56 protein-coding genes and 1 pseudogene (2 of these 57 cut by a window edge) are annotated in these 55,994 nt (G+C 55.4%); 25 read left to right on the top strand and 32 right to left on the bottom strand.

All coding sequences use genetic code 11. From position 1 onward, the window contains the following. Nucleotides 1-967: the 3' portion of a glutamine-hydrolyzing GMP synthase gene (gene guaA, locus ACFQDM_RS08845; RefSeq protein ID WP_377378210.1), read on the top strand. It extends 590 nt beyond the left edge of the window; only the last 967 of its 1,557 coding nucleotides appear in the window; its start codon lies beyond the left edge, outside the window; its stop codon occupies nt 965-967. A 70-nt stretch (nt 968-1,037) separates the two neighbouring features. Here guaA and ACFQDM_RS08840 read toward each other — a convergent pair whose 3' ends face one another. Next, nucleotides 1,038-3,578, bottom strand: a complete 2,541-nt coding sequence (locus tag ACFQDM_RS08840; protein WP_377378208.1) for a hypothetical protein — start codon at nt 3,576-3,578, stop codon at nt 1,038-1,040. A 276-nt stretch (nt 3,579-3,854) separates the two neighbouring features. On the opposite strand from ACFQDM_RS08840, the gene rpiB reads away from it, so the two are divergent. Then, a complete protein-coding gene (gene rpiB, locus ACFQDM_RS08835; RefSeq protein WP_377378206.1) occupies nt 3,855-4,304 on the top strand; it encodes a ribose 5-phosphate isomerase B in 450 nt (149 codons plus the stop codon). Here rpiB and ACFQDM_RS08830 read toward each other — a convergent pair. After that, nucleotides 4,301-4,924: a TetR/AcrR family transcriptional regulator gene (locus ACFQDM_RS08830; RefSeq protein WP_377378204.1), complete on the bottom strand. Its 624-nt coding sequence runs from the start codon at nt 4,922-4,924 to the stop codon at nt 4,301-4,303. The genes rpiB and ACFQDM_RS08830 overlap by 4 nt on opposite strands. Before the next feature lie 142 nt (nt 4,925-5,066). Here ACFQDM_RS08830 and ACFQDM_RS08825 point away from each other — a divergent pair, with 142 nt between their 5' ends. Then, nucleotides 5,067-6,581, top strand: a complete 1,515-nt coding sequence (locus ACFQDM_RS08825; RefSeq protein ID WP_377378202.1) for an amidohydrolase family protein — start codon at nt 5,067-5,069, stop codon at nt 6,579-6,581. 103 nt (nt 6,582-6,684) lie between these two features. Then, nucleotides 6,685-7,593 (top strand): hypothetical protein, encoded by a 909-nt coding sequence (locus ACFQDM_RS08820; RefSeq protein WP_377378200.1) that lies wholly within the window; start codon nt 6,685-6,687, stop codon nt 7,591-7,593. 34 nt (nt 7,594-7,627) lie between these two features. Here the strand turns inward: ACFQDM_RS08820 and ACFQDM_RS08815 are convergent, their stop codons facing one another. Continuing rightward, on the bottom strand, nt 7,628-9,046 hold the full coding sequence (locus ACFQDM_RS08815; protein ID WP_377378198.1) for a tetratricopeptide repeat protein: 1,419 nt from the start codon (nt 9,044-9,046) through the stop codon (nt 7,628-7,630). 160 nt (nt 9,047-9,206) lie between these two features. On the opposite strand from ACFQDM_RS08815, the gene ACFQDM_RS08810 reads away from it, so the two are divergent. The 8 genes from ACFQDM_RS08810 (at nt 9,207) to ACFQDM_RS08775 (ending at nt 17,775) form a co-directional block, all read left to right on the top strand. Next, nucleotides 9,207-10,046 (top strand): hypothetical protein, encoded by an 840-nt coding sequence (locus tag ACFQDM_RS08810; protein WP_377378195.1) that lies wholly within the window; start codon nt 9,207-9,209, stop codon nt 10,044-10,046. 204 nt (nt 10,047-10,250) lie between these two features. Continuing rightward, nucleotides 10,251-12,212: a S9 family peptidase gene (locus ACFQDM_RS08805; RefSeq protein ID WP_377378192.1), complete on the top strand. Its 1,962-nt coding sequence runs from the start codon at nt 10,251-10,253 to the stop codon at nt 12,210-12,212. Nucleotides 12,213-12,296: 84 nt separating this feature from the next. Continuing rightward, entirely contained in the window at nt 12,297-14,168 is a 1,872-nt protein-coding gene (locus ACFQDM_RS08800) for a sensor histidine kinase (RefSeq protein WP_377378190.1), read from the top strand. After that, on the top strand, nt 14,165-14,803 hold the full coding sequence (locus tag ACFQDM_RS08795; RefSeq protein ID WP_377378187.1) for a response regulator: 639 nt from the start codon (nt 14,165-14,167) through the stop codon (nt 14,801-14,803). Before ACFQDM_RS08800 ends, ACFQDM_RS08795 begins: the two co-directional genes overlap by 4 nt. Before the next feature lie 99 nt (nt 14,804-14,902). Beyond that, the gene (locus tag ACFQDM_RS08790; protein WP_377378183.1) at nt 14,903-15,640 is read left to right on the top strand and encodes an HAD family acid phosphatase; all 738 of its coding nucleotides are present in this window, start codon (nt 14,903-14,905) and stop codon (nt 15,638-15,640) included. A gap of 30 nt (nt 15,641-15,670) precedes the next feature. Beyond that, entirely contained in the window at nt 15,671-16,198 is a 528-nt protein-coding gene (locus tag ACFQDM_RS08785; RefSeq protein WP_377378181.1) for a hypothetical protein, read from the top strand. A gap of 96 nt (nt 16,199-16,294) precedes the next feature. Continuing rightward, on the top strand, nt 16,295-17,044 hold the full coding sequence (locus ACFQDM_RS08780; RefSeq protein ID WP_377378178.1) for a maleate cis-trans isomerase family protein: 750 nt from the start codon (nt 16,295-16,297) through the stop codon (nt 17,042-17,044). Nucleotides 17,045-17,097: 53 nt separating this feature from the next. Beyond that, nucleotides 17,098-17,775, top strand: coding sequence for an O-methyltransferase (locus tag ACFQDM_RS08775; RefSeq protein WP_377378175.1), 678 nt, complete (start codon nt 17,098-17,100; stop codon nt 17,773-17,775). On the opposite strand, the gene ACFQDM_RS08770 is transcribed toward ACFQDM_RS08775, so the two are convergent. Further along, nucleotides 17,742-18,776, bottom strand: a complete 1,035-nt coding sequence (locus ACFQDM_RS08770) for an LLM class flavin-dependent oxidoreductase (RefSeq protein WP_377378172.1) — start codon at nt 18,774-18,776, stop codon at nt 17,742-17,744. The two genes, ACFQDM_RS08775 and ACFQDM_RS08770, sit on opposite strands and share 34 nt — an antisense overlap. Before the next feature lie 275 nt (nt 18,777-19,051). Between ACFQDM_RS08770 and ACFQDM_RS08765 the strand changes: the two genes are divergently transcribed. Beyond that, the gene (locus ACFQDM_RS08765; RefSeq protein ID WP_377378170.1) at nt 19,052-20,608 is read left to right on the top strand and encodes a class I adenylate-forming enzyme family protein; all 1,557 of its coding nucleotides are present in this window, start codon (nt 19,052-19,054) and stop codon (nt 20,606-20,608) included. Between the two features lie 51 nt (nt 20,609-20,659). Here the strand turns inward: ACFQDM_RS08765 and cysK are convergent, their stop codons facing one another. After that, the gene (gene cysK / locus ACFQDM_RS08760) at nt 20,660-21,583 is read right to left on the bottom strand and encodes a cysteine synthase A (protein ID WP_377378167.1); all 924 of its coding nucleotides are present in this window, start codon (nt 21,581-21,583) and stop codon (nt 20,660-20,662) included. A 515-nt stretch (nt 21,584-22,098) separates the two neighbouring features. Here cysK and ACFQDM_RS08755 point away from each other — a divergent pair. Next, complete coding sequence (locus tag ACFQDM_RS08755) at nt 22,099-23,604, top strand: flavin-containing monooxygenase (protein WP_377378165.1); 1,506 nt, start codon at nt 22,099-22,101, stop codon at nt 23,602-23,604. A gap of 55 nt (nt 23,605-23,659) precedes the next feature. On the opposite strand, the gene ACFQDM_RS08750 is transcribed toward ACFQDM_RS08755, so the two are convergent. The 3 genes from ACFQDM_RS08750 to ACFQDM_RS08740 all read right to left on the bottom strand — a co-directional run bounded on the left by ACFQDM_RS08750 (nt 23,660) and on the right by ACFQDM_RS08740 (nt 26,463). Next, nucleotides 23,660-25,177: an acetyl-CoA acetyltransferase gene (locus ACFQDM_RS08750; protein WP_377378162.1), complete on the bottom strand. Its 1,518-nt coding sequence runs from the start codon at nt 25,175-25,177 to the stop codon at nt 23,660-23,662. Nucleotides 25,178-25,264: 87 nt separating this feature from the next. After that, nucleotides 25,265-25,819, bottom strand: coding sequence for a GNAT family N-acetyltransferase (locus ACFQDM_RS08745; protein ID WP_377378159.1), 555 nt, complete (start codon nt 25,817-25,819; stop codon nt 25,265-25,267). Between the two features lie 2 nt (nt 25,820-25,821). Then, a complete protein-coding gene (locus ACFQDM_RS08740; RefSeq protein WP_377378157.1) occupies nt 25,822-26,463 on the bottom strand; it encodes a TetR/AcrR family transcriptional regulator in 642 nt (213 codons plus the stop codon). Nucleotides 26,464-26,541: 78 nt separating this feature from the next. On the opposite strand from ACFQDM_RS08740, the gene ACFQDM_RS08735 reads away from it, so the two are divergent. The 3 genes from ACFQDM_RS08735 to ACFQDM_RS08725 all read left to right on the top strand — a co-directional run bounded on the left by ACFQDM_RS08735 (nt 26,542) and on the right by ACFQDM_RS08725 (nt 29,468). Continuing rightward, the gene (locus ACFQDM_RS08735) at nt 26,542-27,642 is read left to right on the top strand and encodes an acyl-CoA dehydrogenase family protein (protein WP_377378155.1); all 1,101 of its coding nucleotides are present in this window, start codon (nt 26,542-26,544) and stop codon (nt 27,640-27,642) included. Next, nucleotides 27,639-28,841: an acyl-CoA dehydrogenase family protein gene (locus ACFQDM_RS08730; protein ID WP_377378152.1), complete on the top strand. Its 1,203-nt coding sequence runs from the start codon at nt 27,639-27,641 to the stop codon at nt 28,839-28,841. The genes ACFQDM_RS08735 and ACFQDM_RS08730 overlap by 4 nt, the downstream gene beginning before the upstream one ends. 144 nt (nt 28,842-28,985) lie before the next feature. Then, on the top strand, nt 28,986-29,468 hold the full coding sequence (locus ACFQDM_RS08725) for a low molecular weight protein-tyrosine-phosphatase (RefSeq protein WP_377378149.1): 483 nt from the start codon (nt 28,986-28,988) through the stop codon (nt 29,466-29,468). On the opposite strand, the gene ACFQDM_RS08720 is transcribed toward ACFQDM_RS08725, so the two are convergent. Next, nucleotides 29,441-29,767: a DUF6614 family protein gene (locus tag ACFQDM_RS08720; RefSeq protein ID WP_377378147.1), complete on the bottom strand. Its 327-nt coding sequence runs from the start codon at nt 29,765-29,767 to the stop codon at nt 29,441-29,443. The two genes, ACFQDM_RS08725 and ACFQDM_RS08720, sit on opposite strands and share 28 nt — an antisense overlap. A 79-nt stretch (nt 29,768-29,846) precedes the next feature. On the opposite strand from ACFQDM_RS08720, the gene ACFQDM_RS08715 reads away from it, so the two are divergent. Beyond that, a complete protein-coding gene (locus tag ACFQDM_RS08715) occupies nt 29,847-30,590 on the top strand; it encodes a glycosyltransferase family 2 protein (RefSeq protein ID WP_377378144.1) in 744 nt (247 codons plus the stop codon). A 1-nt stretch (nt 30,591) separates the two neighbouring features. Here the strand turns inward: ACFQDM_RS08715 and rimM are convergent, their stop codons facing one another. The 8 genes from rimM to ffh form a co-directional block, all read right to left on the bottom strand. Then, the gene (gene rimM, locus ACFQDM_RS08710; RefSeq protein ID WP_377378141.1) at nt 30,592-31,152 is read right to left on the bottom strand and encodes a ribosome maturation factor RimM; all 561 of its coding nucleotides are present in this window, start codon (nt 31,150-31,152) and stop codon (nt 30,592-30,594) included. Next, the gene (locus ACFQDM_RS08705; protein ID WP_377378139.1) at nt 31,149-32,783 is read right to left on the bottom strand and encodes a beta/gamma crystallin-related protein; all 1,635 of its coding nucleotides are present in this window, start codon (nt 32,781-32,783) and stop codon (nt 31,149-31,151) included. The genes rimM and ACFQDM_RS08705 overlap by 4 nt, the downstream gene beginning before the upstream one ends. A gap of 113 nt (nt 32,784-32,896) precedes the next feature. Next, on the bottom strand, nt 32,897-34,123 hold the full coding sequence (locus ACFQDM_RS08700; RefSeq protein ID WP_377378136.1) for a beta/gamma crystallin-related protein: 1,227 nt from the start codon (nt 34,121-34,123) through the stop codon (nt 32,897-32,899). A 110-nt stretch (nt 34,124-34,233) separates the two neighbouring features. Next, nucleotides 34,234-34,707, bottom strand: a complete 474-nt coding sequence (locus ACFQDM_RS08695; protein ID WP_377378134.1) for a beta/gamma crystallin-related protein — start codon at nt 34,705-34,707, stop codon at nt 34,234-34,236. A gap of 189 nt (nt 34,708-34,896) precedes the next feature. Next, nucleotides 34,897-35,334 (bottom strand): 30S ribosomal protein S16, encoded by a 438-nt coding sequence (rpsP, locus tag ACFQDM_RS08690; RefSeq protein WP_377378132.1) that lies wholly within the window; start codon nt 35,332-35,334, stop codon nt 34,897-34,899. Between the two features lie 73 nt (nt 35,335-35,407). Continuing rightward, nucleotides 35,408-35,704 carry a chorismate mutase gene (locus ACFQDM_RS08685; RefSeq protein ID WP_377378129.1) on the bottom strand — a complete coding sequence of 99 codons (297 nt, stop codon included), beginning with the start codon at nt 35,702-35,704 and terminating at the stop codon, nt 35,408-35,410. Then, on the bottom strand, nt 35,701-35,994 hold the full coding sequence (locus ACFQDM_RS08680) for a hypothetical protein (protein ID WP_377378127.1): 294 nt from the start codon (nt 35,992-35,994) through the stop codon (nt 35,701-35,703). The genes ACFQDM_RS08685 and ACFQDM_RS08680 overlap by 4 nt, the downstream gene beginning before the upstream one ends. Next, complete coding sequence (gene ffh / locus ACFQDM_RS08675; RefSeq protein WP_377378124.1) at nt 35,995-37,497, bottom strand: signal recognition particle protein; 1,503 nt, start codon at nt 37,495-37,497, stop codon at nt 35,995-35,997. It abuts the gene before it with no gap. Nucleotides 37,498-37,880: 383 nt separating this feature from the next. Here ffh and ACFQDM_RS08670 point away from each other — a divergent pair, with 383 nt between their 5' ends. The 3 genes from ACFQDM_RS08670 to ACFQDM_RS08660 are packed head-to-tail and all read left to right on the top strand — an operon-like array spanning nt 37,881 to nt 39,919. Then, nucleotides 37,881-38,714, top strand: a complete 834-nt coding sequence (locus ACFQDM_RS08670; protein WP_377378122.1) for a hypothetical protein — start codon at nt 37,881-37,883, stop codon at nt 38,712-38,714. Nucleotides 38,715-38,741: 27 nt separating this feature from the next. Then, nucleotides 38,742-39,152, top strand: coding sequence for a hypothetical protein (locus tag ACFQDM_RS08665; protein ID WP_377378120.1), 411 nt, complete (start codon nt 38,742-38,744; stop codon nt 39,150-39,152). A 38-nt stretch (nt 39,153-39,190) separates the two neighbouring features. Further along, the gene (locus ACFQDM_RS08660; protein WP_377378118.1) at nt 39,191-39,919 is read left to right on the top strand and encodes a hypothetical protein; all 729 of its coding nucleotides are present in this window, start codon (nt 39,191-39,193) and stop codon (nt 39,917-39,919) included. Between the two features lie 44 nt (nt 39,920-39,963). Here the strand turns inward: ACFQDM_RS08660 and ACFQDM_RS08655 are convergent, their stop codons facing one another. Next, nucleotides 39,964-40,848 (bottom strand): SDR family NAD(P)-dependent oxidoreductase, encoded by an 885-nt coding sequence (locus ACFQDM_RS08655; RefSeq protein WP_377378115.1) that lies wholly within the window; start codon nt 40,846-40,848, stop codon nt 39,964-39,966. A 96-nt stretch (nt 40,849-40,944) separates the two neighbouring features. After that, nucleotides 40,945-41,940 (bottom strand): NADPH:quinone oxidoreductase family protein, encoded by a 996-nt coding sequence (locus ACFQDM_RS08650; RefSeq protein ID WP_377378113.1) that lies wholly within the window; start codon nt 41,938-41,940, stop codon nt 40,945-40,947. Between the two features lie 127 nt (nt 41,941-42,067). On the opposite strand from ACFQDM_RS08650, the gene ACFQDM_RS08645 reads away from it, so the two are divergent. Further along, nucleotides 42,068-42,940 carry an isoaspartyl peptidase/L-asparaginase family protein gene (locus ACFQDM_RS08645; protein WP_377378110.1) on the top strand — a complete coding sequence of 291 codons (873 nt, stop codon included), beginning with the start codon at nt 42,068-42,070 and terminating at the stop codon, nt 42,938-42,940. Between the two features lie 2 nt (nt 42,941-42,942). Beyond that, nucleotides 42,943-43,461: an RNA methyltransferase gene (locus ACFQDM_RS08640; RefSeq protein ID WP_377378107.1), complete on the top strand. Its 519-nt coding sequence runs from the start codon at nt 42,943-42,945 to the stop codon at nt 43,459-43,461. Nucleotides 43,462-43,467: 6 nt separating this feature from the next. Here the strand turns inward: ACFQDM_RS08640 and ACFQDM_RS08635 are convergent, their stop codons facing one another. From ACFQDM_RS08635 to ACFQDM_RS08620, 4 genes are all read right to left on the bottom strand, one after another. Then, complete coding sequence (locus ACFQDM_RS08635; protein WP_377378105.1) at nt 43,468-44,133, bottom strand: RBBP9/YdeN family alpha/beta hydrolase; 666 nt, start codon at nt 44,131-44,133, stop codon at nt 43,468-43,470. Between the two features lie 77 nt (nt 44,134-44,210). Then, nucleotides 44,211-44,600, bottom strand: a complete 390-nt coding sequence (locus tag ACFQDM_RS08630; RefSeq protein WP_377378102.1) for a VOC family protein — start codon at nt 44,598-44,600, stop codon at nt 44,211-44,213. A gap of 38 nt (nt 44,601-44,638) precedes the next feature. After that, nucleotides 44,639-45,301 carry a ChrR family anti-sigma-E factor gene (locus ACFQDM_RS08625; protein ID WP_377378099.1) on the bottom strand — a complete coding sequence of 221 codons (663 nt, stop codon included), beginning with the start codon at nt 45,299-45,301 and terminating at the stop codon, nt 44,639-44,641. 72 nt (nt 45,302-45,373) lie between these two features. Next, nucleotides 45,374-45,964: a sigma-70 family RNA polymerase sigma factor gene (locus ACFQDM_RS08620; protein WP_377378097.1), complete on the bottom strand. Its 591-nt coding sequence runs from the start codon at nt 45,962-45,964 to the stop codon at nt 45,374-45,376. 177 nt (nt 45,965-46,141) lie between these two features. Here ACFQDM_RS08620 and ACFQDM_RS08615 point away from each other — a divergent pair, with 177 nt between their 5' ends. Both ACFQDM_RS08615 and rlmN read left to right on the top strand, forming a co-directional pair. Further along, complete coding sequence (locus ACFQDM_RS08615; RefSeq protein ID WP_377378095.1) at nt 46,142-46,630, top strand: hypothetical protein; 489 nt, start codon at nt 46,142-46,144, stop codon at nt 46,628-46,630. A gap of 76 nt (nt 46,631-46,706) precedes the next feature. Beyond that, the gene (rlmN, locus tag ACFQDM_RS08610) at nt 46,707-47,891 is read left to right on the top strand and encodes a 23S rRNA (adenine(2503)-C(2))-methyltransferase RlmN (protein ID WP_377378093.1); all 1,185 of its coding nucleotides are present in this window, start codon (nt 46,707-46,709) and stop codon (nt 47,889-47,891) included. A gap of 59 nt (nt 47,892-47,950) precedes the next feature. On the opposite strand, the gene ACFQDM_RS08605 is transcribed toward rlmN, so the two are convergent. The 9 genes and pseudogenes from ACFQDM_RS08605 to ACFQDM_RS08565 all read right to left on the bottom strand — a co-directional run. Beyond that, nucleotides 47,951-48,568, bottom strand: coding sequence for a HEPN domain-containing protein (locus ACFQDM_RS08605; protein WP_377378090.1), 618 nt, complete (start codon nt 48,566-48,568; stop codon nt 47,951-47,953). A 9-nt stretch (nt 48,569-48,577) separates the two neighbouring features. Then, nucleotides 48,578-49,777, bottom strand: coding sequence for a DUF262 domain-containing protein (locus ACFQDM_RS08600; RefSeq protein WP_377378087.1), 1,200 nt, complete (start codon nt 49,775-49,777; stop codon nt 48,578-48,580). A 324-nt stretch (nt 49,778-50,101) separates the two neighbouring features. Further along, entirely contained in the window at nt 50,102-50,968 is an 867-nt protein-coding gene (locus tag ACFQDM_RS08595) for an acyl-CoA thioesterase (RefSeq protein WP_377378084.1), read from the bottom strand. Between the two features lie 125 nt (nt 50,969-51,093). Further along, nucleotides 51,094-52,557: a hypothetical protein gene (locus ACFQDM_RS08590; protein WP_377378081.1), complete on the bottom strand. Its 1,464-nt coding sequence runs from the start codon at nt 52,555-52,557 to the stop codon at nt 51,094-51,096. 131 nt (nt 52,558-52,688) lie between these two features. Continuing rightward, entirely contained in the window at nt 52,689-53,519 is an 831-nt protein-coding gene (locus tag ACFQDM_RS08585) for a hypothetical protein (protein WP_377378079.1), read from the bottom strand. Between the two features lie 55 nt (nt 53,520-53,574). Beyond that, nucleotides 53,575-53,880 (bottom strand): annotated as a pseudogene (locus ACFQDM_RS08580) (hypothetical protein); the annotation flags it as partial. Between the two features lie 30 nt (nt 53,881-53,910). Continuing rightward, nucleotides 53,911-54,300, bottom strand: coding sequence for a hypothetical protein (locus tag ACFQDM_RS08575; RefSeq protein WP_377378076.1), 390 nt, complete (start codon nt 54,298-54,300; stop codon nt 53,911-53,913). 119 nt (nt 54,301-54,419) lie between these two features. Beyond that, the gene (locus ACFQDM_RS08570) at nt 54,420-55,475 is read right to left on the bottom strand and encodes an HpcH/HpaI aldolase/citrate lyase family protein (protein ID WP_377378073.1); all 1,056 of its coding nucleotides are present in this window, start codon (nt 55,473-55,475) and stop codon (nt 54,420-54,422) included. Between the two features lie 106 nt (nt 55,476-55,581). Next, nucleotides 55,582-55,994, bottom strand: partial view of an NUDIX hydrolase gene (locus ACFQDM_RS08565; protein ID WP_377378070.1) — the 3' portion only. Its footprint extends 100 nt past the window's final position; only the last 413 of its 513 coding nucleotides appear in the window; its start codon lies beyond the right edge, outside the window; the stop codon is at nt 55,582-55,584.

Here is a 55,994-nt window from a genome sequence, read left to right as displayed (position 1 = left end):
CAAGGGCGACTGGACCATGGCGGCCTACCGTGCAGAAGCCATTGAGAAAATTCGTGCTCAGGTCGGCGACAAGCGCGTGATCTGCGGCTTATCCGGCGGCGTTGACTCCTCCGTTGCAGCCGTCCTGATCCACGAAGCCATTGGCGACCAGCTGACCTGTGTCTATGTCGATCACGGCCTGATGCGCCTGGGCGAGAGCGAACAGGTCGTCAACCTGTTCCGCGACCACTACAACATCCCGCTGGTCGATGTTGACGCATCAGAGCTCTTCCTCGGAAAGCTGGAAGGCGTTTCAGACCCGGAGAAGAAGCGCAAAATCATCGGCGGTCTCTTCATCGACGTGTTTGACGCTGAAGCCACCAAGATTGGCGGCGCAGACTTCCTGGCTCAGGGCACGCTTTATCCTGACGTGATTGAGAGCGTCTCCGCCATTGGTGGCCCGTCCGTGACCATCAAGTCTCACCATAATGTCGGCGGCCTGCCAGAGCGCATGAATATGAAGCTGGTGGAGCCGCTGCGTGAGCTCTTCAAGGATGAAGTGCGCGCCCTCGGCCGCGAGCTTGGTCTGCCTGAACCCTTTATCGGCCGCCATCCCTTCCCCGGCCCGGGCCTTGCCATTCGTATTCCGGGTGAGATTACCCGCGAGAAAGCAGACACGCTGCGCAAAGCCGACGCGATCTATATCGAAGAGATCAAGAAGGCAGGTCTCTATGATGAAATCTGGCAGGCCTTTTCCGTGCTTCTGCCCGTCAACACGGTCGGCGTCATGGGCGATCTTCGCACCTATGAGGCTGTTCTGGCGTTGCGTGCCGTGACCTCAACCGATGGCATGACGGCGGATTACTATCCATACCCGCATGACTTCCTTGGCCGCGTTGCGACCCGCATCATCAACGAGGTCAAAGGCGTCAACCGCGTGGTCTATGACATCACGTCCAAGCCACCCGGCACGATCGAGTGGGAATAACAAACCACGATCCGGAATTAAAAACGGCGGGGCATGAACCCGCCGTTTTCGTATCAGTCGCTTGCTTGGCCTAGCGCCAGCTATAGACGGCGTGACCTTCACGCTGCTGGTTGATGATGGCCGGATATTCCTGCGTTCCACCGATCGCGACGTGTGGTCCGCCCGGTTTCCAGTCCCATCTCTTGTCTTTTTCGTTCCACTTATAGACCACAGATCCATTCGATGCAGATGTCGCAAGCGCCCATCCTTGTCCAACGTCGAATGCCTTGATGCCCGGGCGCATTTGCCAGCCACCATTAACCCATTGGAAAACGTCATTGCTGCTCGTTACCACCCAGGGGTCCGTCCGGGTGCCGCCAATACGCACGGCTGCGCCACCAGCTTCTACCCAGCTCTTGGACATATCATCATAGTAATAGATCCGATAGCCACCGCCAGTTGCTTCGTCGCTGATGATCCAGCCATCACCGACATCCTTCGCCAACTTACCGGGCAGGTGTTCCCAGCCAGACTTGGTCCAGCGATAAACCTTGCCATTGGCCTGAGAGACCCAAGCTTGATCATGTGAACCACCGATACGGACGGCTTCACCTGGAATATACTCCCAGTTTTGCGCATAGCTATCCATACGTACAATCGTGAAATTTCCGTTTTGCGGGGTCCGTGTAATTGCCCAGCGGTCACCAACATCCGAGGCACTGAGGTTGTTGGTAGCACCGACCCACTGACCCGGCGCACAAGCACCCATGCTTTTCCGTGACCGGAAGATATCAGCTCTGTCGGAAATACCCTGAACCATGCTCATATCGACACCAACTTCGTTAAAGCGTTGCATGTCAGGAAACTCGCAGAGGCGATTACCGACCTGACGCTCAAGTCCACCGCGCCCCGTCTTGTCTTCACCGGTCAGATAGTAAATAGCCGGAGACCCATGAACGATATACAGGCCATTCGGCAGCGGGCAGATCCCTTCGTTCTGACCTTTCAATTCGACTTTGTGGACAACACGGACCTGGCCAGTTCCGCCATAGGCATTCATCACATCCATATTCGGAACAACGCAATAGCGCCCGGAATCGATCTGGAACCAGATCGTCGGGTTGAGGTGGTCCTTCACGAAATACGTAGCACGACGATCCCAGTTCAGTGCTCCGACATAGCACTTCTTCACCACGCCTGGCGCCGGATCTTTTCCGAGTGCCGCGTTTGTGCAATCCACACCATTGACGAAAGCGCCATCGACAACCTGGTCTGCAAGCATTTGCTGTCCATCGGCAGAAAGTTTCGCCGTTCCGTACCGAACAGATCGCAGGCCAGTAAACTCGCATCTTTCCCCTTCTATTGCGCACGGCTCCCAAAAGAAGGTTCCCTCCGGATTGTTTTGCGCAAAAATTCGGTCGCTAATACTGTTCAGATCGCGATTATATCGAAGCTGGGATCCATAATTATCCTCAAACTGAATACCGGTATCTTCACTGGCTTTCGCGATTTCCTGTCCGGCGGCGACACCTCCTGCAACCACGAACCCGACGCCGGCAACGACCGGATTAAACGAGGCGCCACATGCTGTCATAATCGCGGTACTGATCGCGGTACTCGCAACCGTTGTCGAAACCGTTTCTGCCGCAATCCAGCCTGCATTTGCGTCCTGCGCGCGCAAACCCGCCTCATCCTTGATCTTGTCGATGCCGTAATCAACAGCAGCCCCGACCACGATACCTGAAACGGCTCCGGCCGCCCGCAGTTTAACCGTCGGGGTTCCCGGAGCGCTCTTGTTGGCAAGAAAACCAGACGTGCGGTGGAAGTCGAGTTTCTCAATGCGCCCACCGGGTGCCAATTGGCTAATGGCTTCTGAGAAGCCCTCCTCCGAAGCCATCGTGATGAGCCCCAAGGCACTGTTTTCAGCTCGGCCTGCGAGTTCTGACTGCTCGCCCCTCGAATTATATTTTGGCTCCTCACCCATCATGGACTTAACATAAGCGAGAACCTGGCGCTGCGCTTCTGGACCCGAGTTGCCAGCAATTGCATTGACCTGCGCAGCGGCAAACGCATCGCACTCTTTCGGGCGTTTTACGATGCCATTCATGTGGAAGAAAATGATCCGGCACCAGTCGTCTTTCGTCGTGTAGACGCGTCCGTCATTCTTACTGCCATCATGAGCATACCAGAGACCCGTTTCCTGGTTACGAATCTTGTAATAGCTCAAGCTGCTTGGTGAGAACCAAAGCTCATAATGCGTTCCGTCCAGACCTGTGATCAAATGGCTGGAATACATGAAATGATCCCAACAAGCGGGAATACGCACATCATCGCCATAGAGATAACGCACCCGGCACCAATCCTGCTGATTGGTTTCACGCCCGGACTCTCCAGGGCCCGCATTCTTTGAACCACCGTCGGCATACCAATAATTGCGGCTACCTTCAGTCTGAACCAGATACTTGTTTCGTCGCAAACCATCTTCAAACGGTGTAATCGTCACCGTTTCTTGTGCAGCATTGTTCACAACGCGCGCTGGACCGCTCTGACCTGCGAGTGCGGGCGTAACTGCGCCCATAACAAAAGCCAGGCCTACAAGGCCAGCCCGACAAAAATATGAAACTTTTTTCAAGATTTCCCCCAAAAAGAAGACTGCAATGCCTCGCTCCCGACACGCCATTGCATACTCAATTCTTAACAGGGCCAATTTAATTTGATCAATATATAATTAGCATATCCGGCAATCTAAAAGCAGTGGTGTTTGAGATCGAAACTTGTCCTTTTCCATATTGCCGAGAAAAGAAATCCTAGGACCCCCTATCAGTCTCGGTCGACGACCTTGCCAGATGCGCATCCCCCAAGATACAGGGAATGACCTATTGAACGCCTGACAAGAGGGCCATTCAGCATGACCACCAAGCTTCGCATCGTAATCTCTAGCGACCATGCCGATATTGAGCTCCGCAAGAACATTGCAGCCCACGTCACATCCAAAGGCTATGACGTCGAAGATATCGGTCCGATGACGTCTGAGAGCACGCATTACCCAAAGCATGGTGAGGCAGCGGCCCGGAAAGTCGCGTCTGGTGAGGCCGATCTTGGCATTCTGGTGTGCGGCACGGGTCAGGGCATTATGATGGCGGCCAATAAGGTCAAAGGCATTCGCTGCGGCGTCTGCTCAGACACGTTTTCGGCCCGCATGATCCGACAGCATAACAATGCGAACATGCTGTCCATGGGCGCACGTGTCATCGGCGAAGGTCTCGCACTGGATATTGTCGATGCCTTTCTGAACGCCGAATTCGAAGGCGGGCGTCACGGCACACGCGTTGACATGATCACCGAGATCGAGGGCTAGACCAGGATAGAGCGGTTCGCCCGGTCCAGAATGGAGACGAGCGCCGCTTCCTTCTCGACGTCCGTCAGGCTCGCAAGGTTCAGGGGGCGTTCGGCGCGTCCCGAGACCAGCAGTTCGGCAAGACCATGCACAACAGACCAACTGGTCATCAGATCCAGCATACTGTCCTTGTCTTCATAAGGGTTTTTCTGCGTCACGCTCTGAATGCGATCGACCAGATGGTCAAAAACGGCCAGAGCGATATCGAAAAACCGTGCATCTTCCCGGTTCGGAATAGATGAATTGAACATCAGCCGGAACAATTCCGGATTGGCCTGCGCAAAGTCCAGATATCCCAGACCAGACGCAATCAGAACGTCCCGGGGATCTGAGCCAGCCGCCACTTCACGCGCGGTTTGCACGGAAAGCAATCTCTTATAGCCATCAGCTGCCAGCGCCGTCAGCAGACCACGTGCGTCACCAAAATGATGAGCCGGTGCACCATGGCTGACCCCCGCCCGCTTTGCGACAGCGCGAAGGGAAAACTTCTCTATCCCCGTTTCAGACAGCTCAACCTCCGCCGCCTTGAGCAGGGCTACGGCCAAATCTCCGTGATGATAGGTCTTCTTAGCGTCTGACATGCCGAAAGCTCCTTCGCCAGCCTCTATGACACACCATCTTGACAGTGTCTAGTTTATGCGTTTTATCAGAATCTAGACAGTGACTAGTTTGGTCGGGATGGCCGCATTGCCAATCCGGGATAAACAAAAGAGGGGACTGACCATGAAAACCTGGATCATTCGGATCGCCATCGCCATTTTCTGCCTCACCCTGCTGAGCGCAGCTGGCACGTATCTTTTTGTGCGTGACGCCGTCGTGGAAATGTTCGGCGGACATACCGAACTCGCCAAACGTGCCGCACCGGAAGACCGGACCGGCCGCGTTTTGCTAACCAATGTGAATATCCTGAGCGAAGCCGGTGACGCCTTCCTGTCAGGCCAGTCCATTCTGCTCGAAGATGGCAAAATCATTCAGATCGGGCCGGATCTGAGCGCGACGTCTGGTGAAGACGTTCTCGACGGCGATGGTGGATACCTCATCCCCGGACTGATCGATTCCCATGTTCATCTCTGGAAAAGTCGCAATGACCTTCTGCTCTTCATTGCCAATGGCGTGACCGCCGTTCGCGAAATGCACGGCACGAACCTGCATCTGAAGTGGAAAGACGAGATTGAATCCGGTGCGATCGGGCCGGACCTGTTCGTCATTGCCGCGCAGCTTGCGACCTATAATTTTGCCGAGGGTGTATGGGTTGATATGACCGCAGAGCGCAATGTGGTGCGCTCCGATAGCGATGTGCGGCGCACGGTGAGTTCTCTTCTGGCGGCCGGTTTCGATGGCTTCAAAGCCAGCAGTTTTCTCAGCCTGCCAGCCTATCAGGCCGCAAGCCGCGATACAGCCGAGCTTTCAACCCCGTTCGTCGGACATATTCCTATCGCCGCAGGGCTGAAAGACCTCTGGGCATCCAATCAATCAGAAATCGCCCATGTTGAGGAGTTCGTGAAAGTCCTGGATCGGGAGTTTGGCGGCTATAACAGCAAAAATACCGAAGACTTTCTGAACTATGTGCGCGAGCGCAGCGCTGATGTCGCGGCGAAGACCCGCGAGAACGACATTGTCGTGACCGGGACCCTGGCTCTCATTGATACCTTTGCCGCGCAGATCACAGACCTTGAGCCCGAGCTGAAGGCCGTTGAGCTGGAATACGTCAATCCAGGCATTGCTGAAGGACAGGCCATGGGCTGGCTGCCTGGTACCAATCGTTATAGTCTACCGGAAAGCTACAAGACCGACGACTGGAAAGAACGCTATACGCGCTACTGGACAGCTTATGCGCAAGCCCAGGACATTCTTTATAAGGCCTTCCTTGAAGCAGGCGTGACGGTGCTTGCGGGAACGGATGCAAATGTTCCGGTCATGGTTCCGGGCTTTTCCCTGCATGACGAATTGCTGGCCATGCAGCAGGCGGGGATGTCTCCAGCCGAGGCGCTGAAATCGGCAACCTCCGCACCTGCCGACTTTATGGGCATGACCGCAGGACGGATTGTCGAAGGCTATGACGCCAATCTGGTACTGCTCCGCGAGAACCCGTTGAATGATATTTCAGCCAGCGAAAGCATTGAACGTGTCTTCGCCAATGGCCGTACCTTTGATCGGTCGCAACTCGATGACCTGCTCCAATCGGTAAGGACCGCCAATGCAGCCAGTCGTAAGCAGGATATCGCGCAATTTCGCTGACACGGAAAAAATCTTCCGCTCAGCCATTCCAAACGGCACAGATATGCTTCATTGAGAGCCATTATCTGTTTCACATCATAGTGGGGATTGTGGGGAAATGTCTTTGACGTTCAAAAGTCAGCTCGAAAATATGGATGGCATTTATCAGGCGCTGTTTTCAGCTGCTGAGAAAATCTATGGCGAGCTGAAAAAAGGCGAAGGTCTGAAATTCGCGACATCCAGCAATGAATCCGGTGACGATCAGATCGAACTGGACGTTATCGCGGACGAGGCCTTTTTCGAAACGTTGAGCAAAGACCCTTACTGTCGCTATGTCGTGTCCGAAGAGCGTCCGGATATGATCAAGACATCCGACGGTCCTTACAGCGTCGCGCTTGATCCGCTCGACGGTTCCAAATCTGCTCTGATCGGCATTCCTTCCGGCGCCATTTTCGGTGTCTGGAAAAACGCTGACGAGGCCAAGGACTTTCACGGCGGAAACATCATTTCCGGCGGCTTTTTCGTCTTCGGCATGAACCTTGAGGTTTATTTTGCAGACGGCGACAAGGTTTACAAAGGCCAGTTCGATACAGACACAGGCTGGACACTGGTCCAGCTGACCGAGCCTATGCCATCAGCGGACATTCTGGCCATTAATGGGCAGATGCAGACCGTCTGGGGCCAGTGGCTGCAGGATTATGTCGCCGAAAACCTTCAGGCCACCAACGGCAAGAAGCCATACAATATGCGCTGGTTTGCCTCCATGGTGTCCGACATGAAGCGGATGGTGCTGCAGGGCGGACTGTTTGCTTATCCGGCCGCCGACTTCAAAGGCTATGAAACGGGAAAGCTGCGTCTGGTTTATGAAGCCATCCCTATGGCCTTCCTCATCCATGCCATGGGCGGCTCGTCGACGAATGGCGACATGTCACTTCTGGAAATGCCGGTCGACAAGCTGCACCAGAAGGTTCCGGTGTTCATTGGCGACAAAGCGAAGATTGAAGCACTGGAAGCCAAGAAAAAAGCGGGTTGATAGCCTCAGGCCAGGCGGGCTCCGGTCCGCCTCGCTACTCCAATAGCTGGCGGCAGACATGTGCGTCCGGTTCGGCCGCGCAGAAATCGGGTGGACCTGCCGCCTGCCAGTAATCCATCAGGCCGATCCGCGTGACAATGTCCGTAAAGTCCGGACCTTCCCGAAAGGCTGGCGTTCCGGGCGAATAGAGAGCTACGGGCGTAACAAACGTGCCTGTCCTGTCGATCTCGTCATTCACGACAGCCGTCATCTCCGAGACCTCTCCCAGAAGCTCAAGCAGTCCCACGCCGAGAAATCCGGGTAGACCTTCCTGATATCCGGATTTGATATCGGAAACGAGCACGCTCTGTCTCGCAGGATCAGGCGCCTGAAGCACCCGCGCCGTTTCATCGAACAGTCTGCAAACCGCCTCAAAGGGACAATGTTGGCCCCAGTCGATGGCAGCTTCGAACTCCTCCCTGAACACCAGCGCTGACCACTTCCCATACCAGATGAGCGACACCTGAAAGCCGAGTTCATTCCAGAGCCGGTCCAACCTGGCCTCGCCTTCTGCCTTATCCCGCATGAAGAACGTATTCATCGCATGCTCTGACAGAGCGGTGGGTGAGCTGGGTTCAACGGCAAGTACACGGCTGGTCAGCTCCAGTGATTTCGTAATCTCTCCAACATTCCGATAAAACCCGGCATACCAGACAAGAACCGTCATATTTCCAGGATCGGCCCTGATCGCCTCTTCATAGATTTCTCTGGCCCGGAGCCATTCGCCGCGCTCGGCCGCAATTTCCGACATCAATGTACGCGGTTCGGACAAGGTCGGATCAAGCTCCAGCGCCCTGTGCGCGGCCAGCAAGGCTTCACTGGTTGTCTGACTTATCGGCAGATCATCAGCATAGTTTGGAAACGTGGCCCATGCACTGGCAAGCGCGGACCAGGCTTCTGCGAAGTCAGGATCCTGTTCAACAGCCTGATCGAGCAGAAGAATGGCCCGTCGATTGCCTTCTTCACCACGTTGATGCCACAGCGCGCGTCCGCGCTGATAGAGATCAAGCGCGACCGGATCGTCTGTCAGCTTTGTGAGAGCACCAGTCTCAACGTCTTTGCCGGGCAGATTCCACAGAAAGAACGCACCGACGCTCAGGCCCGCGAGCAGCACCAACGATGCGGCGGCCATCCAGAACCGACGTCCCGTCTGCCCGGGATTTGGCGCAGTTGTAACCGTTGATGGGGCAGGCGCCGCTGATCCCGCCAGTTGCCGCGTCTGGATCCAGGCATCAAGCTCTTCACCGTAAGCAAACACCGTGCTCTTGCTTTCATGCACCTGCCGATGCACAGGAAGGCGCTCCTCCGCTTCCCAGCGTCTCGCTGTTCGCTCGCTGCAGCCGAGATGTCCGGCAATCCGCTTCCAGCCGATCAGGCGAGGGCTTTGCTTCTCCGACCCGTCTCCGATTGTCACACCCGTTCCACCCGCTCAGATTGTTTCAGGATAATCTATATCAGACCGGACATCCGGCCAAATCCGGTCACGGTCATGCCGAATACGGACATGCCGTGACCGCGCATTGCCGTCTTCTCCCAGCCCGTGGAACCGTCGCCTGACCATCCAGGAGGCGATCATGCGACCATTTCGATATTCACACTACTATGTCGGCGCGTTTCTGCTGCTGACAATCTGGGCGTTCTGGCCATCCTATTTTGCCGTCTTTGGCGAGGCCTCGTTTGCCCATCACCTGCATGGCCTGACGGCCACGCTCTGGATCGTGCTCCTCATGACCCAGAACATCGCCATACAGCACCGCAAACGTCAGATTCACATCTGGTTCGGTTGGTCGAGCCTGCTGCTGGTTCCCGTCTTCACCGCAGGTGGATTGCTGACAACGCTTGTCACGCTGCAGAGTGAAGGGCCGTTCCACGATATGTTTGGTGTCCGGCTCGCGACGGCTGACCTGATCGGATCGATTCTTTTCTGTACCTTCTTCGCGCTGGCTCTCAGGCATCGCCGTGATGTCCAGCGTCATTCGCGTTATATGCTCGCTACGGTCACACTGCTTATCGGGCCATCGTTCGCACGATTGCTGACCAACAATATTCCACCCTTCAAGATCGAAACCTTTGCTGAACTTCCGAAATTCGGACAGGCAGCTGACGCATCCCTCGTATTCACAATCGTCTTCCTCCTGACTCTGGTCCTATGGGATATTCGAAACCGGAAACCCGCTGTTCCGTTCACCCTCGCGCTCGTCGGAAACGTGGTCATGTATCATGGTTACTATACCTGGGCGCGCTCAGAGAGCTGGCACCAGGCTGCAGATCTGCTCGCCACACTGCCAGCATGGCTCGTCTGCCTTGTCGGCCTTCTGATAGGCATCGTCGCAAGCTTGTACGGCTGGCAGGCTGGAATGCCGCGACAGGCATCCTCACGTGATAAAATCCGCGTTTCCGTGCTGGCCGAGTAGTATGCAGATCCATCTGGATGGCCACTGCAGCATACAGCACGCGGTGGCCCGAAATTAGCCGAGGCCCGACCGCAAATCTGACGGAGCTCGCATTGAAGCCAGAGGCAATGCCTATGGCGCAATGCACCCAGCGATAGATTTACTTATTGCACGGCAAAAGAAAGTTGGGTTCACTCAGGTCTTCCAATATGGCGGGGGACACACATGCGAAATTTACTGATGACATCTGCGGCGCTGGCTTTGCTGGCGGCCTGCTCTGTGAACAGCCAGACAACGCCTGAACCCAACGCCGAAACGGCGGCCACCACACCGGCAACCGAATTTGCCGTGTATGACGCTAAAGCCTTCTTCAATACGACCAGCTATGTCATGACCGCTTCGAGTGGCTTTGCATTCTCACCCGACGGCAGCAAAATTCTGGTATCCTCGGATGAAACCGGCATTTTCAATCTCTATGCCGTGAACGCTGAGACGGGCGAAGCAAGCCAGCTCACCACCAATACCGACTCCAGCTTCCCGGATGGCTATTTCCCAAATGATGAACGCGTCCTGTTCAATCATGATCGTGGCGGCGATGAACTAAACCATATCTTCGTGCTGGATCCGGATGGTACAGTCACAGACCTCACACCAACCGAAGACACAAAGGCCGGATTTGCAGGCTGGGCCGCAGATGGAGAGAGCTTCTTCATCATCACGAATGAGCGCGATGCGCGCTTCTTCGATGTGTATGAATATAACGCCGACGATTATTCGCGCGAACTCATCTATCAGAATGATGAAGGCTTCAGTCCGGGTGCAATCTCTCCCGATGGTACGCTGATCGCTCTGTCAAAAGAACGCACCAGCGCGGACTCCGATCTCTATCTTGCAAACATCGAAACGGGCGAAACGACCCTCATCACCGAGCATGAAGGCAATATCGCTCACGGTATTTACGACTTCACCCCGGATGGCAGCAAACTCGTCTATTCAACCAACGAATTTGGTGAATTCACGCAAGCCTGGACCTATGACGTATCAACAGGCGCGAAAGCTGCGGAAATCGAAGCGGACTGGGATGTGTCTTACGTCACCTATACCCGTTCCGGCGACTATCAGGTTTACGGCATCAATGAGGACGGGCGTACCACAGTCACGATCCGGGACCTGACAACCGGCGAGAGCTTCGTACCGGACCTTCCGGCCGGTGAAATCGGCAATGTGCGCTTCAATGCAAATGAAACCCGCATTGCACTGATGCTCAGTCGCGACACCTCTCCAAACAATCTCTGGGTGATCGACATTGAGAGCGGCGAGACAAGCCAGCTGACCGACGCAATGAACCCCGAAATTGACGAGGATATGCTCGTAGACGCCAAAGTCGTCCGCTATGAAAGCTATGACGGCCTGGAAATTCCGGGGATTCTATACGTCCCGAAACAAGCCTCTGCCGAAACACCCGCCCCGGCACTTGTCTATGTGCATGGTGGTCCGGGTGGCCAAAGCCGCGCCGGATACAGCGCAACCATCCAGCATCTCGTCAATCACGGCTATGTCGTCTTTGCCGCCAACAATCGCGGTTCATCCGGATATGGCAAAACCTTCTTCCATATGGACGATAAAAAGCACGGTGATGTTGATCTGCAGGATATTGTCTATGCGGAAAAATGGCTCGCCGAACAGGAATGGGTCGACGCAGATAAGATCGGCATCATTGGCGGGTCCTATGGTGGCTATATGGTTGGCGCAGCGCTCGCTTTTGAACCGGAAGTTTTCAAGGTTGGCATCAATATCTTCGGCGTCATGAATTGGGTGCGCACGCTGGACAGCATCCCGCCATGGTGGGAATCATTCCGCGAAGCGCTCTATGATGAAATGGGCGATCCAGCGACGGATGGAGAGCGACATCGCGCGATCTCCCCACTGTTTCACGCTGAAAACATCAAAGTGCCACTCATGGTCATTCAGGGTGCAAATGACCCGCGCGTCCTGAAAGTCGAGAGCGATGAAATCGTTGCGGCCGTTGAGGCAAATGATGTCCCCGTCACCTATGTTGTCTTTGACGATGAAGGCCACGGCTTCAGCAAGAAGGCAAACCGGATCGAAGCGTCCAATGCCTATGTCGAATTTCTGGACACCTATCTGAAATCGCCAGCTCCTGACGAAGCCCCGACTGAGGACTAGCGCCCCGGACGGTCTCTCACCTCAAACAACATCATCAACGCTTCCCGACTTTCTCCGCGGGAGGCCTCCCGGAGTCTGGACAGAATGTCAGCCCGAACCCTCTCAATTCCCCCCTTTGCCCGCCTGATCGCGCTGGCGGCGCTTGGTGGCGGCGCTTTCGCCTTTTTTGCGCTTCTGCTGCTCATGCCAATCACAGGCTGGACCTGGAATGTTCAGGAATGGCGCCCAATCTGGGAGACCGGTGCTGAGAACTGGGTTTCGCTGCTAACCGGCTTGCTTGCCTATCTGGTGTCGGCCTGGATCTGGGCGCTGAAGCCCAGGAATGTCGCCGCCATTCTATTCGCCGCCAGCGGCCTGATGACTCTGCTGTTCTGCTTTTCCGCTTCTGGAATGGCAACAGCGCTACTTTTGTCCGACGCGCAGTTTATCGCGCTGATACGTGGCAATATCATTGGCGCCTCCGGCTTCGGCATTATCGTCACCTGTCTGTTCATTATCTATCCGGGACAGCTGCCACGCTGGCGCACTTTCTGCACATTCACGGTCGTCTTTTTCAGCGCATGGACACTGCTGCGGACTTTTGGCCCGTACCAGAAATTCGAAGAAGTTCAGGCGATCACCTTCATCGAGATGATTGCAATCGTGGCGGCCGTCATCGGGCAGATTTTCATCGCCCGGCATGACCCGAGACAACGCGCCATCGCTGTCTGGCTCGGAACCGCAACCATTCTCGGGGCTGGCGCCTTCATTTCAACAGTCGCAATTCCGATCACGTTCAACCAGCCACCTTTGCTGGTCGAAAAATATGCCTTCGCGTTTTTCCTTGTGATCTACATTGGTCTGGCCGTGGGGCTGTTGCGCTATCGCCTGTTTGATCTTGGCGGCTGGGCCTACACGCTCGCCTTTTATGTCTCCGCCGCCATTCTGCTGATCGCGCTCGACGTCGCGCTGATTGGTCTTCTGACACTGGAACCGGGACAAGCGCTTGGCGCTTCCCTGCTCCTCGTCGCGCTGCTTTATCTGCCGCTTCGGGACCTAATCTGGCGACGGGTCACCAGGGGCAAGCGCTCGGATGAAACCGAACTGTTTCACCAGGTTCTGGATGCATCACTCCAGCCATCCCCCGAAAACCGTATTGCCGCCTGGGAGCGCCTGCTTCAGAACCATTTCCAGCCGCTCGATATGGAAACCAGTCAGACAACTGAAACACGCCTCGAAGAGGAAGGCATTGCCCTGTCCATTCCATCGGTCGGCGTCGCTCCAGCACTGCAGATACGCTACCCGAAACAGGGGCGCAGCCTCTTCACGCCGCGCGATTGCGCGCTCGTCGAGCAACTGGTCAGCCTGATGCGCCATGCCGATGAGAGCCGTCACGCCTATGACCGCGGCGTTTCCGAGGAACGCACCCGTATCGCTCGCGACATCCATGATAATATTGGTGCACAGCTCATGCGGGCCCTGCATTCTGAAACACCTGAACGCAAGGACACGCAGATCCGCGATACGCTCGCCGATCTGCGCGATGTCATCAACAATGCGCAAAGCCCCGTCCTGCCGCTCGAGGAAATGCTTGCGGACTTGAGAGCCGAAACGGCAGACCGCCTCGAACCGCATGGCATTGCGCTCGACTGGACGCTCGAATCCGAAGGCGCCCTTCTGCTGTCACCAAGCTTCATTCACGCGCTACGCTCGCTGGTACGCGAAGCCGCCAGCAACACGATCAAGCATGCCAGTGCAGATCGTCTGACCGTTTCCATACGTGTCACAGAGCTTCAGGTTCAGCTTCATATCGAAGATAATGGTCAGGGTTTCGCCATCGGCACGGTGACACTTGGTCAGGGGCTCGGAAACATGAAAGCGCGCGTGGAAAGTCTTGGCGGTGCTTTCAGTCTGGAGGCAGGATCAGCCGGCGCACGCCTCAGTGCGAGCCTGCCGCGTGAGGGACACATCCAATGAAGAAGGTTCTGATTGTCGAGGACATCGCCGAAACACGCCAATGGCTTTGCGAGGCGGCGCGCACCGCTTTTGACATTTGCGACATTCGTGAAACGCAGAATGTGCGGGAAGCCAAACACGCCATTGAAGGCCATGATTTTGACATCGCCATCGTCGATCTGGGGCTACCAGACGGGTCTGGCACGCAGGTCATCCGACATTTGTCTCAGAAGACACCAGATGCGCTCATTCTGGTTGCGACCATTATGGGAGATGATGCGTCCGTCATCGCAGCGCTCTCTCAAGGCGCAGGCGGATATCTTCTGAAGGACTCACCCTTTGATGTTTTCGTCCGCCATCTTCGCCAGATGCAGGAGGGCATTCCGGTGTTGTCGCCATCCATCGCGCGCCGGATCATTGATCATTTCAAGAACACTGCCACGCCGCCCGAACAGAACAGCGAGCTGACACCTCGCGAACGGGAAGTTTTAGGCCTGATCGGCCGCGGCCTTCGCAATGCCGAAGCTGCCAAATCGCTCGGCCTGGCAGAAAGCACCGTCTCCAGTCACATTAAATCGATCTATTCCAAACTGGGTATCTCGACACGCGCGGAAGCGGCTCTGCAGGCCGCAAAGCTCGGGCTGACGAAATCATAAAGCAGGTCGGTTACTTTACCTGCGCACCGAAACACGCAAGAAAAGTCGCCCGCCCTGTCTGGAAAGACAGGCCTGTCAGCATCGTCTTTGAGGCCACCCATGCGCAATCTGCTTCTCGTTTCTGTCGCCCTTCTTGGTGCATGCTCAACTGTCGACACAGCGCCTCCGGCTGCGCCGACAACAAGCGCTGTAACGACATCGGTGGACCTCAAACCCGGTACGGCCTGGGTCGCGGCAGGCGAAGGCTGGGCGGATGAAGCGATCGCCGTCTATGACGAAGCCAAGGCATATGTGCTTGAGAATGCAGTCACGCGTAAAGACAACACCTGGGCGGTGGTGCTCGATCTCGATGAAACCGTCATGAACAATGTCGAATATCAGATCCGCCGAGAATCCATCGGCGAAAGCTATACAAGTGAGAGCTGGTATGACTGGACGCAGGAAAAGTCAGCGACCCTCGTGCCGGGCGCGGAAGACTTTCTCGAAGCAGTCAACGCAGCTGGAGGCCATGTTGCCTTTGTCACCAACCGGTCTGATACCGAACAACTCGCCACTGAAGAAAATCTCGCCGATCTCGGGCTGAAACGCGGTGAAGACTTCCGTATACTGCTGACACGCGCGCGCCCGGATGGTGCGAGCGAGAAAGACGCACGCTATGATCTTGTCGGACCGCTGCTTGCTGCGCAGGGCTATCCTGGTGTCGAAATCGTCGCTTATCTCGGTGATAATAACGGTGATAAGCCGGTCAATCCCGGAAACTGGGTATTCTTTTGCATCGATCAGGGTGGCATGTATGGAGATCCGTGCGCCGCAACTCCAGGACCAGATGGAGAGTGAGCTGCACGAAAAGCGTAGAGTGAGGCCCGCATGGACATTGTCACCCTTTCCGTATTTGCCATTGGCGCGCTCATAGCGGTTGTCGGCGTCTTTGGCCTTCGCTATGTCGCGGCCAAACACCAGAACAAAGTCTCCGATGCAGCAAGAGAACGGCTTGAAAATCTCACGCTGGCCGAATTCGAATATGTGCATGGCTATGGTCACTCTGCCATCGGGTTTTCGTCAGATGGACATGTCTGGGGCCTGAACGGCGACGTGCCGCTGAAGATTGAAGCCAGCGACGTCGGCTCCTGGTACACCGGCGAAGTGGTCAACAATTTTCTCGATGGCGGCGCTGCAGCGACGGCAAACCTTGCACTGGAAGAAACCGGATCCGACACACGCTTTGCGAACCGGGAAACACGCGTGCGGTATGTTCTGATCAATGACCCGTCAGGCAAAGAGTTTCTTCGCGTTGGGATTGTCGATGAAGCAACCGAAGAGGACATATCCAAACGCCTCGAACGTGCCTTCCCGACGCGCGCCCGCGACAGCCATCAGGCCGCGCAAGCCAGCTAACCCTATTCGCCTGTCGATCTCTCAACGGAAATAACCTGACAAAAACTCTGGTTTCTTGTCTCGTTCAGCTTCACTCAGATTGAGACGGAGTAAGACATGCAGGACGTACTGGGTTGGCGTAAACTTTTCGGCATTCTCGGCCCTTCTACCAACACGGTGGTTCAGCCGGAATTTGAGGACATGCGTCCAGCTGGCGTAACAAACCATTATAGCCGCGTCTTCACGCCAAACGCTCAGGCCATCGACAATGAGTCCTTCATGAAAGCGACCCATGTCATCAGCGAAGGCGTCATTGATGCGATCGATTCCGTCATGACATGCGATCCGCATTATCTGGTCATGGGCATGTCCGCTGTAACGTTCTATGGTGGCCTGAAGGGCGCTGCAGAATTTGAAAAGCAGGTCACGGACCGTTCCGGTGGTGTTGGCGTCAGCGTTGGCTCCACATCAACGGCCGAAGCCCTGCGTGCTTATGGTAATATCAAATCGATTGCCTTCCTCTCTCCATACTTCCCGGCAGCGAACGAACAGGTTCGCCAGTACTTCACCGAAGCCGGCTTTGAGGTGAAAGGCGATATCCCGCTTCAGCGTCCGAGCTGGACAGCCATCGCGCAGACCCCGATCGAGAGCATGTTCGAAACCCTGAAGCAGCTCGACAATTCAGATGTTGATGCGCTTGTTCAGGTTGGCACAAACCTTCCAATGGCAGCGCTCGCTGCGATGGCAGAGCCGATCTTTGGTAAGCCAGTCATCGCCATCAACACAGCGACATACTGGCATGCGCTGCGCTCCAACGGCATCACAGATAAAATCGACGGGTTCGGTAGCCTGCTGCAAGACCACTAACCCCTCTTGCAGTTCGCATCCCAAATCGGCATTCAGGAGGAAAAGCCAACTGAATGCCGATCATGGATATAAACGCGACCGCAATCACTGCAGATGCCTGGATCGAGAATCTCCTCGTTCCAGAAGACGCAGCTCTGAAACAGACCATCCAGTCTGCGATCGACGCAGACATTCCACCGATTTCCGTATCTGCCGCACAAGGTGCCATGCTGCACCTGTTTGCCAAATCCTTTGGCGCAAGACGCATTCTCGAACTTGGTACGCTGGTTGGCTATTCCACCATCTGGCTCGCACGCGCCCTGCCCGCGGATGGAAAACTCATTTCGCTGGAACTCTTTGAGCGCAATGCACGGCTGGCACGCCAGAATCTCGAGAGCGCCGGCGTCGCCGACAAGGTCGACATCCGCGTGGGTCTGGCAGAAAAATCCCTGAATATTCTGGTCAATGATGGCGTTGAGCCATTCGACTTTGTTTTTCTGGATGCCGATAAGGTCAGCTATCCGCTCTATCTGGAACGGATCCTCATGCTGACCAAACCAGGCTCGCTGATCATTTCTGACAATGTCATTCGAAATGGCGGCGTTGTTGACCCTGAGAATGAAGATCCCGCCATACGCGGGATCCGTGAATTCATGGATATGCTGTCCGCAAACCCAAATCTCCAGTCGACCGTCGTCCAAACCGTCGGTTCAAAAGGCTATGACGGGTTCGCCATTTCCCGCGTATCCTGAACATGCGGCTGGCCATCGGACACGCCAAGAACGTCGGCAATAATCTCGAACGATCTCAATCGCTTCTGTGGATCGTAGAGATCGGACACGATCATCAGTTCATCCGCTGACGTGCGCTCGATAAACGCGTCGATACCCCGGCGAACGGTGTCCGGCCCGCCAATGACAGTACAGGCCAGCATGCCTTGCGCCTGCGCTTTTTCCTGAGCCGTCCAATAAGTATCAATATCCTCGATCGGTGGCTGCATCAGAGCGCGCTGACCGCGCACAAGATTGGCAAAAGACATTTTCTGAGAGCTTGCAAGGTATTCAGCTTCCTCGTCCGTTTCCGCGGCGATGACATTGAGTCCCGTCAAGGCATATGGTTCTGCCTGCGCATCGGACGGCTTGAAGCGCTCACGGTAGACTTTCAGCGCCGTATCGAGCGCCTGTGGCGCAAAATGCGATGCAAAGCCATACGGCAAACCAAGTTGCGCTGCGAGCTGCGCTCCGAACAGGCTCGACCCCAGAATCCACAGCGGAACATGCGTGCCTGATCCCGGCACAGCTTCAATACGCTGTCCTGGCTGGCGCTCTCCCAGGAACATTTGCAGCTCGACAACATCCTGAGGGAAACGCTCTGAATCCATTGGGTCCCGGCGAAGCGCTCTCAATGTCATCTGATCTGTCCCAGGTGCACGGCCAAGCCCGAGATCAAGGCGGCCCGGATAAAGCTCAGCAAGAGTCCCGTACTGTTCTGCAACGACATACGGAGCATGATTGGGCAGCATCACACCACCCGCACCCACATGAATTCTGGACGTCGCACTCGCGATATGTCCAACGACGACAGGTGTCGCGGCGGTCGTGACCGCTTGCATATTGTGGTGCTCTGCAACCCAGATCCGCGTAAAGCCCAGCTTTTCTGCGTGAACACCAAGCGCCTGCGCTTCATTCAGCGCATCTCGGCGTGATCCACCTTCACGGACGCGTCCCAATTCCAGAATGGATAGCTTGGTCATTTTAGGCTCCTGACGGTTCTGCTTCCTGAAAAGAATGGGGAGGCTTCGGAACATCTTCAACGAACTCCTGCTGCAAGCAGGCTTTAGCTTAGTGAAACACGCGCCGTTTGGCTTCCCCTTTGAAAGCAACCCTCTGTGCGCATGCCACGCCAATTTTCAGCCCGGCTCTCCGAGCAGCTGAATTACATTCCCTTTCACGCAGAAGTAAATTGGCGCGGTTACGTTCGTCTCCTATACCTTGCGATAGTCAAATATGACCATTGGGAGGAAAAGACATGAGCCAGCGACTGATCGACTATGTTGCGCAAGGCTTTGGCACGCTTTGCGGCTTTCTGGACATTCATGCGGACGAACAGCCGGAGAAGACCGCGCTGGCCCACAATGACCGCAGCCTCACATATGCCGAGCTCAATGACCGTGTGAATCGCTTCGCCGCAGCCCTGCAAGGCGACGGTTTGAAGCCTCGCGACACGGTATCGATCTGCGGCCTGAATGGCATTGATTACGTTATCGGCTTCCTTGGGACATTGCGCGCAGGCATGACTGTTGCGCCACTCGCTCCCTCTTCGACGCCGGAAGCTCTGATTGGCATGCTCAAGGACAGCGCCGCCAAAGTGCTTCTGGTTGATCAGAAAAGCCTCGATGGCATGGCACCCCTCTTGTCAGAGGTCGATGTCCGAATTCTCAAAATGGAGGAAGCCGGCTCAGACAGCGTCACAAGCTTCCTCGCTCCGGAGGGCACGCGGCCAACGCCAGTTGAAATCGACCCGGACCAGCCTTTCAATATCATTTATTCATCCGGAACCACCGGAACGCCGAAGGGGATCGTTCAGTCGCACAAAATGCGCTGGTCGCATACGCGACCAACAGATCCGCCAGGCTTCGGGCCAGACGCGGTCAGCCTCCTGTCGACACCGCTCTATTCCAACACAACGCTGGTTGCTTTCATTCCGACCCTCTCAGGTGGCGGCACCGTAGTGCTGATGGAAAAATTCAATACGGAAAAATACCTGCAGCTTGCCGAAAAATGGCGCGTAACCCACACCATGCTCGTGCCGGTTCAATATCAGCGTCTTATGGATTTCGACGGCTTTGACGATTTCGATCTTTCAAGCTTCGAAATGAAGTTCTGCACCAGCGCTCCGTTCAATGCAGCTCTGAAACGCGATATCCTGAAGCGCTGGCCCGGCGGTCTGGTGGAATATTACGGAATGACAGAAGGCGGCGGCTCGTGTGGCCTGGAAGCGCATCTGTATCCAGACAAACTCCATACGGTCGGCAAGCCTTTACCGGGACATGACATCCGCATCATTGATGAAGATGGAAAAGAGCTGCCCGCCGGAGAGACCGGGGAGATCGTCGGTGCGTCGCCTGCCATCATGAACGGCTACCACAACAAGCCCGACAAGACGAAGGAGACCGAATGGTACTCCCCGGAAGGTCAGCGTTTCATCCGCACGGGCGACGTCGGTCGCTATGATGAAGATGGCTTCATCACGCTGATGGACCGCAAGAAAGACATGATCATTTCAGGTGGATTCAACATCTATCCGAGCGATATCGAACATTTGCTGAGAGCGCATGAGGCAGTTGCCGATGTCGCTGTTGTCGGCGTGTCTTCCAGACAATGGGGCGAAACACCTGTGGCCTTCGTCGTTCGGAAACCGGGCGCCAAAGCCACCGCAGACACAATAAAAAGCTGGGCAAATGACCAACTTGGCAAAACACAGCGCCTGGCTGACCTCGTCCTGTCCGACGAGCTACCGCGTAGCGCGATTGGCAAGGTGCTCAAGCGAGACTTGCGCGATCAGTATGGCGAGGCGCAAGCCTAGAAAAAAAGCCGGGCACTAGCCCGGCTTTTCCAAACACTTTCAAGACCAGGATTAGTCTTCCGTCGGAAGAAAATCCGGCACGGAGAGGTAACGCTCACCGGTATCATAGCAGAAACCGAGAATGCGGGCGTCAGGCTTCAGATCAGGAATTTTCTGCGCGATCGCTGCCAGCGTGGCACCAGATGATATGCCCATCAGGATACCTTCTTTTGCGGCGGCATCACGTGCATAGGCTTTCGCATCGGCCGGATCGACCTGAATGGCGCCATCAAGCAGCGAGGTATCGAGGTTCTTTGGGATAAACCCGGCGCCAATGCCCTGAATAGGGTGCGGACCTGGGTCACCACCAGAAATGACAGGCGAACCTGTTGGCTCCACCGCGTAGACTTTCATGTCCGGCCAGGCTTCCTTCAGCACTTTTGCGCAGCCGGTGATGTGGCCACCTGTGCCGACGCCCGTGATCAGAACGTCGACGGGCTTCACTTTGAAATCAACCAGAATTTCCTGCGCCGTCTTGCGCGCATGAACGTCGACATTGGCCGGGTTTTCGAACTGTTGAGGCATCCACGCACCTGGCGTTTCCTCAATCAGCTCCGTCGCTTTTGCGACCGCGCCCTTCATGCCCTTTTCCTTTGGCGTTAGGACGAACTCAGCGCCATAGGACAACATGAGACGACGGCGCTCAACCGACATGCTCTCTGGCATCACGAGGATCAGGCGATAGCCCTTCACGGCCGCCACCATCGCCAGACCGATACCGGTATTGCCGCTGGTTGGCTCAATGATAGTGCCGCCGGGCTTCAGCTTTCCGCTGTTCTCGGCGTCTTCGATCATCGCCAGCGCGATACGGTCCTTGATGGAGCCGCCCGGATTAGAGCGCTCTGACTTGATCCAGACCTCGCTGTCACCAAACAGGCGGTTCATGCGAATGTGCGGCGTATCACCGATGGTTTCGAGGATTGAATTGACTTTCATAGAGGCCTCTCCGCAGGTCGTTTCCTGAATTTCTTTTGCTTCTGTCTAAGCATATCATGCCGATCAAGCCATGTTCAGGAAAGTGTGAGTTTAGAATAAGAAAACCCGTGCAGAGCGGCAGAGTTTCAAAACGTGTCTGAATTTCGGAAATGACGCTGCGAAACCAGTAGGCCTGCACGCCGACAAAGGATAGAAGCCCCCGTCAGCCGATGCAGCGCGGCAGATTTTGCTCGATAAAGGCCTATTGATCTCGAACCGACATCCAAAACACTGCCCCTACGTCACCCTTGCGGCAAATTTGCGCAGTCTTTTTCCGTTTAAAAACAGGATCAAATACGTTTTTTCCATACTTTTCATATGGTTATTGTCCGCCAGGCTAACTCGGGCGTTTTAAACACCACTCAAACCCGAATTTTTCGGCGCATGTAACTCTGGACGTTCGCACGAAGGAGTGATCCATTTGAGTGAACGCAGCAGCAAAGGGCTGCAAAGCGAGACAAGTGGACGGAAGAACCATGACAGGGACGGAAACACTGGAACGGCCGGAAACGGCCGACAAGGTTGAACATTTCGATGTAATTATTGTGGGCGCCGGCATTTCCGGGATTGGCTCGGCTTATCACCTGCAGGAGCAGTGCCCGGACAAAAGCTTTCTGGTGCTGGAAAAATTCGATTCCTTCGGCGGCACCTGGCATATGCACAAATATCCGGGCGTGCGATCGGATTCCGATCTTTTCACCTTTGGCTACCGCTTCAAGCCATGGATGAGCGCGCCCATCGCTACGGCTGACGAGATCTTGAAGTATATGGGCGAAGTGATCGACGACAATGATCTCGCGCCGCACATCCGCTACAGCCATAAGATCGAGCATGCGGCCTGGTCGTCCAAAGACAAGAAATGGACGGTCGATGTCGTGCGTCTCGACACAGGCGAGAAGCGCCGCTTCACCACGAATTTTCTCTGGATGTGCCAAGGCTATTACAATCAGGAACAGGGATATACGCCTGAATGGGATGGCATGGACAAATACAAGGGCCAGATCGTTCATCCACAGACCTGGCCGGAGGATCTGGACTACAAAGGTAAGAAAGTTGTCCTGATCGGGTCCGGCGCCACAGCCGCGACAGTCGTTCCCGCCATGGCCGATGACACAGAGCACCTGACCATGGTGCAACGAAGCCCAACCTACTTCTTCCCGGGGCAGAATGCTAACGAGCTTGCCGACCTGCTTCGCGCCGTCGAGGTTGATCCGATGATCATTCACGACATTGTTCGACGCGTCGCGCTGTTCCAGCAGCAGGAGATCAACCGTCGTTCTGTGGAAGAGCCGGAGATTGTAAAGCAGGAGCTCCTAGAAGGCGTACGCGCCTTTGTCGGTCCGGACTTCGATATGGACAAGCACCTGACACCGAAATACCGCCCGTGGCAGCAGCGCCTGGCTTTTGTGCCTGATGGTGATCTGTTCAAATGTATCACCGACGGGAAAGTCAGCATCGAAACCGACACCATTGAATGCTTCACCGAGACGGGTCTCAAACTGAGCTCGGGAAAGGAAATTGAAGCAGATATTATTATCACGGCGACCGGATTTAACCTGTCCGTGCTCGGCAACATCCCGTTTGAGGTTGATGGCAAGCCCGTGAACTGGCCGGAGACCGTTACCTATCGCGGCATGATGTTTACCGGCGTTCCAAATCTGCTCTGGGTCTTTGGCTATTTCCGCGCCAGCTGGACGCTTCGGGTCGATCTGCTGGGCGATTATGTCTGCCGCCTGCTCAAGCATATGGATGAGATGGGCGTCAAACAGGTCACCCCGACCATTCCTGACAGCCTGAGTGATATGAAAGTCGGCAACTGGATCCAGGAAGAGGACTTCAATCCAAACTATCTGGTTCGAAGCATGCATGTCATGCCAAAAGCCGGCAATCATCCGGACTGGCAGCATACACAGGACTATTGGCGGGAAAAGGACGAAATTCCTGCCCTCGACCTCGACACCGAGGCGCTGGTCTACTCCTGATACAGAAAAGGCGGCCGTCCGGGCCGCCTTTTTTACATTCGGTTTCGGAGCGGACTTAAGTTCGCTGCCAGAATTTCACATCATCTTCTCCCGGCACCGCGACACCCTTCGTCCCGATCGGGTCCATTTTGCCATCCGTCAGAAAAGCGATACCAGCTTCATCGCTTGCCGGGATTTTTGCCAGAAAACGTTTCGTTCCATCTTCTGTGCGCCCGACCACGACACCAAAACGCGGAGATCCGTCGCGCTTATAGTGGACCGTATAGGTCTCAATCTCACCTGGGCCTTCATAAGCTTCAATCAGCTCCGGAACCATGCCACGCTCGGCATTGGCCTCTTCCTGATAGTCAAAGTCCTGAGGGAAATGCGTCGCAAGCTCCGGGTCGCGGCCAATCACAATCGTATGGTTGTTCGTCGCGAACCCGCCATTCGCGAAGAGCATACCGTATTTGCCCTCTTCGCGCAGCTTTTCGACCATGCAGACAATCGCGTGGCTCATGTAATTGGCGATCGGACCACCGCCGAAGGTCAGTCCGCCGAACACTGTCGCGGACTTCTCGACCGGCCAGTCGATCACGCGGCGCGCCATTTTCGGCACACATGGGAAACACGAGTACAGCTCGACAAAATCCAGTTGGTCCGTCTTCAGGCCGTTCAGCTCCATCGTCCGGTTGAGTGTTTTCGCCATGCTGACCGAGTGTGTATAGTCATCGCGTTTCAGGAAGTCGCCCGGCTCATTGGCCGAAGCCCCCTGCCCGACATAGATCAGCTTCTCTTCCGAAATACCCCGGCGCTTTGCTTCACCGAGACTCGTCACGATGAAACCAGCGCCCTGATTGACCGATGAGTTCGCGACCATGAACTTCGTGTATGGGAAGGAAATCGGCCGGTTATCCGCCGTTGGCGTGATCACCTCTTCGACACTCTTCGGCGCGTGAATCCAGGCCCCCTCTTCCGCGTCTGCGACTTGCGAGAAGCGGGACCAGATCTCACCGCTTTCGCGCTGACCTTCTTCCAGCGTCTGCCCATAGGCGTGGCGACCGGCATTTTCATAGAGCGGATAAACATCGACAGGCGCGGTCAGACCAAATTTATCGCGATAGGCAATCGGACGCTGCTTGGACGCATCCCGGATGGCGCTGACTTCTTTTTGCTCGCCCTTTGCGGCCATTGCGGCTTTCGCGCGGGCCGCTGCGGTTCGAAGGGCTTCAGCACCCGTGACCGCAACGATCTGGCCTTCACCCGACCCAATAATGTTCGCCGCTTCATTCAGCAGGCGAACCGGGCTGTCACCCATAGGATACTTTGTCTTGCGGCATTCCTTCGGCTTTGCGCCAATTGCCTCGGCAACCGGCCCGGACAAATCTCCCATCTTGGCAAAAGAAATCTGGTCAACGATCAGAACGCCATCTGCGAGTTTCAGCCACTCGCCGCCACCGGCATCCTGCTCGGCAATCCTGAGCGCCTCGACCATCAGGCCCAGCGAATCCAGGCCGTCTACCGGATTTTCCGGACGATCATTGATCTGTCCGACGCCAATGATAACCGGAATCCGGTCCTCTGAAACGCTCATATAAACCTCCCTGATGAGTTTGCCCGCATCTAGCGGTCGTTTTTGCTTGATTAAAACCGGCTTACAATCCGTGCCGTAGCGTCACCCTCACAATGGCTTTCGCATATGGATGATTGTTTTCGTTTGCCCGTTTGAACCTGTCGTCTTTTCCGTGAAGTAGGCCACATAACCGCGCGCTTCATAGAGCGGCAGACCCGGAACCGTGGAACCGAGCTCAATGGTCCTGAAACCGGCCTCACGGGCCGCCCCCTCGCCAAGGTCGAGCAATAAGGACCCAAGTCCGAGACGCGTCCAGTCGGGATGCGTATACATGGCGCGGATGCGGGCTGCGTCGGTCGACGGATCTGACAAGCTGTCATCACGACCGGAGGACTGATCTCCGCCATATAGCGTCTTGCGCTTTCCCCAGCCACCGCAGGCAACCATGACGGCCTGGCCCTCAACCTCGGTTTCAATGATGAAATACGTGCCATCCCGGATCAACGAGCGATCCACACCCATCGCCTCTCTGGCTGCCTGGATTTCATCTTCCGATAGAAACGCCCGCATATTATGCGTAATGGATGCATCCATCAGGTCGATGATCGCCGGGATATCGGCCTCTCCAGCAATGCGATGTGTGAAAACGGGTTTGTGAGTCATGGTCATTTCGGTTCAACCTCGTTCAGCCCCTTCATAACCAGGGCGATCAGCCTTTCCAGATATTCGGGGGCGTCTGCAATCATCTGATCCTTCTTTTCAGGCGGCGTTGTCGAGATGTGGTTGGCAATCGCCCCGACAATGACGTCCATGACCAGACTGGCATCACTGCCGACCGGCAGATCGCGACGCTCAATCGCGCGATAGACAATGGCTTTGGCCTCGCGGATCAGCTCGCGTCGATAGGTTGTGATCGCTTCGGCAACTTCAGGAAATTTGCGCGCATCTGCCTGCAGGAAAAAATTCGTATGCCCGAACTCACCGGACATTTTCTCAAACAACATGCCCGCAAGCGCCGTCAGATCGCCGCGAAGGCTGCCTGTGTCGGTTGACGACAGAGTCAGCCAGTTTTCCTGCAGGGCATCTGCGAACAAAGCCCCGCGTGACGGCCATCGGCGATAGAGCGCCGCCTTCCCCACGCCCGCATCACGGGCCACCGCCTCAAACGTCAGAGATTGCCAGCCACCCTGCGCATATAGGGTCATAACCGTCTGAAACACCCGCGCTTCCAGATGAGGATCACGCGGGCGACCGGGGGCGGTGCGTTGACCTGTTTTCGTGCTCAGCTCGTTCTGACTGTCTTGCATTTTCCTGCATCAAATATATTACGGACGAATAGCGTCCGATAAGGCGCATATATGGGAGGTAACCCCCGGGAGGGCAGAATGGCAACAATTTCAGCCGAAGATCGCGCCGCAATGCGCGAAAGCTTTCATCGATTGCTCAATCAGCAAAGCGATGAACAGGCCGTACGCAAGACAATGGACAGTGAAACGGGATTCGACCCGGCTCTGTGGAAACAGATGGCAGAGCTGGGCATGCTCGGCATCCTCATTTCTCCGGAATATGATGGCATTGGCGGCGGTGCGCGCGAGATCAACGATATTATGGAAGAAGTCGGAGCCCATCTTGTGTGCGGCCCTTTCCTCACCAGCAGCGTGATCTCTGCTGCGCTTATCGGGTTTTCCGATGATGATGACGCAAAATCCCGCCTGCTCCCGAAACTGGCAAGCGGAGAGCTGATCGCAACGGCGGCTCTGACGAGTGAAACCGGTCTCTGGATTCCGGATGACGTCTCTGTCAAAGCCAACGGAAATAAGCTCACCGGAGAAGCTGGCTATGTGCTGCATGCCGAACTTGCAGACGTGATGCTTGTGGCTGCGAAAACGGGTGACGGACTTCAGATATTTGAAGTCGATCCAAAGGCTGCGGGCGTGACCCTGACGAATATGCAGGCTTACGACCTCACCTTGCGGTTCGCCACGCTGAAGCTGGACAATGTGGACGCACAGCCTTTGAACGGCGCTGACGCAACCTGTTTCGAGAAAGCCATTGAACTTGCTCGCATCGCCCTGGCTGGCGAGCAGGCAGGCGGTGCCAAGCACGTCTTCGACATGACACTTGATTACATCAAGAACCGCTATCAGTTCGGACGCGCCATTGGCGGCTTCCAGGCTGTCAAACACATGGCTGCCGATCTCTATATCGAAGTCGAGTCCTCACTGACGGCCTCACGACAGGCCGCAGCGGCCCTCGCCGACAACACCGAAGACAAGGACATTCTGGTCAATCTGGCGAGCTTTGTCTGCGCAGAAACATTCACTCGCATGACCCATGACGCCATTCAGCTACATGGCGGCATTGCATTCACATGGGAACATCCTGCGCATCTGTATTTCAGGCGTGCACGCGCCGACGCCATGTTGCTCGGCTCAATTGACTATCTGCGAGATGAATATCTCAAAGCCCAGGAGGCAGTACGATGAGCGACCGCAATCTTTCATCAGACGATCAGGCGCTGATTGCCGAGGCGAGAGCCTTTATCGAGGCAAACTGGGACGCGGACAACAAATGCTGCAAGGATGATCCTGCATCGGGACTGCGCGGCTTCATGCAACGTGCCTTTGATGCACGCTGGTGCGTGCTGACATGGCCGGAAGAATGGTGGGGACGTGGACTGTCCGTGCGTCAGTCGCGCATGATCGAGCGTGTCTTCCGCGAATACAATGCGGTTGGTCCGGGCCAGGATCGCAACAACATCGCGGTCTCAACCGTCTTTGCGAAGGGACAGGAAGCCTTCAAGCGACGTGTCCTGCCGGATCTGATCACGGGGCCGTATGTCTGTCTCCTCTATTCGGAACCCGGCGCTGGGTCTGACCTCGCAGCCATCCGCACACGGGCGGATCGCGATGGTGACGACTATATCATCAATGGTCAGAAAGTCTGGACGTCCGGCGCGGTCGGCGCCGAATACGCCATGCTGATCGCCCGAACTGACTGGGACAAACCAAAACATAAAGGCATCAGCTTTTTCCTGTTCCCGATGAAACAGGCCGGTGTCGATGTTCGCCCCCTCCACCAGATCACAGATGACCGCCACTTCAACGAAGTGTTCATCGACAATGCCCGCGTGCCCGCGGAAAACATGCTCGGCGAGCTGAATGATGGCTTCAAGGTTCTGACACAGGCGCTGGCCGTTGAACGCCTGATCATGGGTGATGGCGCAACCGAGCGCCGCATGACGGGATTCTCCAAGCATATCGTCGATCTGATTGATCTGGCGCGACGCAATGGGAAAATCGATGATCCGGTCATCCGGGAACGCATTGCCTGGCAACTCGCCTGGCGTCAGCTCAACAAGATGAACCTGACCCGCGCGAAGGAAGAGATCGCCGAACATGGCTCCTCTTCGCTGATGTCCATCTCCAAGCTCGCCATGTCACGCATGCAACATGGCGATGCAAAAGTGATGGCCGACATTCTGGGGCCGAAAAGTCTGCTCATGGGAGAGGCACACCCTGATGAGGATTATGCCAATTACCGTGCAGCACACTCCTTCATGAACTCAATTGGTGGCGGAACCGACCAGATCCAGCGCAATATTATTGCTGAGCGAATTCTCGGATTGCCGAAAGAGATCGAAGTAGATCGGGAAATGCCATTCAGAGACGTAAAATCCGGTTGAGGAAACCAATCGGCTTACGCTACGTTGTGATGGGGCTGATCTCCGAACGTTCTTTTCGGAGTCTTCGACATCGCAGATCTGACGACCAGTCTTCACGACCGAGGGCTGGCGGCAGATCGTTCTGAAAGAGTAGTGTATCTGCCCATGGCTCGTTCCATTCTGTTTGTTTGTCTTGGAAATATCTGTCGCTCACCAACGGCAGAAAGTGTTTTTCGCCACAAGTCAGACCGACAGGGCCTGGATATGAAGCTGGACAGTGCAGGCACCAGCAACTGGCATCAGGGCGAAGCCGCCTATGGACCAATGCAGATCGCTGCCAAGAAACGCGGTTATGATCTGTCGAAGTCTCGCGCAAGGCAGATCACCGAGCGCGATTTTTCGGATTTCGATCTGATCATCGCCATGGACAAATCCAATCGGAAGAAGCTGGAAAAACTGCGTCCGGTTGGAGTGAACACGCCCATTGAGCTGATGCTCGATTATCTGCCCGATCAGCCGGTGCGCGGCGTACCGGACCCTTATTTCACGCGCGAATTCAACCGCGTGATCGACCTGATCGAGCTGGCCAGTGATGCTTTGCTGTTCTCGCTACTGCGCAATCAGAACGTATCCGGCCAGTCCCTGTAGAGCGCAAATTTCAGATTTGTCGCAAAGGCATTCGCGGCAAAATGCTTTTTGTGGCTATCGCCCGACTTGGGCGCGAGGCGCCGGAATGCCTGATCGAGCTGCGCCAGATCGCGCGTTTCAATCATGATGTGCCACTCACCCATGCCATCCGGAGACAGGCCGAGCTTGCAGCGCGTCAGCCGCCAGCGCTCAACACATTGCTCATCACGCAAATGATCCAGAAATTCGGTGAGCTTTTCAGCGAACAACCGGTCCGTCAGCCCCGGTTTCAAATCACACCACACATGATAGATATCCATGTGTTTTCCCTCGCCTTTTAAGCCATTCTGATCTAGCTATGCGGAACACCGTTCAGCTATTCACTCGCAAGAGCGTTATTTGAAGCCAGATTTTTCCATATTGATACCCTTCTATAATGAAGAAGGAAATGTGCTTCCTCTGATCGAAGAGGTTTGTGCACAACTGGATGGACTGCGCTTTGAAATCGTTTGCGTGAATGACTGCTCTGACGACGCAACAGGCGACGAACTTGTCCAGGCGGCGCAGCGCTGGCCAGACCGCGTGGTGACACTGACACATGCACAGCGCAGTGGAAAATCTGCCGCCCTTTTTACAGGCCTGAAGAAGGTTCAGGGCGACTGGGTGCAATTGCTCGACGGCGATGGACAGAATGATCCGGCTGACAGTCGCCGACTTTATGACAAGCACATTGCAAGCGGTAACGTCGGAAAACTGGGCCTGATCGCGGGGCGACGGACCAGTCGCAATGATTCCGGCTTCAAATGGCTTCAGTCCCGCATTGCCAATGGTGTGCGCAGGCTCTGCCTTGGTGATGGCGTGACAGATACAGGCTGCGGCTTCAAGTTGATCCGGACGGCAGCTTTCCGCGAACTTCCCTATTTCGACAGTATGCACCGATTTCTGCCGGCGCTGGTAAAGCGTGCCGGCTGGGACATTCTGGAAGAACCGGTCGCAGACCGCGCGCGCTGGCATGGCGCGTCAAAATACGGCTTTCTCGACCGTCTCTTCGCAGGCCTGTTTGACCTGTTTGGCATGATCTGGCTGGTTCGCCGGGGACATCAGGGCGTTGCGCTGGAAAGCAATGACCCCCGCCTGAAATAGATCAGGCGTCTTTGTCGGCCTCGGGCTCATCGGCAATCTGCATATCCTCGGGCAGATAACTCTCCTCCGGATCAGCAAGCAATTCGCCCGCTTCCAGCCTGAGCGTTGGAATAACAGCCTTTGTGAACGGCAGATAGTATGCGGTCCGCCCATCGGGTGCGACAATCTCCAGAAGGTCATCCGCGCCGAAATTCTGAACAGCTTTCACATGGCCAAGCGCGCGCCCATCCACATGGGTGACGGTGAGATTCAGAAGATCATCATAGTAGAATTCGTCTTCTTCAGCCGGCGGCAGATGCTCACGAGGCACATAAAGGCGCGTGCCTTTCATGGCCTCCCAGTCTTCCCGGCTTTTTGATGTCTCTGTCTTCACAACGAAGGCATTCTTCACCGGCTTGGCCTCTATCGGATCGATGAGCACCTCGCCGGTTTCAGAACAGAGCGGACCATAGGCAAAACAGTCTTCCGGATACTGAGTGAAGCTGCGCACCCGCACATCACCCCGCACACCATGAGCACCCGCTATGGCACCCACACAGACCCAATTGCCTTGCTTCGTCATCTCTTCTCTTCGCGCTCAATGCCGTATCTGCGGCCCCGATCCGGTTTATCGGAGTTCTGTCGATTTGGCCGCGGTTTGGCAATGGGCGTTTGCGGTTTCGGTTCAACTTTCGGTGCGGGTGGCGGCGCTGCATTTCGTGTCTGCCCCCATCTGTCCCGACCGCCACGCTCGGCGGGCCGTTGAGGCTGAGCCGCACGCGGCGCCTCTGGCGGTGTCTGCGAACGGGCCTTCAAGGCCTTCTGCCCGAGGTCTCGCTTGACGGGAGGAAAGCGATCAACCTTCGGCTCTGGCACAGCCCGCGCAGGACGATCAGACAGATCCCGGCCGCCCCAGCGCGGCTCTGGACGTTCGCCTGATCGCGTCGAAGACCCACGATCCGGCCGGTCTGATGATGCTTGGCCAGACCGGTCACGATCGCCGCGTTGCTCCCAGGGGCGACGCCCATCCGTCACGGGAATGCGTGCGCCCGGAACCGGTTCACGGCTGATTTCCGAGCGATCACGATCCGGCCCGCCAGCCAGTTCCGGCGCATTCGGGTCAGTTCGGCGCCCAAGTATCGTTCCGGGAGAGCGCTGTGGTCGACCATCTTGTGCAGAAGATCCACGCTCATAGCGCCCACGCTCACCGTCCCGGTCGCGCGGCGGCGTTCGGCCACGATCCTGATCACGATCGCGATCGCGCCCGCCCCAATTGCCACGTCCTCCACCATCACCGGGCCTTGCCGGGCCAGAACGGTGCGGACTGACACGGCGAATAGAGGAGATATTATCGTTCAGGCGGATGTCCTTCAGAGAGGTGGAGCTTGCATCCACAATCTGACACCGTCCGCGAAACTCTGCATCCGAACAGATTTCCCAGGTTCCGGACTTGATCTCGATCGAGCTCACTTCATCGTTGAACCGCAAGTCGGACAGATCGAAGACATCACGCTTCACGCCATAGGCCGAGCCACGAAAATTCGGGTCGCGATACAGCACGACGTCAGCATTCCGGGACCCGCGATAGCCTGACCAGTCATTGTCCTGCTCGCGGCGATATCCCCGGCTGGTTCGATAGCCATACGGATAATTATAGCTTGAGAACGGGTCATAATAGCCATAGCGGCCATATCGGCCGTAATCCCCGTACCGACCGGTCTGATAGCCATTTCCATAGCCATACCCCCAGCTGTCATAAGGGGTCAGCGCATCAAGCTGGCCATATCGGTTCAGCTCATAGAAAACCAGCTCACCCTGCCAGTCCTGTCCATAGACCGTGCCATGCGGATAGGGGTTGTCGGGAGAAAGCGGACGGATCGAGGTGACTTCATCGCCCAGTCCGAACGCTTCCAATTCCGGAATGCTCTCGCGAACGACCAGACAAGGCCCTTCATAGGAAATATCCTGACAAAGCAACCAGCCAGCATAGCCGCGCACCTCAACTGAGGAAGAGCGATCATTAAAACCGGCATGGACGAGTGTATTCACTGGCCCCTGCACAATTCGCGCATCACCGGAGAAATACTGCCCATCATAGAGAACGATCTCATCGCCTATGGGCTGTCCATATTGCTGAGCTGACGCGACCCCACCAAGTCCAACCAGCGCAGCAAGGCTGACACAGGCTTTGAAAGCAGATTTCATTCTGATCATATATTTGGTCTCCGCATACGTCCCACACACACAGAGACCATAGCGGCTGGTAACTGAACATCTGGCAACAATGGCGAAACGCAAAGCGTATCCGCCACTCATCGCCCTGACGTTTAGTCGCCGAGTTTCCGAATGGATGAAATATTGTCGTTCATCCGCAACGCACTCAGCGATGACATATTCCCATCGACCGCAACGCAGCGTCCGCGATATTCAGGGTCAACACAAACCTCCCAGCGTCCACGCTGGACCTTGATCGAGGATATGTTGTCATTCATACCAAGCGGCTTGAGGTTGGAAACCGAGCCGTTTACCGGCGCAGCCTTTCCTTCAAAATTGCCATGCTCATAGATGACGACCTCAGCTCTGGAATAATCCGGTCTCGCTGGCGGAGGCGAAGCAGGCGGATCGCGATGGTCATCACGGTCGCCCCAGCCACCCGGACGACCATTCCCTGGCCGATCTCTGACTGGCCAGTCACCGCGATTGCTGACCCGGCGAATGGAGGAAATATTATCGTTGAACTGGATCGGCCCAAGCGTGTCGACGGTAGTGTCTATGACCTCGCAGCGTCCGTGGAACTCCGCGTCCGTACAAATTTCCCACCGGCCGCGACGGACCTCGATGGAACTGACTTCATCATTGAACTGAATGTCATCGAAATCGAAAATGTCCCGGTTAGCGCCAAAGGCAGAGCCGCGCCGGAACGGATCGCGATAGAGGATAATGTCGGCATTCCGCGCGCCGCGATATCCAGACCAGTCATGATCATAACCGGAATCGCGCGTGTCATACGGATCATAATAGCCATATCGGCCATACTGGCCAGACCGATATCCGTCTCGCTCATAGCCATAACCGTTTGAGCCATATTCATAGCCCCAGGCTTCTTCATCGGTCATTTCGGTCAGACCACCAAAGCCGCTTGGCTTGTAGAAGACGAGATCACCGCTCCAGTCCTGACCGAAAATCGTGCCATGCGGATACGGGTTATTACGCGACAACGGACGAACCGATGAAAGTTCATCATCCATGCCGAAATCGTCGAGATCACGAATACTCTGACGCGCGACAAGGCATGGGCCTTCGAACCTGGAATCCTTGCACAACAGCCAGCCATTCGGTCCGCGAATGTCGACCGAACCGGCCTTGTCGTTAAACGCCTCGTACGTGAGGCGCTCTATCGGCCCATCAATCCGCTTGGACGTACTGGAATAGTTGGCGCCATTATAGAGAATGATCTCATCGCGGCCGCCATAGCCATATTGCGCCTGGGCGGCAGATGTGACCGCGCCCATCAGGCATAAGCTTGCGACCAGACCGAATTTTATCTTGTTCATATGATCCCCCAACACCCTCACCGGGTCATAGCACAGATTTGTATCATGGATGAACGCCTTGGCGATGGCACAAAAAATCCGGCAGATCAGCGACCTGCCGGATCTATCATCTACCAGCCGCGACGATCCTGATAGCGATCATAGCCGCCGCGATTGTTCCTGTGGTCGTTATAGTAACGATCGCCATTTCGGTTGTCATAACGCGTATTGTAACGGTTATAGCCGCGATCAATCCGGCGAACCGAGCTGATATTGTCGTTCAGACGCAGATTTGTCAGATAAGGCGTGCTGCGATCCAGGATCTGACAGCGACCGCGAAAATCACCGTCGACGCAGACTTCCCAGGCACCGCTGAACACACGAACAGAACTGGCACGGTCATTAAAACGGTAGTCTCCAAGGCGCGCGACGCCATTGTTGATGTTCACCGCCTGGCCCCGGAATTCCGAGTGCTCATACAAAACAATGCCGCTATTGGCCTGGCCATAGCCACCGCGGTAAGGATTGGCATTTGCCACGCCAGCAAACGCGAGACCGGAGGCAAGTCCTGCCAGACAGAGTTTCGTCAAAATCGACTTTTTCATAACGTTCTCCATTCTTCAGCATGTCCCGTCCGCTGATAGACCAAGGCTAGCGCGGCCTATCTGAACTGATGATAACGAGCCGTTATGTTTGCGTGTTCCCGTGCTCACATGAGCGTGAAACGAAAAAGCCCCCGCAATTGCGAGGGCTTTCCGTCGATTATGATGTCATCGAGACTGAAAGGTCCGGAACTATTCGGACTTTTCTTCTTCAGCTTCAGCAGCTGGCGCTTCTTCTGCAGGCGCTTCAGCAGCCTCTGCAGCGGCAGCCGCAGCAGCTTCAGCTTTTTCTTTCTTTTCTTCAGCGCGCTCTTTCGCTTTCGTGCCTGGCTCGCCCTTGTTCGGGTTGTTGGAAGCTTCCCATTTGTAAACAGGCTTGCCGTCCACTTCGAGCTGGCTCAGGAAACGAGCAACACGGTCGGTTGGTTTTGCACCCTTCGCAATCCACTCAGCAGCTTTTTCTGCATCGATGTTGACGCGCGCTTCTGAATCTTTCGGAAGACGTGGGTCATAGTTACCGATTTTCTCGATGAAGCGACCATCACGTGGCGCACGAGAGTCAGCGATAACAACGCGGTAGAATGGGCGTTTCTTGGAACCGCCGCGAGCGAGGCGAATTTTGAGAGCCATGGTGTATCTCCTTAAGTATCTTATGGCACTGCGTTTCAGGCCAATCACATTGAAGGCCCGTGAATAGAGAGGTTTAGTCCGTACCCTCCGACCGGATTTTCTCATGGTGGCGGATGACCTCAGCCACAATGAAATTCAGGAATTTCTCAGCGAATTCCGGATCAAGCCCGGCTGTATCCGCCATTTCACGCAATCGCGCAATCTGTTTTGCTTCTCTGTCCTTGTCGGCCGGCGGCAGATCATTGCTCGCCTTCAGAAGACCGACTTGCTGAGTCAGCTTGAAACGTTCTGCCAGTGTGTGCAGCAGCACCGCATCGAGATTGTCGATGGAAGCGCGCAGGCGGAGGAGTTGCTCCATGGGAGCGGTCATTTCGTCTCCTTATGCTTTACCCAACGGCGCGGCATTTTACGATACTGAATAAAACCTATGACTCCAACAATTCCCAAAACGATCATCAAAGGAATAGTGAAACTAAGAGGAGTCTTGCCATCAAACAGATATCTGAAGCCTTGCATGAAACCAACGATTCCGGCGATCAGCATGGTAAAGTATAGATAGCCGACAGCGGGCAAAGAAAACTTCGAGCCGCATTTTGGGCACTTCCCTGCTAAAGGCGCGTTTTTGCTCAGCTCGGCAGAACAGATTTCACACGTAAACATCTACTTCTTCTTCGCCCCCGGCAGACCCGGCAAACCGCCAGGAAGACCACCCGAACCACCAAGCCCCGGCATGCCACCAGATCCGCCGCCCAAGCCTGGCAGACCTGCGCCGCCTGAACCGGCATTGCGCGCAGCCATTTTGGCAATATCGGCCTGAGACACGCCCGCGCCGCCCAGCGCGTTCATCATGCCCTTCATGCCGCCTTTGCCCATTTTCTTCATCATGGTGGCCATTTGCTGGTGCATTTTCAGCACCTTGTTGACCTCAGACACATGAACGCCCGCACCTGCCGCAATACGGCGACGGCGTGATGCGTTCAGCAGCGCAGGCTTTGCGCGCTCTTTCTTGGTCATGGACGAAATGATGGCTTCCTGCCGCTTGATGACTTTGTCATCCATATTCGCGCCAGCCATGGCTTGTTTGGCTTTCTTGGCGCCCGGCATCATGCCCATAATGCCGCCAAGGCCACCCATTTTCTGCAATTGGCGCAATTGTTCTGCGAAATCATCCAGGTCGAACTGACCCTTGGACATTTTCTTGGCGAGACGCTCGGCTTTTTCCGCGTCCATCTGCTCGCCGGCCTTTTCGACCAGCGAAACGATGTCACCCCGGCCCAGAATGCGGCCCGCGACGCGTTTGGCCGCAAAGACGTCCAGCCCGTCCAGTTTTTCGCCAACACCGAGGAATTTGATCGGAAGGCCCGTGACCGCGCGCATGGAAAGCGCAGCGCCGCCGCGACCATCACCATCCATACGTGTCAGCACCAGACCCGTCAGCGGCAGACGCTCGTTAAAGCGTTTCGCGGTTTCGACAGCGTCCTGACCTGTCAGCGCATCTGCGACGAGGAGCGTTTCCGAAGGATTTGCGATTTTCGCGACTTCTTCGGCCTCCGCCATCATCTGCTCATCGAGCGTGGTCCGGCCTGCCGTATCGAGGATGACAACATCAAAGCCCTGCAGCTTGGCTGCCTGAAGCGCGCGCTTGGCGATATCCGTCGCAAGCTGTCCCTTGATGATCGGCAGGCTTTCAACGCCGACCTGCCCTGCCAGAACGGCAAGCTGGTCCATGGCCGCCGGGCGGCGCGTGTCGAGCGAAGCGAGCAGGACCTTCTTGCGGTCTTTTTCCTTCAGGCGCTTGGCGAGCTTACCTGTTGTCGTCGTTTTACCGGAACCCTGGAGACCGGCCATCATGATGACCGATGGCGGCGAGTCGATGCGCAGGCTCGGATCGGAATCCTCACCGCCCAGCATCTCGACCAACGCATCATGAACGATCTTGATGATCATCTGGCCCGGCGTGATCGATTTGATCACCGCTTCACCAACGGCTTCTTTCTTCACCTTGGCGATGAAGTCTTTGACCACAGGCAGCGCGACGTCGGCTTCGAGCAGCGCAACGCGGATTTCGCGCATAGCAGCGCTGACATCTTTTTCGGAAAGCGCGCCACGACCCGTCAGGCCGTCAAATACGCTCGTCAATCGATCTGTCAGTGCATCAAACATGCGTCATCCTCATTCACCGTTTTGATCCTCTCCAGATAAGGCCCTCATCTGGTTTAGGGAACGGCCATTAAAGCAAAAAGACCCGCCGGGCGAAACTTCGCTGGGCGGGGTGCACGCCTGAATAACCAGGAATGCGGCTCTTCCTACAATTTCCCGATGCCAATAGCGGAAAAAGTCACACAGGTCAAAGACAAGCTTCGACAGACAGAAGCGAGATTAAAACCCAAAGTGGCCATGGCTCTGTGGTCGGCCAGAAAAATATAACTGCTGGGTGTAATGCAGTGCTTTGCCTTGTTTTCCCTAGTATAATGCGGATAGTCTCCACCATACTGAAAGCGAAAGACTGTCGATCGACTGAAATCTCCTTTCAGCGGGGGTCTGTTTTGCGAAATATACTTATTCGGTGTCTGGTTCTGGGGGGCATTGTTTTCGGCTTGAATGGCGTTCACGCGAACGCGCAAACACGCGCAGAAACCGAGGCCTGGCTGCTCACGACACTCAATCGCCTTGCTGGCCCTGAAAAAATCCAGAACGATTTCATCAATTCTCGAAGAAGTCGCGGCTCCAACTCCAGCAACCTGGTGCGTTTCGCCATCGACACGTGCGATCTCTATCGCGTCGAAATCCATGCGAACCGTCATGATAATTCCTGGTTCGAAACAGACAAATGGGAAGCTGAGCTGGACTATAATCTCTATGTGGACACCATCCCTCTCTCAGCCATCCAGACAATCGAGACCCGTGAGGGCAATTGCGGTGACGAGGCATGCGAAATTGCCGACATCAAAACCATGTATGAGGCGGTGAGCGAATACTACGTGTTTCAATCCGGCAAGACGACGGAACAATCGAAACGCCCCGCCTATGATGTGTTTCGCGACGCGTTCAACAATTTTGATGTGTGCAAAGGGTTTCCCCAAAAGGGTCAGCCGCTCAGCCAGATTTGTGACGAATTTGCCGTCGTAGGTCGCGAGGATGAGATCCTGACGCAGATTTATAACAGCACGTCTGCGCCGAAAGGTTGGCCTGATCAGTGGAAATATCAGGTCTCAAGTGGCAGAGGTCCGAAAAAGTCGGGCACCCGGCTGGCGCTCATAATGGGCCAGACAAATGACGGCCTGCCGAATGATCTGGCCCCCCGGCTGACCAAAGCTTTTGCGCATCTGAAGACATTCTCCGATGCGGCAGGCTGTGAAACCGGCGCATCGCCGTTCTGAATCGAAATCTGAAACAAGGAGCAGTCCATGAAAAAGGTCACAACATCTCTCATTGGATTGGCACTGACAGCTTTGATGGCTGTTCCCGCGGCGCAGGCGGCTGGCTGCATGCGCTATAGCGGATATGTCTATATCACAGCGTCCTGTGTTTCCTCGTCACATCCCAATCCGGATAATGTCTGCCTCAGAGAGAAAGACGAGCCACAGGAGGTTTTCCGGTTCGTCTCGAACGTCATTTATGACGACGCCTCCAACAGCCGTTTCCCAGCAAAAAGCTTTTTCGACGAGCTGCAGATTCAGCACAATGTCACAAAGAATGGCAGCGCATCATTCTGCTATGAAAGCTATGATGAAGCAGAAGACGCCCGCCGGAAGGACCTTGCAGGCTATCGCCGAAACGATTGGCAAATCCGCACCGTTCATCTACGCGATCACTAAGACTTGTCACCTAACCTTCAGTCCGGAACCCGAACGTCATGACGTCCATCTCCTCAATGATTAAAGTCGTTCCGGCACTGATTGCCAGTTCACTCCTGATGCTGGGAAATTCCGTCGCGTCTGCACATGATATCTCCCTGCATCCGGTTCCGGGCGGTCGAGGTCTTCAGCAGGGCGAGGACTATCCGCGCTGTCCTGAACAGGATCGCGTGCTGTCACTTCAGTTGACGATGAACCAGGACATTGGCGAGGTTCCGGCCGTCGTCTGCACATATATGAATATGTATGTCTCCAACACGCGGGCCTATCTGCGCTTCTATGACAAAAAGGGTGACTTCCGTTCCGCTGAGAAAGCCGTTCAAGCTGTCATCAACGAACACAGCAACCTGCTATCCGGTTTCAAACGTCTGGAAGAAGCATCCAAAACCTGTGACCTGCAGCTCGAGCTCGTCACAAACGCGAAGCGATATGATGTCAGCGTATTCGAAGAACCGGAGAAAATTCGCAATAGCGGGAAAACCGCCTGCGCGGCCTATTCAAACCTGTCGAATATCAAGGCGCCAGACGCCCCGGATCCAGTCTGGCAGGACTATGTCGTCATTTCCGCGCAAAAGCTGGACGACTGGATCGCTGTCGTCGTGGTGTATGGCGATCTGGATGAGTTCGGAACCGATGCCATGCTGGCGTCCAGCATGGGCCTGATGGCTCAGCAAATGCCGCAACCGGACTGGCTACGCGAGTTCATCGCGCCAATGCTCTCTTATTAAGGCAAGGAAAGGCGCAGCCGTCAGACTGCGCCTTAGTACATTCGCTATGACTCGGCGCTTGCCGCCATCATGGCCTCGACCTGCTCCGGCGTGATGCCAAGCGCTTCAAGCAACGGGCCTCCCATCTCTTCATTCCAGGAGTGCGGCGGTCCCGTCGTTATGCCGCCATCGACCGTAATGCTTTCACCGGTCACGAAACCAGCTGCATCAGAGGCCAGGAAGGCAACCATTTCCGCAATATCCCGGCCCTCACCGGTTCGACCGATCGGCTGCATTTTCGCACCAGCCTGAGACAATTGCTCGGCCATCTGATCGGCAACGGCACGCGGCAAGCCCATGGATGCTCCGAAAATGGACGTCGCGATAAAGCCCGGACGGATGGAATTGACCCGGATTTTATACTTTGCCAGCTGGCCGGCAGCGATACGTGAGAAGTGCGCCACCCCAATCTTGGCGACAGAGTAGGTCAGTGGCGCGTAGCCTGCGCTGATTGCCGAGACCGAAGATGTGTTGATGATCGAACCACCACCGCGTTTCTTCATCAGTGGAATGGCCATCTGTGTGCCCATGAACACAGCCTTCAAAAGCAGGTCCATCGTCTGGTCATAGTCATCCCAGGCAAGCTCTTCAATGTTTCCGGGAGCCCCGCCATGCCCCGCATTGTTGAACAGAATATCGAGCCCGCCAAAAGCCGTCTCTGACAAATTGATCAGGCTCTGCAGTTGATCTTCGTTGGTCACATCGGTTTGCAGGAAGCGCAATGTTTCGGGTCCGAAACGTGTTTCCAAGGCACTGCCCTTTTCGGCCTGTATATCGCCAACGACGACCTTGGCACCATATTCAATGAGGGTTTCCACGGTGGAGAGCCCGATACCGCTCGCACCACCTGTCACGACGGCGACTTTGCCGTCGAGGTTACGTTTGTCCATGATTTCCTCCCAATGACCCGCTGGCCTTATTTTTTACCAGTCTGAGTACAAAAAACCCGGCAGGACAAGTCTGCCGGGTTTCCAATATCCCTGAATTTACTCGGTCAGGACCACAACCTTACCAGTCGCCTTCCGATCCATCAGATGCTGGATGGCGTCTCCGGCTTTCTCCAATGGGAAGGTTTCCGATACGAATGGCTTGATCTTGCCTGCTTCATAATAAGAGAACAGTTCCGCGACATTTTCCTTATTCTTTTCCGGGAATTGCGCGACGAACGCCCCCCAGAAAACGCCGCGAATATCGCATGACTTCAGCAGGGTCAGATTGAGTGGAATCTTCGGGATGCCTGCCGGGAAGCCAATCACCAGAAAACGCCCATCCCAGTTCATAGCGCGCAGGGACGGCTCGGCATAGTCGCCGCCGACGGCATCATAAATGATGTCGACTCCACCGCCGCCAAGTTCCTTGATCTGGTTGGACAAGTCTTTCTGCTGCGCGCGATCAAGAGACCCGGTCGGATAGACAAGACCGACATCTGCGCCGCGGCTGAGGCAAAGATCGACTTTCTCCTGCGTTGAGCAGGCTGCGATCACCTTCAGGCCCATGGCTTTGCCAAGTTCAACGGCCGCAAGGCCCACACCGCCCGCAGCGCCGAGCACGAGCAGGCTTTCGCCTTCTTTCGGATTGGCGCGGTCCTTCAGCGCATAATGCGACGTTCCATATGTCATGATGAAAGCCGCAGCTTCATCAAATGGCATGGAATCCGGGATCGGAATGCAACGCGATGCCTCAAGCACCAGCTCTTCGCGCATGCCACCCCAGCCGCAGGAACCAATCACCCGGTCGCCGACTTTCAGCGAGGTCACGCCTTCACCGACGGACTTCACAACACCAGACACTTCTCCGCCCGGAGAGAACGGACGCTCTGGCTTGAACTGATACATATCGCGAATGATCAGCGTGTCCGGAAAGTTCACGCCAATGGCTTTCACTTCCAGAACAACCTGCCCCTTACCGGCAGTTGGTGACTCAATATTGCTGACTTCCAGCGTCTCAGGTCCCCCGACCTGCGTTGAGATCACTGCTTTCATGGTTTAACTCCTCCACCTTGAGACTTTACACTTGTCATCTTGTTGCGCCGCACGGTAGCTGACTGAATTGGTCAAGTGAAGCGGTCACGCGAGTTCAGTAACATCAATTTGAGAAATCGATAGAACCATGTCAGCCAAGTTTTGGGCGCTTGCGATTCATGGTGGTGCCGGTCCGGCCCACAAAGACGACTATGCTGTCGAGATCTCCAGCATGCGTGACATCCTGCATGAAGGCCAGGAGGCCCTGAAGAACGGCGCCTCAGCGCTGGACGTGGTCAATCAATGTGTACGCGCCATGGAAGACTCCGGTCTCCACGTCGCCGGACGCGGCTCTGCACCAAATGCGGATGGCAAATGGGAACTCGACGCCGCCATTATGGATGGCACGACGCGCTATGCCGGAGCCGTTGGTGCGCTGCGAGGGTTTAAAAACCCGATTGATTGCGCCCGAACCGTGCTGAAGCACTCCCCTCATGTTTTGCTGGTCGGCAAGGGCGCGACAAAATTCCTGTCCAACTTCGAACTGGATCGGATTTACAATCCCGCCCGCTATTACCAGCCCGCGATTGAAGACCCCATCGAGCCGGGCGTCCTTCAGCATGGCACCGTAGGCGCAGTCGCGCTGGATGCTGATGGCCACCTCGCATCAGCGACCTCCACCGGCGGTCTTCTGAGCAAACCACCCGGACGGATCGGTGCAACCCCTCTGATTGGCGCTGGCACCTGGGCAGATGAACGCGTCGCTGTCTCCTGCACGGGCCAGGGCGAGTATTTCATCCGCTGCGCCGCAGGCGCGGACCTTTCGGCGCGCATTCGTTACGCACGCACCGATCTTCAGACAGCCGCAGCCTGCGTGATGGAAGATATTTCACTTCTGGGTGGCCAAGGCGGCCTCATTTCGATAGATCGGCTCGGTCGTGTCGCCATGCCATACAATACCAGCACGATGAAACGCGGCGTTGCGACGTATAAAGGCCAGTTTGACGTGAAGGTATTCTGAGTATGCGTGGCTATTTCGCAATTGGCGCCGAAGGCATTTCCAAGCCGATGAATCTCGGCGCCCTGATGCGCACAGCGCACGCTTTCGGCTCCAGCTTTGTCTTTTCCGTCAATGCGGCCGACAAGATCCGCAATGTCTATAAGGCCGATACGTCCAAATCCTTTGAGCACGTGCCCTATTATCAATGGGACACCATCGACGACATGGCGCTTCCAAAAGGCTGCGCCCTTGTTGGCGTCGAACTCACTGACGACGCCGTCGACCTGCCGAGCTTTCGCCATCCGACAGCCGCAGCCTATGTTCTGGGCCGTGAGCGCGGCAGTCTGACCCCGGAAATGGTCGAAAAATGCGCCTTTGTCGTGAAGATCCCGACCAAATTCTGCGTGAATGTCTCCGTCGCAGGCGCGCTCGTCATGTATGATCGCATGATCAGCATGGGCCGACACGCCGAGCGTCCGGTCAATCCGGGCGGTCCGATGTCAGCGCGTGAGCTCAATCTCATTCAGGGCCGGAGAAAATAGGTCCCTTCAGTCGCGCGACTGAAGCCGCAAAACTTCCTCCAGGACAAGCGGCATTGTGGTATGACCATCGCTGCCGAGGAAATGCCCTCCGCTTTCCAGCACATGGATCTTGCAATCAAGACCCTCGGCCAATCGTTCGCTCAGCTCTGGTGGCACGATCTCATCGTCTCTGGCGGTGATGACCACACAGTCGCCAAAGCGCGAGGCCGCGCGCTCCAGATCGACACCGTCCTCCAGAAAACCATCCAGAGCAGGAATTGTCTCCAGCGTTTCGGAGAAACCGGAAACCAGCACGATACCGCCGATTTTCGTGTCATCTGGAAGATCGTTCAGCGCACGAAGCGTTGAGATCGTGCCGAGACTGTGCGCGACCACGAATGTCTCTTCATCAGCGCCTGATAATCCGCCCATAATCGTTTGCTTCCAGGCTTCAGCATCTGGCGCATCAGGGCTGGGGAGCTCAAGAATCGCGGTCGATTGCCCCCGTTCTTCCAGCTGTTCGGCGAGCCATGGAAACCAATGACTGTCCGGACGCGCCATATAGCCGTGGACGATCACCGTCCGCTTGCCCTCGACCGATGCCGGGGCTTCAACCTCATTTGTCATATCGCTACACCCTGCCAGGACGAGAATTGCGCCCATGACAGGTATCAGAAAACGCACAGACATCATGCTCACCTCCATCCTCAATCGACAGGTAGGGGCGCGAAAGCCTGAAGGGCAGTCAATGTCGCGCGTTTGTGATGACGCTAAGGTAAGTTCAACTGCCAGGACACGCCGAATTTGTCCTGAATCCAGGCAAATTGCTGGCTGAACCCGTAATCATCGAGCGGCATGAAGACGTCACCCTCATTCACCAGCAGGTCGTGAACATCCATCAATTCGTCTTCGTCCTCGAAATTGATGTAAATCGATGTCGACGGCGTAAATGTGAATTCATGCGGGTTCGGGCTGTCCGCCAGCATCAATTCATAGCCTGCAATGGAAAGCCGTGTCGGCAACAGCTTGCCCGCCATATCGCCGGCATCTTCCGGATAGCGATTGATCGCCAGCGCTTCAGCGTTTGGAAAAACACGCTGATAATAGTGGAAGGCTTCCTCAGCATCTCCCTGAAACAGGAGATAGGTCGCAAACTGCATGATGGGTCTCTTTTCGTGCGAAAGCGTAGACTCGCCTTCTACCCGAAAAATTTCTGAACGACACCCAGCCAGCCGGTAAATTTCAGGCCGCCATCCGTGACCGCCAGCGCAAAGCAGATCTCGCCTTCATCCGCGACCGGACGGTGTTCCCGGTCCGGACCCGCAACCGAAATATCGCCGGGACGATAGGTGCCGACCTCATCGGTGAAACTGCCCGTAATGACCAGCGTATACTCCTGACCCGCATGCGTATGGCGCGGCGCACCGCAACCTGGCTCAATGCGCAGCAGTTCGACACTTGCTTCACTGTCGACATCGAGCATCATGCGTTTCAGGCCGCGATTGGCAAATTTCCAGCCTGACTGACGGGCCGCATTCATGGCTTTTTCCTTCAAAGGCTCGGGCAGCAAAATTAATTCATCCAGCACGGAACCTTTTATGGCGCCGTGCGTTTCTTCCCGAGTTTGCGCAGTCTCTTCGTCCAGAAACGCCAGTGTTTTTGCAAGAGCCGTCGCAGACAAGGCCGTCGGCGTTTCTGTTTCCAGAAAAGCTCCGCCAATCGCGTCAGTCATATGCAACTGACGACGCACGTCTTCACGCAGGGCTGCCTGCGTTTCGACCAGCAGCTTGAGTGCCGGATCAATTGTTCCGGCAGCGTAAGCGCTGTAAAATTCTTCCCCCATGGTCTGGTCGTCTGACAACAACCTGCTCCTTGGTTTTCTGATCCCGCGCAATTGCGGCAATCGATTATACGTCAGTCAGATCCGTTCGGATCACAGCTCATCTCTGTTCAATCTGGTTCGTAGCTTCTGAAAAGCGAGTCGTATGCGTGATTTTACCGTTCCGAGCGGCACACCCATGCGCTCTGAGAGCTCGGCATGGGAGAGGCCTTCGAAGAAAGATGCCTTCAAAAGATCTCTCTGTTCATCCGGCAATTCGCTTAGTGCTGACCTCACCGCGCTTTCGAGTTGCTGCGCATCGAACACATCTTCAGGATGTGGCATGTCGGACGGCATGAGCGCTGGCTCTTCGCTATCCTCTGGCAGCGTTTTCTTGCGGCGGAACGCATCAATACGCCGGTTGCGGGCAATGCGGAAAATCCAGGTCGAAGGTGAGGCCTGAGAGCGATCATACTGTTCGGCCTTGCGCCAGACCGTAATCATCACATCCTGCGCCAGCTCTTCGGCTTCTGCATCGTCAGCCCCAAGTCGCATGATGAACGTCTTCAGACGCGGGGCATAATAAGCGAACAGACGCGAAAAGGATTCCCGGCATTTTTCCGCTGCGATCCGCTCGAGATCGTCAGCGAAGGCTGCGCGCGCGGCCTGGTCCAGTTCCCCGTTTTTTCGGAGCGGCTCGAGCACGCTGTCCTCCCTGATCTCGAATCATGCCTGAAACGGATCACTTTCATCTTCAATTGAACCCCAGACTTAGGCGATCAGACAGAGCTGGCAAGTCATTGTTTCGCCGTGATCAGTTCCTAATGACTCTGTTAACCGTGTGAGTGTAATCTGGCGGTCATGGATAGAGGTATGTTCGTAATGAAAAACTGGATTCTTGCTATCGCCCTTTCAGCGTTCGCGGCGCCTGTCGCTGCGGCTTATGATTATGTTGCAGGTTATGAGAGCTGGTCTGTTTACAAGGATACCATTGATGGCGAGCCGGTCTGCTACGCTGTGACCCGCGCCACTGACAAAGCGCCGAAATCTGCTGAACATGGCGATGTCGTTTTCTTTGTCTCCTATTTCCGCTCTTCCTCCATGCCGCAGGCCAGCCTGCGTGTGGCCTATGATCTGCGTGAAGACCTCAAGGCAACCGCCGCCGTCGGTGGAAGCTCATGGTCCCTGTATTCGGTCCGCAACGAAGCCTTTGCGAATACCGACGACGAAACAGCGATTGCCAATGCGCTGCGTCGCGGATCAGAGCTGAAGATCGAAGCGATGTCTCAGCGCAACACCAATGTTGCCTATCACTTCTCTCTGTCCGGTTCGTCGAACGCCATCGACAAGGCCAAGTCGCTCTGCAGCTGATGACAGCCCGTGTTGGCGTTTATCCACATTCTGTGATACACGCGGCGATCCAGTCACCCAAAATCGCCAAAGAAACATGACGACGCAACTCGATATCAGCCATGACGCGCGCGCTGATCGCGCTCAATCCGCCGACAAGGTGAACCTGTCCGGTCTCGGATTCGAGGCCCTGCGCAATGTTCTGATCGAGCGCGGCATTGAACCGAAAAAGGTCAATATGCGCGCCCGCCAGCTCTGGCGCTGGGTCTATCATTATGGCGTCCAGTCCTTTGACGGCATGACCGACATCGCCAAGGAACAGCGCGCCCAGTTTGCCGAATGGTTCGAGCTGGAACGACCGGACATCACCGAAGCGCTCGTGTCTGTCGACGGCACGCGTAAATGGCTGATCGAGTATGGCCCGAAAATCGAGGCAGAGAGCGTCTATATTCCGGACGTTGGCCGTGCTGGCGCTCTTTGTGTCTCCTCTCAGGTTGGCTGTACCCTGAATTGCACATTCTGCCATACCGGGACGCAGAAACTGGTTCGCAACCTGACGGCATCGGAAATTGTCGGCCAGGTCATGGTCGCACGTGACGCTCTGGACGAATGGCCAACCTCCAACGAAAACCGCAAGCTGACCAATATTGTCTTCATGGGCATGGGCGAGCCGCTCTACAATCTCGATAATGTGGCCGAGGCCATCGACATTATCAGCCATAATGAAGGCATTTCCTTTGGCCGCCGCCGCATCACGGTTTCGACCGCAGGCGTCGCGCCGAAAATCCCGGAACTCGGCAAGCGCACAAACGCCATGCTGGCGATCTCCCTGCACGCAACACGCGATGATCTGCGTAACGAGATCGTGCCGATCAACAAAAAATACGACCTGAAGCAACTCTTCGAGGCCATCCGCGAATATCCCGATCTCGGCAATTCGAAAAAGGTCACTTTTGAATACGTCATGCTGAAAGGCGTGAACGATTCCATGGCCGAAGCGAAAGATCTGGTCCGCCTGCTGAAAGGCGTCCCGGCCAAGATCAATCTCATTCCATTCAACCCATGGCCGGGCTCCATCTATGAGTGCTCGGACTGGGAAACGATCGAGAATTTTGCCGAAGTGCTGAACCGGTCCGGCTATTCCTCACCGATCCGCACACCACGCGGCCGCGATATTCTCGCTGCCTGTGGCCAGCTACGCTCTGAAAGCGTCAAGGAACGCGCCAGCGATCGCCGCAAGGCCGAACTGGCCGCGAAAGCTGCGGAAACAGCCGCCGAGTAGATAGAGATCGCTCCAATGAAATTAGGTCTGAGCGGAATATAAAGATTTTTAGAGCGTTATTAGCTGAGAGTGACTTCCCGCTTCTGGCAAATACTGCACCCCTGATCGAAAAGCTCGAGCAAACTCACAATTCCATTTAACTCCTGTCGGATGCCACCTTTAGTGTCTTGCACATGAGCACCGACCCCATGAGCAAAAGTACCTCTCTTCTGGCCAAAAGCATCAAGAGAGGCTTTCAGCCCTGGGGCAACCTTATCCACGTCAATCCCGAGTGGTCTGAACAGACGGTCCAAACTCTTTTTTCTGATCCCGTGATTATTGGATATGATCTCTTGGTGCTGAATAATGCATTGTTCAGCTGCATCGACTAGAAACTCTGTGACGTGACCGACTGAGGGCGGATGAGTCAAAATTGTCGGATACTGGAACTTATAAAAAGCCACCAATGAAGAAATGCAGTAACTTATTTTATTTTGGGATAGTTCAGAAATAGCCTGCTCACAAATCTGCAAGCTTTTATTTTCTAAATATTCTTCTATTACTCCATGAGATAGTAAAATATATGATTTTACCTTCATTTTATGCAGTGGGGTCTCTAGTTCATCGTTGCCCATCCGTCCCGCGATACCACGAACTTCTTTTAATGATTTCTTGAGTTCTAGAAGCAAGCTGACCATTGCCGAATACTACTCGGGTCTCTCAGCGATGTTGGGCATTTCAAGCTTAATACTAGATGCCTTTTCTAGCTCATTGAGCCATATCTCAAAGCGATCTCTCGTTGCACCAATACTTTTGGTGGTGGTTTCTACAGAACTCACAAAGGTTAGGTTGTCGAAGCACCGCTGATAGCAAGAAAGGAATGCACTTTCATTCTGCAATGCCCACTCTCGAACTCTTTGATCGGCCAATGAACCTATAACAACGTCGAAAATAGCTCTATTAAATCGTCGATCGAACTTTCTCTCATTCGGAAGCCACTTTCTGCAAGCTCCTCGTGCTCCCATGATACTTATGACGGTTGAAATCGCCTTATTCATTTCATTGAGTCTATCGGAAACTGATTTCACTTCAAATTTAACGTTTTGGATTTTACAATAATCGTCCAGAAATTCTTTCAAATTTCCTCGATATTCAATGCGTCGATCTTGAAAGGCCAAAAATCGAACGGCCAACTCAACGTCGTTCATTCTTTTATCAGGCTGCTTTAGGTTCAACAGCAAATGCAGGGGACCTGGGCTTTCAGTCCAAGTTATGACGGCGCGCAAAAAATCACCTCGAATGAGCGCCATTCGCAGCTCCATTGGTGATAATTTTACTGAGCCAGAGTTTAGACGATAAAAAATCTCATAAAGAACAGCCTCTTTTTGCCATCCTCTTATTTGAGCAAAACGAATGGTAGAATTCTCGAACGATCTAGCTAGCTTTGGATTTTTCTTTATGGAAGACCAGTTTTGATCGTTGATTGTTTTAAGGATTTCTAAGCCCCGCAAGACAAACGGACTTCCGTCATCAAATTTCCCATCAATAAATTCTTTAATCGCGAGCAGCCTCTGCTTGCCATCGAGAACAATGAAATCGCTGCCATTGAACTCTGCGAGTAGAATTTGCGGGATAGGTATCCCCAAGAAAATCGACTCTATGAATTTAGACTTAGCCTGTTTTGACCAAACTCCGCGTCGTTGAAATGATGGATCAAGCTCGATCCTGTCACCCAGATACTCTTTTACAACGGAAATGGACCAATCTGATGGAATAATGAAAAGGTTGGAAAAGTCTTCCGTAGACACATCGAAATCATCTGATGACTCCGATTGAGCGAGATCTTCAAAAGCCTCATCTCGTGAGCTTTCATCAAGACTTGAGAATAAATTTAGCGTTTCACTCATGCGTAACTCGCCCCTAAGAAGATATATTGTTCGTATTCAATCAAACGTCAATATGTTGACCTTCTTATGAATTTTCTGGGCATCCTCACCTGACTGATGGTGAGCGCACTCAAATTTGTGACGTGTGAGCTTTTGTGGATCGCGGCTCAATGATTAAATTCAAACTTAAGTGAGCCTCTAGAGAAGCTCGTAAACCGCCGCCGAATAGGGCGGGGCGACCTTTTTAGAGTTATGCACATGCGTCGACGTCTCCACCAGCAAGCAGGTAAAGGCGATTACCAACTTGCTTCAGCATACATCCCTTTTTCAGGGGGTGGGACTAATTTACTTCTCTTTACGCATTTCGAAATTGTCCCAGATGCGCAGGATTGCCGACTGGCTGGCAATGGCCATCAGCGTGCCATCCTGAGCAAACAGACGCGCATCCCCATGCACAAAGCCATCATGAATGCCGTGAATCTGAATGTCACAGCAGACCCAGTCTGTTGGCACGATCTTTCGGATGCGGATCGTGTTATCCAGCGAGTTGGCCCCGGCAATCTTGCCAAGCGCATGTCCGGACGCCGACGGGATGAAGTCCGCAATCACAGCCAGCATGGCGGCATCAATCGGCAGGCTTTCATTCTTCGGACGCGCCCAGAGCACAGCATGGCCATCCTTTGAGAGGCCTTTATTGTTGCGATCCGGCCCATAACGGCCCTTCGCGACGCGCAGATTCATCCGCTCGTGCAGATCCGGTTCTTCCTCTTCCTCACGACCAAAGCGCGGCATCGGATCACACGCGTCAGGGCCCGGTACGTCTGGCATGGTCACCCATTGATGGTCATGCTCTTTCCCGCGTGAGCCAACAGCTGCATTCACGGTGAAAATCTCACGTTCCTGGACATGCCCCAGCACGCGCGCCTGCGTGATATTCTTGCCGATCTTCGGGACAATCACGTCCACATCGACGATTTCAGGCGGGTTCGCATAAGACAGATATTGCGACGTCGCCCAGACCAGAGGCCGCCCGGTCGTCTGTTCCAGCGCATGAACGGCAGAGGCAAGACCCACCCCGCCAAAAAGAAACTTCATCTTGGGCGGGCCGACCGTGATCCCCGGAACCACCGGCAAAATCCAGCGATTGCGGTTATGTGTGGCCTTCAGTTCGAAGAAGGAGGTTTCTGCCTTCGCGCCTGTCTCACTGCTCATATCCTGATACCGGTTTCCCGGCCCCCGTGTTTTTGTCCTCTTCAATGCGGACCAAACAAGGGTTTGTCCAGATGGTCACCAATATGACGTTGCGTCAGGCGGCGGCTTCAGGTCCATTCGCGAACCTAATTGAAAAAGCAGATCTCGCTGACATCATCGCGGCGATAGCAGCGAGGCTCTGTTGCCGGTGGGCGATAGCTCGGTTTCCAGCGTAGCAGTTCCTGAAACTTCGCTTCAGCGGCCTGACGTTGCGCCTCTTCCCGGCGCCATTGCTCTTCAGCAATGATGCGCTGTTGCTCAGCGATCCGCTCATCCCTCTGGAATTCGAGGATCATGCTGACCGGCACCTGCACGCAGATCGACCGGTTCCGATCCGTTCCGACGCTGGCAACATCAAACAGGAAGCGCCAGTCAGGCCGGCTCTCGCTGGTATTGTTGTACTTCTTCTTGCCGAGCCAGTTGGCAAAGGCGTAGCAGGCAGATTCCGGAACCGGCTCATGCGGATTGGTCGGACTCTCATAATGTTTCATCACCGTGCGCACATAGTTCGGCCAGCTGTCATAAGCGGTCTTGGCCGGCATGTTCGTCCGATAGAACTCAAATGGGTCCTGCGCAGGCTCGAAGGTCTCCAGAGGCTGTCGCTGCACCCAGTCACTCAATTCCACGGGCATGAGCGGGCAGGTTTCGTCCTGAATACGGGCCTGTTCGTAATTCAGAGCCCAGCTTATGCCATCATCCGGCACCCGTTCGACCGCAGAATTGTTGAGCCCGCCCATAATCAGACCATAAGCAATCTGGCAGCCATTCAGGCCGCGCGTGCGCACCTCAACCGAGCGGTTCGCCCAGCGTTCAGCCGCCTCCTGTTCCAGACGCTCCTTCTCCGCGTCCTTGCCCATAAGCTCTGCCAGATTTTCAGCGACCGGCAGCGGCACCCATGTGCCCGGACCACACAGCTTCTCCGCATTGTAAAAATTGAAAAAGGCTGTGAAGCGCCCGGCGAAGAAGCGGTTCTCATTATCCTCGATGAACTGACATTCTTCAGCCGAGAGGTCCGCCTGAACAAAGCCAGCCTCTGCCATGGATTTCTGCGCCGGATGATCCCCGAAACAACGGCCAATACCATCCGTGGCAAGATTGATGAGGGCGGCGGGCGGCTCCTTCCCGAAATAATCATAGAAGCGGTCGACCTCTTTTCGCGACCACTGATCCGGATTGTCTTTCCAGATCTGACGGGCGAGGCGCTTATACTTTTTCAGGCCGCAATCGCCGCGCTCCATGCATTCGCCGAGCTTTCTGCGCGAGTCGTGATCACGCCAGAGCGAGTCTGGTCCCGCATAATACCAGCCCATGGCGGCTTTCGAGAGCGCTTCCTGACCATAGGACTTATCCCGAAGAAAGGCTGTGCCGGAGCCTCTTGGCTCAATCCAGTCCTGTACCCGGATCGCGCATTCGGGTGTTTCGACAAAGACATTCTCGGACATGGCATATTCTGTCGCGCCATTATCGATGCCGAATTGCGCGCGCGCCGTGCCGGTGACCGCCATGACCGCAAGGGCGCTGAGCGCCAGTCCAAATTTCCGAAGCTGCAAGCTATGTCCCCTCCCGCAAGCCTGAGGCTGCGTTTCCACCATCTTCTAACTGAAATTAGGCAGATTTTTTGCCGATTGCCTATCCCCCGAAAGGGGGGCAGTACAGCAGGGGACGTGCCGGACATGCGCCCTTATCCGCAGAGGGCGGGAAAGCTCTCTGCGGCGCGAAAGGCAACATCATGAAGGATATGGAGGTCTTCGCATTCCTCCTCGCTGGCATTTTCCAGAAGATCATGCGGCGGATCATGCGATTTGAGCGGCCGGATCAGGCTGGATGGCGGCGCGCCCGCCGAAGGCGGCCAGAAAGACGGCAGGTCATCGCCGTTCTTATTGCATGACGGGGACGTATCCACTGCGGCCTGCGGCTGGCAATACCCTGCCCAGCGCGCCGCAAGCCGGCCTGCGCGTGTGTCCACCTCGTCAAACAGGGCGTCGAGCCGTTCAAGCCGCAGATAAAGGACATCATTGCAGACCAGATCGTCCATACGCGGACGCACCCAGCGGCCTTGCGGTTCGCGCGCTGACCGCTCGCTTCTGCAAGGCGCGTCTTCAGAACGCGGCTCCGGCATGGAGATGCGAAACGCCGGTGGCCGCGGGGCAAAAAGCGGCTCTCCGCGTGGGGCAAACAGGGGGTGGACGGGCCGCACGGATTCGCGCAGCGCCGGAAAGGCGGGCGGCGTCGGTAGATGGGAGGTGACGGGCTCGACCCCTTCATCACGGGTCATGCGAAACGCCCGCCAGATGATGAGGCAGCGTATCATATGCTCAGCCCGGATGATCCGGTCGCGCAGGCGCCTGGCATCCAGCCGGAAGAGGTGCGGGCGCTCGCTGATTGGCTCGCCATCCCCCTCGGGCACGCCCCAGCTTAAGGGAAATCTCAGAGCACGCAGAATGTAGCGCTTCACCTGTGCGGTCATCCCCGCAAAGGTCAGCTTGGCATCATCTGGCTCGGTCGTGCTCATGAAACAGAGCATAATGTGGGGGAGACAGGAGTGGGATAAGGTTTGGGGTGGGCAGTCAATCAGATCCCAAGCCGCCTGCCATGTATCTCACCAGAGCTGTCGATACTAAATCGGCGAAGAGCCTAGCCAGATCGACAATGACTTTCGCCTGTTTCCAGGTCGCATCGTCCTGCATTTTGCCATCGAGCATGACCACGCCTGTGCCATCCGGCACGGCTTCGAGAATGCGGGCGGCGAATTTCACTTCATCCGGGTCCGGAGAGAAGACCTTTTTCGCAATGTCGATCTGGTTCGGGTGGAGCGAGCAGGCGCCATCACAACCGAGCAGGAAGGCATTGGGGAATTGCTGTTCGCAGGCGTCGAGGGGCGAATGGTAGTGGGATGGGAGAAGTTAACCGCGCTTTCCATCCCACCCCATATACCGATCAGTTGAGGACCTGCCCGTCTGATCAGCCATGGTGACAATGAAGTATCGTCCATAGACTCTATCTGTCGCATACTTTGTTCGGAGCATTGAAAAAGCGTCAGCCGTACAACCGTGTTTCTGACAGAGATCCGGCAAGCCCTTATCGCGAAAGGCTGTAACCACTCCGCGCAATTTCGAACTCGCACTGTCACCTTCTATCGTACCGGCAAGAAAGTCCACTTCCAGAAAGCCATCTGGCGCTTGGGCCGCTTCTTCAAAAATCTCGCTATCGTAAATTCCGATAAGGAAGCTAATTCCCGACGCAAGAGAAGCACTGACATTGTGGGCAACAGATTTAAGCTCATCGAACTTCATAGTGCACCTCATCCTAAATCCTTCTCCCCTGAGGGGAGAAGGACTTCACGAGCGACCGCGATGGCGCAAGTCGCCCGAGCCGAAGGTGAGGATCAGCGACTGAGCAAAAAAGACAAAGCCTAGAACCCGTAGGCTTCCTTGTATTCCGGGTCTTTGTCGGCGACGAGCTTGGCAAGGTCGACAATGACTTTCGCCTGTTTCCAGGTCGCATCGTCCTGCATTTTGCCGTCGAGCATAACCACGCCTGTGCCATCCGGCATGGCTTCGAGAATGCGGGCGGCGAATTTCACTTCATCCGGGTCCGGAGAGAAGACCTTTTTCGCAATGTCGATCTGGTTCGGGTGGAGCGACCAGGCGCCATCACAACCGAGCAGGAAGGCATTGCGGAATTGCTGTTCGCAGGCGTCGAGATCGGAAATGTCGCCGAACGGGCCATACATCGCCTTGATGCCCGCGCTTGAGCAGGCGTCGACCATGCGCGCAATCGTGTAGTGCCACGGGTCCTGCTGGGCGCTCATGCGCTCGCGGCCTTCGACCGGGTCTTCGATGACGCGATAGAAGGGGTGACCGCCGCCAACGCGGGTGGTCTTCATCTTGCGGGAGGCGGCAAGGTCAGCCGGGCCGAGGCAGATGCCGTGCATGCGCGGGCTGGCCAGCGCGATCTGCTCAACATTCTTCATGCCTTCTGCGGTTTCCAGAATGGCGTGAATGCCGATCGGCTTTTCAATATTGTGCTTGGCTTCGAGTTGCGCGAGCAGCTGGTCAACAAAGTGAATGTCCCATGGGCCTTCAACCTTCGGGATCATCACGACGTCCAGCGCATTGCCGACTTCGCTGACAAGCGTGGTGATGTCTTCGAGAAACCATGGCGAGTTCAGGCAGTTCACGCGGGACCAGAAGCCGGTATTGGAGGCTTTGAAATCCACCGTCTTGCCCATCTCCACAGCGCCGGCGCGGGCCGCGTCCTTTGCATCTGCCGGGATGGCATCTTCCAGATTGGCAAGGATCACATCCACCTTCTTCGCCATGTCCGGCACTTTGGCGCGGACCTTGTCCAGATGCGGCGGCACGAAGTGGATCATGCGCTCGACATTCACCGGCTGTTCGCGCAGTGGCATTGGCGCGCCGATGGCAAGTGGCTTGTAAAAGAGCTGTGGTGGCTTGGTTGCGCTCATATCTGATGTTCCCCTCGAGTGTGTTCGGTCTTTTCGTTGGGGAAACTAGTAGTCCCCTCTGCGCGAGGAAACAACTGGCTTCCGATAAACTTGATACGCCCGCGCGTCAGGCGCGGATCGTGCGAATGCCGGATGGTGGCCCATTGGCGAGCAAGGCGGGCAATTCCGCTTTCAGGCCGCGCGGGAAGACTTGCTGCGAACTGGCGAGCAGATCATCGACCGGCCACCATTTCATGTGGCTGATGGCGGCTTTTTCAGTCGTTTCGAAACCGGAATGATCAAGCTCTGTGGTGAAAGCCTCGGCCAGGAAGAAGGTTTCCTGCAAAAGAGACTGTCGGCCATAAAAGGTGAGCACGTGTTCGGCATACCAGACGGGCGGACCTATGCGCGCCGTATCCCGGTTGAGGCCTGTTTCTTCCTCAAGTTCGCGCCAGGCTGCTTCCAGCGTGGTTTCGCCCGCATCAATCGCGCCGCCAACCGTGACCCAGTACGGGTCTGAGAGCACCTCACCGTCTGCAT

The organism is Ponticaulis profundi, assembly GCF_042659465.1.
GTDB classification, from domain to species: Bacteria; Pseudomonadota; Alphaproteobacteria; order Caulobacterales; family Hyphomonadaceae; genus Ponticaulis; species Ponticaulis profundi.
Note: the sequence above shows the minus strand (reverse complement) of the source record. Positions and strands in the feature narration are given on the sequence as shown.

What these genes read in the sequence shown, in the direction of transcription:
- ACFQDM_RS08695 (WP_377378134.1), bottom strand. Translation starts at nt 34,707, where the DNA reads ATGAAAAAGTCGATTTTGACGAAACTCTGTCTGGCAGGACTTGCCTCC.
- ACFQDM_RS08585 (WP_377378079.1), bottom strand. Translation starts at nt 53,519, where the DNA reads ATGAGCACGACCGAGCCAGATGATGCCAAGCTGACCTTTGCGGGGATG.
- ACFQDM_RS08615 (WP_377378095.1), top strand. Translation starts at nt 46,142, where the DNA reads ATGAAAAACTGGATTCTTGCTATCGCCCTTTCAGCGTTCGCGGCGCCT.
- ACFQDM_RS08680 (WP_377378127.1), bottom strand. Translation starts at nt 35,994, where the DNA reads ATGTTTACGTGTGAAATCTGTTCTGCCGAGCTGAGCAAAAACGCGCCT.
- ACFQDM_RS08635 (WP_377378105.1), bottom strand. Translation starts at nt 44,133, where the DNA reads ATGATGTCTGTGCGTTTTCTGATACCTGTCATGGGCGCAATTCTCGTC.
- ACFQDM_RS08725 (WP_377378149.1), top strand. Translation starts at nt 28,986, where the DNA reads ATGGCTCGTTCCATTCTGTTTGTTTGTCTTGGAAATATCTGTCGCTCA.
- ACFQDM_RS08755 (WP_377378165.1), top strand. Translation starts at nt 22,099, where the DNA reads ATGACAGGGACGGAAACACTGGAACGGCCGGAAACGGCCGACAAGGTT.
- cysK (WP_377378167.1), bottom strand. Translation starts at nt 21,583, where the DNA reads ATGAAAGTCAATTCAATCCTCGAAACCATCGGTGATACGCCGCACATT.
- ACFQDM_RS08750 (WP_377378162.1), bottom strand. Translation starts at nt 25,177, where the DNA reads ATGAGCGTTTCAGAGGACCGGATTCCGGTTATCATTGGCGTCGGACAG.
- ACFQDM_RS08735 (WP_377378155.1), top strand. Translation starts at nt 26,542, where the DNA reads ATGGCAACAATTTCAGCCGAAGATCGCGCCGCAATGCGCGAAAGCTTT.
- ACFQDM_RS08785 (WP_377378181.1), top strand. Translation starts at nt 15,671, where the DNA reads ATGGACATTGTCACCCTTTCCGTATTTGCCATTGGCGCGCTCATAGCG.
- ACFQDM_RS08595 (WP_377378084.1), bottom strand. Translation starts at nt 50,968, where the DNA reads ATGAGCAGTGAGACAGGCGCGAAGGCAGAAACCTCCTTCTTCGAACTG.
- rpsP (WP_377378132.1), bottom strand. Translation starts at nt 35,334, where the DNA reads ATGGCTCTCAAAATTCGCCTCGCTCGCGGCGGTTCCAAGAAACGCCCA.
- rpiB (WP_377378206.1), top strand. Translation starts at nt 3,855, where the DNA reads ATGACCACCAAGCTTCGCATCGTAATCTCTAGCGACCATGCCGATATT.
- ACFQDM_RS08810 (WP_377378195.1), top strand. Translation starts at nt 9,207, where the DNA reads ATGCGACCATTTCGATATTCACACTACTATGTCGGCGCGTTTCTGCTG.
- ACFQDM_RS08605 (WP_377378090.1), bottom strand. Translation starts at nt 48,568, where the DNA reads ATGGTCAGCTTGCTTCTAGAACTCAAGAAATCATTAAAAGAAGTTCGT.
- ACFQDM_RS08790 (WP_377378183.1), top strand. Translation starts at nt 14,903, where the DNA reads ATGCGCAATCTGCTTCTCGTTTCTGTCGCCCTTCTTGGTGCATGCTCA.
- ACFQDM_RS08640 (WP_377378107.1), top strand. Translation starts at nt 42,943, where the DNA reads ATGCGTGGCTATTTCGCAATTGGCGCCGAAGGCATTTCCAAGCCGATG.
- ACFQDM_RS08650 (WP_377378113.1), bottom strand. Translation starts at nt 41,940, where the DNA reads ATGAAAGCAGTGATCTCAACGCAGGTCGGGGGACCTGAGACGCTGGAA.
- ACFQDM_RS08685 (WP_377378129.1), bottom strand. Translation starts at nt 35,704, where the DNA reads ATGACCGCTCCCATGGAGCAACTCCTCCGCCTGCGCGCTTCCATCGAC.
- ACFQDM_RS08645 (WP_377378110.1), top strand. Translation starts at nt 42,068, where the DNA reads ATGTCAGCCAAGTTTTGGGCGCTTGCGATTCATGGTGGTGCCGGTCCG.
- ACFQDM_RS08800 (WP_377378190.1), top strand. Translation starts at nt 12,297, where the DNA reads ATGTCAGCCCGAACCCTCTCAATTCCCCCCTTTGCCCGCCTGATCGCG.
- ACFQDM_RS08740 (WP_377378157.1), bottom strand. Translation starts at nt 26,463, where the DNA reads ATGCAAGACAGTCAGAACGAGCTGAGCACGAAAACAGGTCAACGCACC.
- ACFQDM_RS08665 (WP_377378120.1), top strand. Translation starts at nt 38,742, where the DNA reads ATGAAAAAGGTCACAACATCTCTCATTGGATTGGCACTGACAGCTTTG.
- ACFQDM_RS08570 (WP_377378073.1), bottom strand. Translation starts at nt 55,475, where the DNA reads ATGAGCGCAACCAAGCCACCACAGCTCTTTTACAAGCCACTTGCCATC.
- ACFQDM_RS08770 (WP_377378172.1), bottom strand. Translation starts at nt 18,776, where the DNA reads ATGACCAAGCTATCCATTCTGGAATTGGGACGCGTCCGTGAAGGTGGA.
- ACFQDM_RS08655 (WP_377378115.1), bottom strand. Translation starts at nt 40,848, where the DNA reads ATGGACAAACGTAACCTCGACGGCAAAGTCGCCGTCGTGACAGGTGGT.
- ACFQDM_RS08825 (WP_377378202.1), top strand. Translation starts at nt 5,067, where the DNA reads ATGAAAACCTGGATCATTCGGATCGCCATCGCCATTTTCTGCCTCACC.
- ACFQDM_RS08730 (WP_377378152.1), top strand. Translation starts at nt 27,639, where the DNA reads ATGAGCGACCGCAATCTTTCATCAGACGATCAGGCGCTGATTGCCGAG.
- ACFQDM_RS08705 (WP_377378139.1), bottom strand. Translation starts at nt 32,783, where the DNA reads ATGATCAGAATGAAATCTGCTTTCAAAGCCTGTGTCAGCCTTGCTGCG.
- ACFQDM_RS08745 (WP_377378159.1), bottom strand. Translation starts at nt 25,819, where the DNA reads ATGACTCACAAACCCGTTTTCACACATCGCATTGCTGGAGAGGCCGAT.
- rlmN (WP_377378093.1), top strand. Translation starts at nt 46,707, where the DNA reads ATGACGACGCAACTCGATATCAGCCATGACGCGCGCGCTGATCGCGCT.
- ACFQDM_RS08660 (WP_377378118.1), top strand. Translation starts at nt 39,191, where the DNA reads ATGACGTCCATCTCCTCAATGATTAAAGTCGTTCCGGCACTGATTGCC.
- ACFQDM_RS08775 (WP_377378175.1), top strand. Translation starts at nt 17,098, where the DNA reads ATGCCGATCATGGATATAAACGCGACCGCAATCACTGCAGATGCCTGG.
- ACFQDM_RS08720 (WP_377378147.1), bottom strand. Translation starts at nt 29,767, where the DNA reads ATGGATATCTATCATGTGTGGTGTGATTTGAAACCGGGGCTGACGGAC.
- ACFQDM_RS08780 (WP_377378178.1), top strand. Translation starts at nt 16,295, where the DNA reads ATGCAGGACGTACTGGGTTGGCGTAAACTTTTCGGCATTCTCGGCCCT.
- ACFQDM_RS08830 (WP_377378204.1), bottom strand. Translation starts at nt 4,924, where the DNA reads ATGTCAGACGCTAAGAAGACCTATCATCACGGAGATTTGGCCGTAGCC.
- ACFQDM_RS08805 (WP_377378192.1), top strand. Translation starts at nt 10,251, where the DNA reads ATGCGAAATTTACTGATGACATCTGCGGCGCTGGCTTTGCTGGCGGCC.
- ACFQDM_RS08600 (WP_377378087.1), bottom strand. Translation starts at nt 49,777, where the DNA reads ATGAGTGAAACGCTAAATTTATTCTCAAGTCTTGATGAAAGCTCACGA.
- rimM (WP_377378141.1), bottom strand. Translation starts at nt 31,152, where the DNA reads ATGACGAAGCAAGGCAATTGGGTCTGTGTGGGTGCCATAGCGGGTGCT.
- ACFQDM_RS08575 (WP_377378076.1), bottom strand. Translation starts at nt 54,300, where the DNA reads ATGAAGTTCGATGAGCTTAAATCTGTTGCCCACAATGTCAGTGCTTCT.
- ACFQDM_RS08700 (WP_377378136.1), bottom strand. Translation starts at nt 34,123, where the DNA reads ATGAACAAGATAAAATTCGGTCTGGTCGCAAGCTTATGCCTGATGGGC.
- ACFQDM_RS08630 (WP_377378102.1), bottom strand. Translation starts at nt 44,600, where the DNA reads ATGCAGTTTGCGACCTATCTCCTGTTTCAGGGAGATGCTGAGGAAGCC.
- ACFQDM_RS08795 (WP_377378187.1), top strand. Translation starts at nt 14,165, where the DNA reads ATGAAGAAGGTTCTGATTGTCGAGGACATCGCCGAAACACGCCAATGG.
- ffh (WP_377378124.1), bottom strand. Translation starts at nt 37,497, where the DNA reads ATGTTTGATGCACTGACAGATCGATTGACGAGCGTATTTGACGGCCTG.
- ACFQDM_RS08765 (WP_377378170.1), top strand. Translation starts at nt 19,052, where the DNA reads ATGAGCCAGCGACTGATCGACTATGTTGCGCAAGGCTTTGGCACGCTT.